The organism is Natronobacterium haloterrestre, from assembly GCF_900112205.1.
Taxonomy (GTDB): domain Archaea; phylum Halobacteriota; class Halobacteria; order Halobacteriales; family Natrialbaceae; genus Natronobacterium; species Natronobacterium haloterrestre.
The window spans coordinates 114,008-169,704 of the sequence record NZ_FOKW01000004.1; the positions used below are offsets into that span (position 1 = coordinate 114,008).

At 67.6% G+C, this 55,697-nt stretch carries 54 protein-coding genes (2 of these 54 running past the window's edge); 30 read left to right on the plus strand and 24 right to left on the minus strand.

The genetic code is table 11. From position 1 onward, the window contains the following. From BM113_RS09495 to BM113_RS09520, 6 genes are all read left to right on the plus strand, one after another. Positions 1 to 1,108, plus strand: the 3' portion of a protein-coding gene (locus BM113_RS09495; RefSeq protein ID WP_089787423.1) for a PrkA family serine protein kinase. It extends 965 nt beyond the left edge of the window; the window shows 1,108 of its 2,073 coding nt (coding positions 966-2,073); its start codon lies beyond the left edge, outside the window; the stop codon is at positions 1,106 to 1,108. A gap of 1 nt (position 1,109) precedes the next feature. Continuing rightward, positions 1,110 to 3,395, plus strand: coding sequence for a PrkA family serine protein kinase (locus BM113_RS09500; protein ID WP_089787425.1), 2,286 nt, complete (start codon positions 1,110 to 1,112; stop codon positions 3,393 to 3,395). A gap of 16 nt (positions 3,396 to 3,411) precedes the next feature. After that, positions 3,412 to 4,740: a DUF444 family protein gene (locus tag BM113_RS09505; RefSeq protein ID WP_089787427.1), complete on the plus strand. Its 1,329-nt coding sequence runs from the start codon at positions 3,412 to 3,414 to the stop codon at positions 4,738 to 4,740. Between the two features lie 92 nt (positions 4,741 to 4,832). Next, positions 4,833 to 6,860: a SpoVR family protein gene (locus BM113_RS09510; RefSeq protein ID WP_089787429.1), complete on the plus strand. Its 2,028-nt coding sequence runs from the start codon at positions 4,833 to 4,835 to the stop codon at positions 6,858 to 6,860. 76 nt (positions 6,861 to 6,936) lie between these two features. Further along, complete coding sequence (locus BM113_RS09515; RefSeq protein WP_089787431.1) at positions 6,937 to 7,764, plus strand: hypothetical protein; 828 nt, start codon at positions 6,937 to 6,939, stop codon at positions 7,762 to 7,764. A gap of 46 nt (positions 7,765 to 7,810) precedes the next feature. Further along, positions 7,811 to 8,206 carry a secondary thiamine-phosphate synthase enzyme YjbQ gene (locus tag BM113_RS09520; RefSeq protein WP_089787433.1) on the plus strand — a complete coding sequence of 132 codons (396 nt, stop codon included), beginning with the start codon at positions 7,811 to 7,813 and terminating at the stop codon, positions 8,204 to 8,206. A 39-nt stretch (positions 8,207 to 8,245) separates the two neighbouring features. Here BM113_RS09520 and BM113_RS09525 read toward each other — a convergent pair whose 3' ends face one another. Then, the gene (locus tag BM113_RS09525; RefSeq protein ID WP_089787436.1) at positions 8,246 to 8,911 is read right to left on the minus strand and encodes a glycerophosphodiester phosphodiesterase; all 666 of its coding nucleotides are present in this window, start codon (positions 8,909 to 8,911) and stop codon (positions 8,246 to 8,248) included. A 212-nt stretch (positions 8,912 to 9,123) separates the two neighbouring features. Here BM113_RS09525 and BM113_RS09530 point away from each other — a divergent pair, with 212 nt between their 5' ends. Continuing rightward, on the plus strand, positions 9,124 to 9,570 hold the full coding sequence (locus tag BM113_RS09530) for a response regulator (RefSeq protein WP_089787438.1): 447 nt from the start codon (positions 9,124 to 9,126) through the stop codon (positions 9,568 to 9,570). 166 nt (positions 9,571 to 9,736) lie between these two features. After that, positions 9,737 to 10,456 (plus strand): SDR family oxidoreductase, encoded by a 720-nt coding sequence (locus BM113_RS09535; RefSeq protein ID WP_089787440.1) that lies wholly within the window; start codon positions 9,737 to 9,739, stop codon positions 10,454 to 10,456. Here the strand turns inward: BM113_RS09535 and BM113_RS09540 are convergent. Then, on the minus strand, positions 10,453 to 10,782 hold the full coding sequence (locus BM113_RS09540; RefSeq protein WP_007142552.1) for a hypothetical protein: 330 nt from the start codon (positions 10,780 to 10,782) through the stop codon (positions 10,453 to 10,455). The two genes, BM113_RS09535 and BM113_RS09540, sit on opposite strands and share 4 nt — an antisense overlap. A 169-nt stretch (positions 10,783 to 10,951) precedes the next feature. On the opposite strand from BM113_RS09540, the gene BM113_RS09545 reads away from it, so the two are divergent. Next, the gene (locus BM113_RS09545; RefSeq protein ID WP_089787442.1) at positions 10,952 to 11,182 is read left to right on the plus strand and encodes a MarR family transcriptional regulator; all 231 of its coding nucleotides are present in this window, start codon (positions 10,952 to 10,954) and stop codon (positions 11,180 to 11,182) included. 93 nt (positions 11,183 to 11,275) lie between these two features. Here BM113_RS09545 and glnA read toward each other — a convergent pair whose 3' ends face one another. Further along, positions 11,276 to 12,631, minus strand: a complete 1,356-nt coding sequence (gene glnA / locus BM113_RS09550; protein ID WP_089787444.1) for a type I glutamate--ammonia ligase — start codon at positions 12,629 to 12,631, stop codon at positions 11,276 to 11,278. 188 nt (positions 12,632 to 12,819) lie between these two features. After that, positions 12,820 to 13,050 carry a DUF8106 domain-containing protein gene (locus BM113_RS09555; RefSeq protein WP_089787446.1) on the minus strand — a complete coding sequence of 77 codons (231 nt, stop codon included), beginning with the start codon at positions 13,048 to 13,050 and terminating at the stop codon, positions 12,820 to 12,822. A 104-nt stretch (positions 13,051 to 13,154) separates the two neighbouring features. Here BM113_RS09555 and BM113_RS09560 point away from each other — a divergent pair, with 104 nt between their 5' ends. Genes BM113_RS09560 through BM113_RS09570 form a run of 3 tightly spaced genes read left to right on the plus strand, consistent with a single transcriptional unit; the run spans position 13,155 to position 17,566 of the window. Next, positions 13,155 to 13,517 carry a thioredoxin family protein gene (locus BM113_RS09560; RefSeq protein ID WP_089787448.1) on the plus strand — a complete coding sequence of 121 codons (363 nt, stop codon included), beginning with the start codon at positions 13,155 to 13,157 and terminating at the stop codon, positions 13,515 to 13,517. A 51-nt stretch (positions 13,518 to 13,568) separates the two neighbouring features. Next, entirely contained in the window at positions 13,569 to 15,065 is a 1,497-nt protein-coding gene (locus tag BM113_RS09565) for a ribonuclease H-like domain-containing protein (RefSeq protein WP_089787450.1), read from the plus strand. Between the two features lie 8 nt (positions 15,066 to 15,073). Then, on the plus strand, positions 15,074 to 17,566 hold the full coding sequence (locus BM113_RS09570) for a DEAD/DEAH box helicase (RefSeq protein ID WP_089787452.1): 2,493 nt from the start codon (positions 15,074 to 15,076) through the stop codon (positions 17,564 to 17,566). Between the two features lie 45 nt (positions 17,567 to 17,611). Here BM113_RS09570 and BM113_RS09575 read toward each other — a convergent pair whose 3' ends face one another. Beyond that, positions 17,612 to 18,016 carry a hypothetical protein gene (locus tag BM113_RS09575; protein ID WP_089787455.1) on the minus strand — a complete coding sequence of 135 codons (405 nt, stop codon included), beginning with the start codon at positions 18,014 to 18,016 and terminating at the stop codon, positions 17,612 to 17,614. Between the two features lie 353 nt (positions 18,017 to 18,369). Further along, positions 18,370 to 18,912 (minus strand): cupin domain-containing protein, encoded by a 543-nt coding sequence (locus BM113_RS09585; RefSeq protein ID WP_245758013.1) that lies wholly within the window; start codon positions 18,910 to 18,912, stop codon positions 18,370 to 18,372. A 366-nt stretch (positions 18,913 to 19,278) separates the two neighbouring features. Between BM113_RS09585 and BM113_RS09590 the strand changes: the two genes are divergently transcribed. From BM113_RS09590 to BM113_RS09610, 4 genes are all read left to right on the plus strand, one after another. After that, entirely contained in the window at positions 19,279 to 19,467 is a 189-nt protein-coding gene (locus BM113_RS09590) for a CbtB domain-containing protein (protein WP_089787459.1), read from the plus strand. After that, complete coding sequence (locus tag BM113_RS09595) at positions 19,467 to 20,222, plus strand: CbtA family protein (protein ID WP_089787461.1); 756 nt, start codon at positions 19,467 to 19,469, stop codon at positions 20,220 to 20,222. The genes BM113_RS09590 and BM113_RS09595 overlap by 1 nt, the downstream gene beginning before the upstream one ends. Continuing rightward, complete coding sequence (locus tag BM113_RS09600; RefSeq protein WP_089787464.1) at positions 20,219 to 20,569, plus strand: (2Fe-2S) ferredoxin domain-containing protein; 351 nt, start codon at positions 20,219 to 20,221, stop codon at positions 20,567 to 20,569. The genes BM113_RS09595 and BM113_RS09600 overlap by 4 nt, the downstream gene beginning before the upstream one ends. 305 nt (positions 20,570 to 20,874) lie before the next feature. Next, positions 20,875 to 21,348, plus strand: a complete 474-nt coding sequence (locus tag BM113_RS09610; RefSeq protein WP_089787468.1) for a luciferase domain-containing protein — start codon at positions 20,875 to 20,877, stop codon at positions 21,346 to 21,348. A gap of 27 nt (positions 21,349 to 21,375) precedes the next feature. On the opposite strand, the gene BM113_RS09615 is transcribed toward BM113_RS09610, so the two are convergent. From BM113_RS09615 to BM113_RS09625, 3 genes are all read right to left on the minus strand, one after another. Continuing rightward, positions 21,376 to 22,041 carry an NADPH-dependent F420 reductase gene (locus tag BM113_RS09615; protein WP_281244010.1) on the minus strand — a complete coding sequence of 222 codons (666 nt, stop codon included), beginning with the start codon at positions 22,039 to 22,041 and terminating at the stop codon, positions 21,376 to 21,378. 361 nt (positions 22,042 to 22,402) lie between these two features. Continuing rightward, positions 22,403 to 22,645: a DUF8149 family protein gene (locus BM113_RS09620; RefSeq protein WP_089787472.1), complete on the minus strand. Its 243-nt coding sequence runs from the start codon at positions 22,643 to 22,645 to the stop codon at positions 22,403 to 22,405. Positions 22,646 to 22,743: 98 nt separating this feature from the next. Next, a complete protein-coding gene (locus BM113_RS09625) occupies positions 22,744 to 23,775 on the minus strand; it encodes a PGF-CTERM sorting domain-containing protein (protein ID WP_089787474.1) in 1,032 nt (343 codons plus the stop codon). A 384-nt stretch (positions 23,776 to 24,159) separates the two neighbouring features. Between BM113_RS09625 and BM113_RS09630 the strand changes: the two genes are divergently transcribed. The 5 genes from BM113_RS09630 to BM113_RS09650 all read left to right on the plus strand — a co-directional run bounded on the left by BM113_RS09630 (position 24,160) and on the right by BM113_RS09650 (position 31,134). Next, the gene (locus tag BM113_RS09630) at positions 24,160 to 24,642 is read left to right on the plus strand and encodes a hypothetical protein (protein ID WP_245758014.1); all 483 of its coding nucleotides are present in this window, start codon (positions 24,160 to 24,162) and stop codon (positions 24,640 to 24,642) included. Positions 24,643 to 24,690: 48 nt separating this feature from the next. Next, positions 24,691 to 27,594, plus strand: a complete 2,904-nt coding sequence (locus BM113_RS09635) for a DEAD/DEAH box helicase (protein WP_089787476.1) — start codon at positions 24,691 to 24,693, stop codon at positions 27,592 to 27,594. 80 nt (positions 27,595 to 27,674) lie between these two features. Further along, positions 27,675 to 29,822, plus strand: a complete 2,148-nt coding sequence (locus BM113_RS09640) for a PAS domain-containing sensor histidine kinase (protein ID WP_089787478.1) — start codon at positions 27,675 to 27,677, stop codon at positions 29,820 to 29,822. A gap of 112 nt (positions 29,823 to 29,934) precedes the next feature. Beyond that, positions 29,935 to 30,327 (plus strand): response regulator, encoded by a 393-nt coding sequence (locus BM113_RS09645; RefSeq protein ID WP_007142574.1) that lies wholly within the window; start codon positions 29,935 to 29,937, stop codon positions 30,325 to 30,327. Positions 30,328 to 30,411: 84 nt separating this feature from the next. Then, entirely contained in the window at positions 30,412 to 31,134 is a 723-nt protein-coding gene (locus BM113_RS09650) for a protein sorting system archaetidylserine decarboxylase (protein WP_089787480.1), read from the plus strand. Between the two features lie 120 nt (positions 31,135 to 31,254). Here the strand turns inward: BM113_RS09650 and BM113_RS09655 are convergent, their stop codons facing one another. Further along, the gene (locus BM113_RS09655) at positions 31,255 to 31,521 is read right to left on the minus strand and encodes a hypothetical protein (protein ID WP_089787483.1); all 267 of its coding nucleotides are present in this window, start codon (positions 31,519 to 31,521) and stop codon (positions 31,255 to 31,257) included. 163 nt (positions 31,522 to 31,684) lie between these two features. Between BM113_RS09655 and BM113_RS09660 the strand changes: the two genes are divergently transcribed. Further along, positions 31,685 to 33,355, plus strand: coding sequence for a hypothetical protein (locus BM113_RS09660; protein WP_089787485.1), 1,671 nt, complete (start codon positions 31,685 to 31,687; stop codon positions 33,353 to 33,355). Between the two features lie 66 nt (positions 33,356 to 33,421). On the opposite strand, the gene carB is transcribed toward BM113_RS09660, so the two are convergent. The 3 genes from carB to BM113_RS09675 all read right to left on the minus strand — a co-directional run bounded on the left by carB (position 33,422) and on the right by BM113_RS09675 (position 39,449). After that, positions 33,422 to 36,589 carry a carbamoyl-phosphate synthase large subunit gene (gene carB, locus BM113_RS09665; RefSeq protein WP_089787486.1) on the minus strand — a complete coding sequence of 1,056 codons (3,168 nt, stop codon included), beginning with the start codon at positions 36,587 to 36,589 and terminating at the stop codon, positions 33,422 to 33,424. 304 nt (positions 36,590 to 36,893) lie between these two features. Continuing rightward, positions 36,894 to 38,813, minus strand: coding sequence for a rhomboid family intramembrane serine protease (locus BM113_RS09670; RefSeq protein ID WP_089787488.1), 1,920 nt, complete (start codon positions 38,811 to 38,813; stop codon positions 36,894 to 36,896). A gap of 99 nt (positions 38,814 to 38,912) precedes the next feature. Further along, positions 38,913 to 39,449 (minus strand): DUF5815 family protein, encoded by a 537-nt coding sequence (locus tag BM113_RS09675; protein WP_089787490.1) that lies wholly within the window; start codon positions 39,447 to 39,449, stop codon positions 38,913 to 38,915. 118 nt (positions 39,450 to 39,567) lie between these two features. Here BM113_RS09675 and BM113_RS09680 point away from each other — a divergent pair, with 118 nt between their 5' ends. Next, positions 39,568 to 40,839, plus strand: a complete 1,272-nt coding sequence (locus BM113_RS09680; protein ID WP_089787492.1) for a cytochrome D1 domain-containing protein — start codon at positions 39,568 to 39,570, stop codon at positions 40,837 to 40,839. Positions 40,840 to 40,974: 135 nt separating this feature from the next. Here BM113_RS09680 and BM113_RS09685 read toward each other — a convergent pair whose 3' ends face one another. Then, entirely contained in the window at positions 40,975 to 41,295 is a 321-nt protein-coding gene (locus BM113_RS09685; RefSeq protein ID WP_089787494.1) for a hypothetical protein, read from the minus strand. A 151-nt stretch (positions 41,296 to 41,446) separates the two neighbouring features. On the opposite strand from BM113_RS09685, the gene lrpA1 reads away from it, so the two are divergent. Further along, complete coding sequence (gene lrpA1, locus BM113_RS09690; protein ID WP_089787496.1) at positions 41,447 to 41,875, plus strand: HTH-type transcriptional regulator LrpA1; 429 nt, start codon at positions 41,447 to 41,449, stop codon at positions 41,873 to 41,875. A 73-nt stretch (positions 41,876 to 41,948) separates the two neighbouring features. Here the strand turns inward: lrpA1 and BM113_RS09695 are convergent, their stop codons facing one another. Further along, positions 41,949 to 42,221 carry a DUF7511 domain-containing protein gene (locus BM113_RS09695; protein ID WP_089787498.1) on the minus strand — a complete coding sequence of 91 codons (273 nt, stop codon included), beginning with the start codon at positions 42,219 to 42,221 and terminating at the stop codon, positions 41,949 to 41,951. A 107-nt stretch (positions 42,222 to 42,328) separates the two neighbouring features. Beyond that, positions 42,329 to 42,601, minus strand: a complete 273-nt coding sequence (locus tag BM113_RS09700) for an MTH865 family protein (protein WP_089787500.1) — start codon at positions 42,599 to 42,601, stop codon at positions 42,329 to 42,331. Between the two features lie 136 nt (positions 42,602 to 42,737). On the opposite strand from BM113_RS09700, the gene BM113_RS09705 reads away from it, so the two are divergent. Both BM113_RS09705 and BM113_RS09710 read left to right on the plus strand, forming a co-directional pair. After that, positions 42,738 to 43,949: a thiolase family protein gene (locus tag BM113_RS09705; RefSeq protein ID WP_089787502.1), complete on the plus strand. Its 1,212-nt coding sequence runs from the start codon at positions 42,738 to 42,740 to the stop codon at positions 43,947 to 43,949. Positions 43,950 to 44,146: 197 nt separating this feature from the next. Next, positions 44,147 to 44,644 carry a DUF8162 family protein gene (locus BM113_RS09710; RefSeq protein ID WP_089787504.1) on the plus strand — a complete coding sequence of 166 codons (498 nt, stop codon included), beginning with the start codon at positions 44,147 to 44,149 and terminating at the stop codon, positions 44,642 to 44,644. Positions 44,645 to 44,773: 129 nt separating this feature from the next. Here the strand turns inward: BM113_RS09710 and BM113_RS09715 are convergent, their stop codons facing one another. Together BM113_RS09715 and BM113_RS09720 are read right to left on the minus strand one after the other, a co-directional pair. After that, entirely contained in the window at positions 44,774 to 47,233 is a 2,460-nt protein-coding gene (locus BM113_RS09715; RefSeq protein ID WP_089787506.1) for a heavy metal translocating P-type ATPase, read from the minus strand. Between the two features lie 105 nt (positions 47,234 to 47,338). Next, on the minus strand, positions 47,339 to 48,244 hold the full coding sequence (locus BM113_RS09720) for a cytochrome c oxidase subunit 3 (protein ID WP_089787508.1): 906 nt from the start codon (positions 48,242 to 48,244) through the stop codon (positions 47,339 to 47,341). A gap of 115 nt (positions 48,245 to 48,359) precedes the next feature. Between BM113_RS09720 and BM113_RS09725 the strand changes: the two genes are divergently transcribed. Then, entirely contained in the window at positions 48,360 to 48,782 is a 423-nt protein-coding gene (locus BM113_RS09725; RefSeq protein ID WP_089787510.1) for a DUF7541 family protein, read from the plus strand. A gap of 269 nt (positions 48,783 to 49,051) precedes the next feature. Further along, positions 49,052 to 49,594 (plus strand): DUF6789 family protein, encoded by a 543-nt coding sequence (locus tag BM113_RS09730; RefSeq protein WP_089787512.1) that lies wholly within the window; start codon positions 49,052 to 49,054, stop codon positions 49,592 to 49,594. Between the two features lie 19 nt (positions 49,595 to 49,613). Here the strand turns inward: BM113_RS09730 and BM113_RS09735 are convergent, their stop codons facing one another. The 3 genes from BM113_RS09735 to coxB all read right to left on the minus strand — a co-directional run bounded on the left by BM113_RS09735 (position 49,614) and on the right by coxB (position 52,821). After that, the gene (locus BM113_RS09735; RefSeq protein WP_089787514.1) at positions 49,614 to 51,440 is read right to left on the minus strand and encodes a cbb3-type cytochrome c oxidase subunit I; all 1,827 of its coding nucleotides are present in this window, start codon (positions 51,438 to 51,440) and stop codon (positions 49,614 to 49,616) included. A 128-nt stretch (positions 51,441 to 51,568) separates the two neighbouring features. Beyond that, a complete protein-coding gene (locus BM113_RS09740) occupies positions 51,569 to 51,985 on the minus strand; it encodes a DUF6789 family protein (RefSeq protein WP_089787516.1) in 417 nt (138 codons plus the stop codon). Next, positions 51,982 to 52,821, minus strand: a complete 840-nt coding sequence (gene coxB, locus BM113_RS09745; protein WP_089787518.1) for a cytochrome c oxidase subunit II — start codon at positions 52,819 to 52,821, stop codon at positions 51,982 to 51,984. The genes BM113_RS09740 and coxB overlap by 4 nt, the downstream gene beginning before the upstream one ends. A 138-nt stretch (positions 52,822 to 52,959) precedes the next feature. On the opposite strand from coxB, the gene BM113_RS09750 reads away from it, so the two are divergent. Both BM113_RS09750 and BM113_RS22860 read left to right on the plus strand, forming a co-directional pair. Beyond that, positions 52,960 to 53,193 carry a DUF6684 family protein gene (locus tag BM113_RS09750; protein ID WP_007142595.1) on the plus strand — a complete coding sequence of 78 codons (234 nt, stop codon included), beginning with the start codon at positions 52,960 to 52,962 and terminating at the stop codon, positions 53,191 to 53,193. Positions 53,194 to 53,299: 106 nt separating this feature from the next. Then, positions 53,300 to 53,431 (plus strand): hypothetical protein, encoded by a 132-nt coding sequence (locus tag BM113_RS22860; RefSeq protein WP_281244011.1) that lies wholly within the window; start codon positions 53,300 to 53,302, stop codon positions 53,429 to 53,431. A 622-nt stretch (positions 53,432 to 54,053) separates the two neighbouring features. On the opposite strand, the gene BM113_RS09760 is transcribed toward BM113_RS22860, so the two are convergent. The 3 genes in view from BM113_RS09760 to BM113_RS09770 are tightly spaced (at most 11 nt apart) and all read right to left on the minus strand, a layout consistent with a single transcriptional unit that may run on beyond the window. Beyond that, positions 54,054 to 54,554 (minus strand): hypothetical protein, encoded by a 501-nt coding sequence (locus BM113_RS09760; RefSeq protein ID WP_089787522.1) that lies wholly within the window; start codon positions 54,552 to 54,554, stop codon positions 54,054 to 54,056. A 5-nt stretch (positions 54,555 to 54,559) separates the two neighbouring features. After that, complete coding sequence (locus tag BM113_RS09765; protein WP_089787524.1) at positions 54,560 to 55,327, minus strand: methyltransferase domain-containing protein; 768 nt, start codon at positions 55,325 to 55,327, stop codon at positions 54,560 to 54,562. Between the two features lie 11 nt (positions 55,328 to 55,338). Then, a protein-coding gene (locus BM113_RS09770) for an OsmC family protein (RefSeq protein ID WP_089787526.1) crosses the window boundary here: on the minus strand, positions 55,339 to 55,697 show its 3' portion. 247 nt of this gene lie beyond the right edge of the window; only the last 359 of its 606 coding nucleotides appear in the window; its start codon lies off the right edge, out of view — the gene reads right to left on this strand; the stop codon is at positions 55,339 to 55,341.

The window sequence follows — 55,697 nt, forward strand, 5'->3', positions numbered from 1 at the left end:
GGAGCAGACGATCAAGCCGAAGAACAACCCCCGGATCGACATCGACCAGGTGATCGTCGGCCGGACGAACATGCCCGAGTACAAGGACAAGAAGGGCGACGAGAAGATGGAGGCGTTCAACGACCGCACCAAGCGGATCGACTTCCCGTACGTCCTGTCCTACGAGGACGAGGCCAGCATCTACGAGAAGATGCTCAACAACGCCGACGTCCCCGACATCAACGTCGAGCCTCACACGCTCGAGATGGCGGGACTGTTCGGCGTCCTCACCCGGATCGAAGAACCCGACGCCGAGACCGTCGACCTGCTCTCGAAGGCCAAGGCCTACAACGGCGAGATCGACGAGGGCGACGACATCGACGTCAAGAAGCTTCGGGAAGAGGCCGAGCAGAAGGCCGAGATCGGCGAGGGTATGATCGGCGTCTCGCCGCGGTTCATCGGCGACGAAATCGCCGAGGCGATCATGGACTCGAAGCACCGCTCCAGGGGCTTCCTCTCGCCGCTTACGGTGTTCAACTTCTTCGAGGAGAACTTAGAGCACCACGGTTCGATCCCCGAAGACCAGTTCCAGACCTACTACCGCTACCTCGAGACGGTCCGCGAGGAGTACAAGGAACGCGCCATCGAGGACGTCCGCCACGCGCTGGCCTACGACGTCGACGAGATCCAGCGCCAGGGCGAGAAGTACATGGACCACGTCATGGCCTACATCGACGACGACACGATCGAGGACGAGTTGACCGGGCGAGAACAGGAGCCCGACGAGACGTTCCTGCGCTCGGTCGAGGAGAAACTCGACATTCCGGAGGACCGCAAGGACGACTTCCGCCAGGAAGTCTCGAACTGGGTCTCCCGCCGTGCCCGCGAGGGCGAGGCGTTCAACCCGCAGGACAACGAGCGCCTGCGCCGCGCCCTGGAGCGCAAGCTCTGGGAGGACAAGAAGCACAACATCAACTTCTCCGCCCTGGTCAGCGCAAACGAGTTCGACGACGACGAACGGTCCTCGTGGATCGACGCCCTGATGGAACAGGGCTACTCCGAGGGCGGCGCGAAGGAAGTGCTCGAGTTCGCCGGCGCGGAGGTCGCCAAGGCCGAGATGGAAGACTAACATGACCGGCAACGACTACGTCACCGAGGCCGACCGCGAACTCGAGGCGACCTACGAGGAGCCGATGAGCCTCGCGGCGTACGTCGACCGGATCTTCGAGAACCCGACGATCGCCTCCCACGCCTCGAAGTACCTGCTCGAGGCGATCGAGGCCGCCGGTACCCGGACCGTCGTCGAAGAAGGCGAGGAGAAAGAGCGGTACCGCTTCTTCGACGACCCGCACAACGACGGCGAGCACGCCATCCTCGGCAACACCGAGGTCCTGAACGGGTTCGTCGACGACCTCCGGTCGATCGCCGCCGGCCGGGCGAAAGACGAGAAGATCATCTGGTTCGAGGGGCCCACCGCGACCGGCAAGTCCGAACTCAAGCGCTGTCTCGTCAACGGGCTGCGCGAGTACTCGAAGACGCCCGAAGGTCGACGATACACCCTCGAGTGGAACGTCGCGACGGCCGAGGCCGGCGAACGCGGACTGAGCTACGGCAGCGATCCGACCGCCACGGACGAGCAGAACTGGTACGAGAGCCCGGTCCAGGCCCATCCCCTCTCGGTGTTCCCGGAGGAGGTCCGCGAACGGCTGCTGGCCGACCTGAACGACGACCTCGAGGACCACGTCCCCGTCAGGGTCGACGCCGAACTCGACCCGTTCTCGCGGGAGGCCTACGACTACCTCGAGGAGCGGTACCGTCGGGATGGCGAGGAGGAACTGTTCTCGGCTATCGCCGACGAGAACCACCTCCGGGTCAAGAACTACGTCGTCGACGTCGGTCAGGGGGTCGGCGTCCTCCACAGCGAGGACGAGGGCCGGCCCAAGGAGCGACTCGTTGGCTCCTGGATGCACGGCATGCTCCAGGAACTCGACTCGCGGGGGCGCAAGAACCCGCAGGCGTTCAGCTACGACGGGGTGCTCTCGCAGGGCAACGGCGTCCTCACCATCGTCGAAGACGCAGCACAGCACGCGGACCTGCTCCAGAAGCTGCTGAACGTCCCCGACGAACAGTCCGTGAAACTGGACAAGGGGATCGGGATGGACGTCGACACCCAGATGCTGATCATCTCGAATCCCGACCTCGAGGCCCAGTTGAACCAGCACTCGGATCGCAACGGGATGGACCCGCTGAAGGCGCTCAAACGGCGGCTCGACAAACACCGCTTTGGCTACCTGACGAACCTCAGCCTCGAGTGTGAACTCATCCGCCGCGAACTGACAAACGAGACGGAGGTCTGGGAGGCCGACAGCTACGACGAACTCGAGAATCGCATCCGCGAGCCGGTGAGGGTGACGATCAAGGACCAGGACGGCGACGTCCGGACCCAGGAGTTCGCGCCCCACGCCATCGAGGCGGCCGCGCTGTACGCGGTCGTCACCCGGCTGGACGAGGAGAACCTGCCCAACGGGCTGGACCTTGTCGACAAAGCCAAGATCTACGATCAGGGCTACCTCCAGGAGGGCGACACCCGCCGCGAAAAAGAGGAGTTCGACTTCGACGACGACGGCGAGGACGGCGAACACGGGATCCCGGTCACCTACACCCGGGACACCCTCGCGGAACTCCTCCAGACCGACCGCGACCGACACCACGCCGAACTCCCCGTCGAGAACGTGGTCATGCCTCGCGACGTGCTGAACACGATGGCGGAGGGACTGGGCGACGCGCCCGTCTTCTCGACGGGCGAGCGCTCGGAGTTCGAGAACCGCGTCGTGCCGGTGAAAAACTACATCTACGACCGACAGGAGGCCGACGTCATCGAGGCCATCATGCACGAGAAACGCGTCGACGAGGAGACCGTCGGGGAGTACGTCGAACACGTCTACGCGTGGGAGACGGACGAACCGCTGTACAACGACCGCGGCGAGGAGGTCGAACCGGACCCGCTGAAGATGAAGCTGTTCGAGGTCGAACACCTCGGACGGTTCTCCGAGGACGACTACGAGGGGAACCTCCCCCGCGAGAGTGTCCGGAACTTCCGCCGCGAGAAGGTCATCACCTCGCTGAACCGCCACGCCTGGGAGCACCGCGACGAGGATTTCTCGGTCCAGGACGTCGACCTCACGGCGATCCCGGTCATCAAGAGCGTCCTCGAGAGCCACGACTGGGACGACGTCAAGCGGACCTTCGAGGACTTCGATCCTCGCCAGTGGGACGACCCGCCGAGCGGGACCGAGACGGCGTCGGTCAAGGAGGACACGATCGAGACGCTGGTCGAGGAGTTCGACTACTCCGAGGCGTCGGCCGAACTGACCAGCAGACACGTCATGGGACAGGTGAGCTACCGATGGGACTGAATAACGAGAACCGACCATGGGACTGAGAGACGACCTCGAACGATTCCGCGAAGTGGGCGAAAAGCGCCGCGAAGACCTGGCCGACTTCATCCAGTACGGCGACCTCGGGGGAAGCGGCGCGAACCAGATCAACATCCCGGTAAAGATCGTCTCCCTGCCGGAGTTCGAGTACGACCAGCGCGACCAGGGCGGCGTCGGCCAGGGCGACGGCGACACGCCAGACACCGGCCAGCCGGTGGGCCAGCCACAGCCCCAGCCCGGCGAGGACGGCGACGAGGGCGACGAACCCGGCGAGGAAGGCGGCGAGCACGAGTACTACGAGATGGACCCCGAGGAGTTCGCCGAGGAACTCGACGAGGAACTCGGGCTCGACCTCGACCCCAAGGGGAAGAAGGTCATCGAGGAGAAGGAAGGCCCCTACACCGACATGACACGGACGGGCCCCGACAGCACGCTCGACTTCGAGCGGATGTTCAAGGAGGGGCTCAAGCGCAAACTCGCGATGGACTTCGACGAGGACTTCCTGCGGGAAGTCTGCAAGGTCGAGGGCTTCGGCCCCCGCGACGTCTTCGAGTGGGCCCGCGGCGAGAGCATCCCCGTCTCGATGGCCTGGATCGAGGAGGCCTACGCCAACATTCCCGAGGACGAGCGCGACGAGTGGTCGTCGGTCGACGAACTCGAGTCGGAAGTCGAACGCGAGTCGATCCAGCAACAGATCCGGAGGGAGGGGATCAAACACGTCCCCTTCCGCCGCGAGGACGAGCGGTACCGTTACCCGGAGATCATCGAGGAGAAAGAGAAGAACGTCGTCGTCGTCAACATCCGGGACGTCTCCGGCTCGATGCGCGAGAAGAAGCGCGAACTCGTCGAGCGGACGTTCACCCCGCTGGACTGGTATCTCCAGGGGAAGTACGACAACGCCGAGTTCGTCTACATCGCCCACGACGCCGACGCCTGGCAGGTCGAACGAGACGACTTCTTCGGCATCCGCAGCGGCGGCGGGACGAAGATCTCGAGCGCGTACGAACTCGCCCAGGAACTGCTGGAGGAGTACCCCTGGACCGACTGGAACCGGTACGTCTTCGCCGCGGGCGACTCCGAGAACTCCTCGAACGACACCGAAGAGCGGGTGATCCCGCTGATGGAGGAGATCCCGGCGAACCTCCACGCCTACGTGGAGACCCAGCCCAGCGGCAACGCGATCAACGCCACCCACGCCGAGGAACTCGAGCGCCACTTCGGCCCCGACTCCGACGACGTCGCGGTGGCCTACGTCAACAGCAAGGGGGACGTGACCGACGCGATCTACGAGATCCTGAGCACCGAAGGTGAGACCGATGAGTAACGAAGCGAACGAAGTTCGCTTCGGCCCTCGCGCCAGCGCGAGGACCGATGCACGCGAAGCGCGCATCGAACCCACGAAAACCGGTGGTTTTCATGAGTAAGCGCAATTCCAACGCGGATCGGTTCCGCAAACAGGCGATCGCGGGCGACCTCGAGGAGCCAGTCGCGGAGGCTCGCAACCTCGCCGAGAAACTGGGCCTCGAGCCCTACCCGGTCAAGTACTGGATCATCGACTACGACGAGATGAACGAACTCATCGCTTACGGCGGCTTCCAGAGTCGCTACCCACACTGGCGGTGGGGGATGCAGTACGACAAACAGCGCAAGCAGGGCCAGTACGGCGGGGGCAAGGCCTTCGAGATCGTCAACAACGACAACCCGGCTCACGCCTTCCTCCAGGAGTCGAACACGCTGGCCGACCAGAAGGCCGTCATCACCCACGTCGAAGCCCACTCCGACTTCTTCGCGAAGAACGAGTGGTTCGGCCTGTTCACCGACGGCCGGGCCGACGAGGAGCAGGTCAACGCCGCCGCCATGCTCGAGCGCCACGCGCGAGCGATCGACGACTACATGTCCGATCCCGAGATCGACCGCGCGGAGGTCGAGAAGTGGATCGACCACTGCCTCTCGCTCGAGGACAACATCGACCAGCACCGCGTCTTCCAGCGCCGCCTCGAGGTCGAGGGGCCGCCGGAGGACCTCGACGAGGACCTAGCGGCGAAACTGGACGAACTCGAACTCTCCGACGAGATCAAAGGCGAAGTGTTCGACGAGGAGTGGGTCGAGAAACTCGAGGAGCGAGACGAACAGGTCACGTTCCCCGACCAGCCCCAGAAGGACCTGCTGGCGTTCGTCCGCGAGCACGGCAAGCAGTACGACGAGGAGTCCGAGCGGGCCGTCGAGATGGCCGAGTGGCAACGCGACGTGCTCGACATGATGCGGGCCGAGGCGTACTACTTCGCCGCCCAGAAGATGACGAAGGTGATGAACGAGGGGTGGGCCGCCTACTGGGAGTCGACGATGATGACCGACGAGCGGTTCGCCGGCGACGACGAGTTCCTCAACTACGCCGACCACATGGCGAAGGTACTCGCCTCCGGCGGACTCAACCCCTACAGCCTCGGCATGGAGCTGTGGGAGTACGTCGAGAACACGACGAACCGCCGCGAGGTCCTCGAGCGCCTGCTGCGCGTCGAGGGGATCTCCTGGCGCAACCTCACCGACGTCGTCGACTTCGGCGACGTCCTCGAGACGCTCGAGCCGCCGGCAGCGATCGCCGAGATCACGCCGGAAACCCTCGACGACCTCAAGGAAGTGTCCGACGAGTGGGTCGACCGCGAGGCCCTCGAGGCCGCCCAGGAGGGAGAGATCGACGTCGCGAAGTACCCCTGGAAGGTGCTGACCTACGAGGGGCTGGCCCGTCGACATTACTCGCTGGTCAAGCGCCAGCACCGCGGGTTCCTCTCGCGGGTCTCCCAGAACGAACTCGAGCGGATCGGCCGCTACCTGTTCGACGACGCCCGTTACTCGTCGGTGGAGGAGGCCCTCGAGGACGTCGACTTCGCCGCGGGCTGGGACCGCATGTTCGACGTCCGGGAGAGCCACAACGACGTGACCTTCCTCGACGAGTTCCTCACGGAGGAGTTCATCACCGAGAACCACTACTTCACCTACGAGCACTCGAAGGCGACCGGCCAGTTCCACGTCGCCAGCGACGCCGCCGAGGACGTCAAGAAGAAGCTCCTGTTGCAGTTCACCAACTTCGGGAAGCCGACGATCGCCGTCTACGACGGCAACTACAACAACGCCAACGAACTCCTGCTGGGACACCAGTACAACGGCGTCATGCTGGACATCGGGCAGGCCCAGGAGACCCTCAAGCGGATCTTCGAACTGTGGGGTCGGCCCGTGAACCTCCTGACCATCGTCAAGGAAGTCGACGAACACGACGTCGAGGTCGCGAAACGACGCAACCGCGAACCCGAGGCCGAGGAACGCGGGAAACTGATCCGGTACGACGGCGACGAGGTAACGACGGAGACCGTCCCCTGGGAGGAAGTCGAACATCTCGCGGCCGACGACGTCGACTACGACACGAAGCCCGAGGATTGGCTCGCCTGAAATATCTTTCTTCTATTGCAGTTCGGATTAAACTGACGGAAGGTTTTTCTTTACGATGGAACATTGAGCGGACACCATGGACGGGGAAGGGGGAAACGCCGTGGGACAGCACCGCGATTCCGAAGCGGGGGAAGACGCCGGTTCGGGGGCCGGCGGCGACTCCAGCGTCGGTTCGAGCGCGGACGTCTCGTCAGGGGCGTCGGAGTTCGACCTGCCGTCGGTCCTCGCTCGACTCGACGATCCGACGCCGGCGACGCGCCGCGAGGCCGTCGACCGGATCCGGGACGCCATCGACCACGAAGAGCGTCCCGAACGCTGTCTGCCGGCCGTCCCGAAGCTACGAACGCTACTCGAGGAATCGACAGCGGAGATCGACTATCACGACGAGGTCGCGTACTGTCTGGCGGAACTGGCCGCCGAGTCACCGACGGACGTCGCGCCGTCGACCGACGCGATCGCCGGGTTCGTCGACGATCACGACTCGCACGCGGCGACGCCCGACCTGCTTCGCTGTCTCGCCGCCGTCGCCGCCGAGCGGCCCGCCGCGGTCGGCGACCACCTCGAGACCCTCGCCGTCGGCCTCGACCACGAGTCGCCCGCCGCACGGGCCGACGCCGCGACTGCACTGAGCCGCGTCGTGGAAGGAGCGAGCGACGACGACGTGGCCGGTATCGAGGCCGGGGACATCGACGCGACCCTCCCGTGGGGCCGCGTGCTCGAATCCCTCGAGGACGATCCGGCCTCCGTCCGGGAGAACGCGTGTCGGGTAATCGGGTTCGCGACCGAACTGGAGATCGAACTCGAGGTCGACGCCGTCCGGGACCGTCTCGCGGCGCTGGCGGACGGGGATTCCGTGCCCGCGGTCCGCGAGCGGGCGGAGTGGGCGCTCGAGCGTCTCCCGTAACGGGACGACCGCAAAGGACGCCTCGCTCGCGACCGTACGAACCCGCATGCGGACCACGTTTACAGTCGAGACCGACGCGAGGTTGACGACCGTCGACGTCACCGACCGGGTAGCAGACGCCGTGCCCGACGACCTCTCGTCGGGAACTTGTACGGCATTCGTCGAGCACACGACGGCCGGGCTCGCCGTCCAGGAGAACGAATCCCGGCTCCGGGAGGACATCGAGTCGTTTTTCGCCGATCTCGTGCCGGACGAGGGCCACGCTCACGACCGGATCGACGACAACGCGGACTCACACCTCCGAGCGACGCTGCTCGGTCCCGAGGCGACGCTTCCGGTAGCTGACGGCGACCTCGCGCTGGGGACCTGGCAGTCGCTCCTGCTGGTCGAGTGTGACGGGCCACGAACCCGGACGGTGTCGGTGACGACGGTCGGGGACTGAGTGGCCGGTTCGGACCACCGAGTGCCCCAATCACGCCGATCACACCCGGAGCGGTCGATCCGCAGAGACGCAGTCGACGCCCCACACGCCGAGCACCCTCGCCGTGAGTCGCCGCTCGAGCGACCAGGCGTGAATCTCGAGCCCCAGCCGCTTCGCGCGGGGAACGAGCCGCGTCGTCAGGCAGCGTCCGTAGTTCGCGCCGATCACGTCGCAGTCGAGTTCGATCGCGGTCGTCACGGGCGTCTCGAGTCGGCGGCTGGCCAGCAGGCCCGTCGGCTGGCTGCGGTCGTGTTCGCGGATCGCCCGCAACTCGGACTCGAGAAACGAGGTCGTCACGACGCGGTTGTCGAGACCGGCGTCGCTCAGGGCATCGAGCACGTCGGCGGCGATCCCGGACGATTTCACCTCGAGGTTGATCTCGACGGTGTCGGGGACGGCCGCGAGCATCTCCTCGAGCGTCGGGATCCGTTCCTCGGAGTCGAGGACGGTGTATCGCTTGAGTTCCTCGAGGGATTTCTCCGCGACGGGGCCGGTTCCCTCGGTCACCCGGTCGATCGTCTCGTCGTGGACGACCACGAGTTCGCCCGACCCACAGCGCCGGACGTCGAATTCGACGGCGTCGGCGCGGGCGGCCGCCGAGCGAACCGCGGCGATCGTGTTCTCCGGTGCCGTCGCCGCGAACCCTCGATGGGCGATGAGTCGCATTCGACCGCACAAACGGGGGCACCGGGGTTATATTGCTCGCTGGCGATCGAAACACGCAACCACGCCCCCGTCGCGGGTGTCGATTCCTGCTGGGCTCCAAAGATTTTAGTAACTATCTTTAACCGTGTACGGTCGCTACGTTGGAACGGATTCGGTCGCAGTGACCACATCACGAGTATCAAAATGGGGAACCTTACAGTGAGAGGTCGACGATGACGGGGAACGGGGAACGGGTCGAGATCCTTCTCGTCGAAGACAATCCGGGGGACGTTCGACTCATCGAAGAGGCGTTCAAGGAACTCTCGATTACCGTCACGCTGGAGGCCGTCTCCGACGGGGACGAAGGACTCGACTTCCTGTACGAGCGCGTCGAGGACGCGGCCGCGTCTGTACCCGACTTCGTCCTGTTGGACCTGAACCTGCCGCGAATGGACGGATTCGAGTTCCTCGAGGCCGTGCGGAACGATCCGGATCTCGCGCGGCTCCCGGTCCTGGTCCTGACGAGTTCGAAGGCCAGCGACGACGTCCTCGAGAGCTACGAACTGTCGGCCAACGCCTACCTGACCAAGCCGACCGATCCGGACGAGTACGCGTCGATGGTACAGTCGGTCGCTGAGTTCTGGTTCAAACGCGCCGCACTGCCGACGCTGTCCGCCTAACTGTTCGTCTCTCGGGTCGGCGTCCCGGCCATACATCCGCTCTATAGTAACAACTGAAACTGTCTTGCACACTGATCGCACGGCAGTCGTGCGATCGGGTACACACCGACTTCAGTGGCTACTATAGCCCCCGCTATTGATGCGTCAGGGGCCCGTACGTTCCGGCATGCCGTCTACCGACTTCGACGTCGATTTCGACGGAACCGTCGCCGTCGTTACGGGGGCCAGCGGAGCCCTGGGAAGCGCAGCAGTCGACCGGTTCCGGGAGGCGGGCGCAACCGTCTGTGCAGTCGACGTGGTCGAACCCGACGACGATGACAGCCTGCTCGAGCCCGACGACCGGACCCACTTCTACGAGGCCGACCTCACCGACGAGAGCGAGGTCGCCGACCTCGTCGAGACGATCGTCGACGATCACGGGCGCATCGATCACCTGCTCAACGTGGCCGGCACCTGGCGCGGCGGCGATCCGATCGCCGAAACCGACCTCGAGGAGTTCGAGTTCCTGCTGGACGTCAACCTGAAAACCGCGTTCCTGGCCTCGAAACACGCACTTGCGCACCTCGAGGAGACGGAGGGATCGATCGTCAACGTCAGCGCCCGGTCGTCGCTCGAGGGCGGAGAGGGGGACGGCCCGTACCGGATCTCGAAGGCGGGCATTCGGCTACTCACCGAGACGCTCGCCGAGGAGAACCTCGGGACCGTCCGTGCAAACTGCGTCATGCCGAGCGTCATCGATACGCCGATGAACCGGGAGATGATGCCCGACGCGGACCACGACTCGTGGGTCGAACCGGGCGAGATCGCCGAGACGATGACGTTTCTCTGCAGCGACGGCGCGGCGGTAACGAGCGGCGCGGCGGTGCCGGTCTACGGCGAGGCCTAGCGCTCGACCGTTTTCGACCTGATCTCGTCGCCCTCGCGCCACTGGTAGTACCAGTACTCGGTACCGGCGATCTCGGTCTCGGTGACGGTCGCTCGCTCGGGGACGCCCGGCGGGTAGTCGTCACCGTCACCGTCACCGTCATCGTCACCATCACCGTCTCCCGAACCGCCGCCCGCCTCGAGCCAGTCCGCGAGGTCGGCGGCGTACAGCGCGACGTCCCGGATCGTTTCCGGATCGTACTCCCGTAACTCCTCGAGCGCGCTCCGCAGGTCCTCGTCCGTGATCGTCGCGGGCACCGTCGGTTCCTCGTCGCCGGGATCGGTCATGCGTCTCGTCGTTCGATGGGTGCGGCCGTAAAACGGTCGCGTCCTCCGGGCCACGAGCGACGGCGTGTCACGAGAGACGGTGACAACGGTCCTACTAGGACGTAGCGTTCCATTTTAACACAATGGCCGGTGCGCCTATATACGGGAACGTGGTCCGGTCGCAGTGACAATGCAATCACAGGAGCACCGTTCCGAGAAACGGATCGAACCGGTCCCGGAAGGAGTCGAGTCGGCACAGGCGAAACTCGTCTACATCTACCTCGAGGCGGTCGGCGGCGCGACGGTCGACGAACTGGCTGACGTCCTGACGTTGAAGAAAATAGACGTGCTGAGCGTGCTGAACTCGCTGTCGACCGCGGGCGTGATCGAACGGGACGGCGACGAGTACGTCGCGTCCTGAGGAGGGGTCGGTTTTCGACGCGGCCGCTGACGCACGCGGCGCACAGTAGCGAGCGGTCGGGAAGGCCGGACGGGAGTCGGCCGTCGTATCGGCCTAGAACGTCTCGAGGTAGCGGTCGAGTTCCCACTCGGAAACGTCGACCAGGTACTCCTCGAACTCCTGGCTCTTCGCTTCGACGAACTTCGGCGCGACGTGGTCGCCAAGCGCGTTGTAGACGACCTCGTCCTCCTCGAGGGCGTCGACCGCCTGACCGAGGTTCGACGGCAGCGTCTCGATGCCGTACTCCTCGCGGGTCTCCTCGTCGAACTCGTAGATGTTCTCCCGGATCGGTTCGGGGCACTCGAGGTCGTTCTCGATGCCGTCGAGGCCGGCGTGGATCATGACGGCGAACGCGAGGTAGGGGTTACACGACGGGTCCGGCGAGCGCAGTTCGATGCGCGAGGCGGCCGGGACGCGGGCCGCAGGCTTGCGGACCAGGGCCGACCGGTTGCGGTCGGACCAGGCGACGTACACCGGTGCCTCGTAGCCGGGCACCAGGCGCTTGTAGCTGTTTACGGTCGGGTTCGCGACCGCCGTGATCGCCGGCGCGTGCTCGAGGATGCCGGCGAGGTACGACCGTGCGGTGTCGCTCAGGTTGAACTCGTCGTCCTCGTCGTGGAAGGCGTTCTCGCCGCCGGCCTCCATCAGCGACATGTGGGTGTGCATCCCCGAGCCGTTGATCTTCGGGATCGGCTTGGGCATGAACGTCGCGTGGAGGTCGTGCTGGGCCGCGATAGCGCGGACGACGGTGCGGAAGGTGGCGACGTTGTCCGCGGTCGCCAGCGCGTCGTCGTACTCGAAGTTGATCTCGTACTGGCCGCGGGCGACCTCGTGGTGGCTGGCTTCGATCTCGAAGCCCATGTCCTCTAAGCCGTAGATGATGTCCCGGCGAACGTCGCTCGCGAGGTCCTTCGGCGCGAGGTCGAAGTAGCCGCCGTGGTCGGCGGTCTCGGTCGTCGCCCGTCCCTCCTCGTCCTCCTCGAACATGAAGAACTCCGGTTCGGGCGCGAAGTTGACCTCGTACCCCATCTCCTCGGCCCGCTCGAGGGCCTGGCGGAGCACGTACCGTGGGTCGCCCTCGAACGGCTCGCCGGTCGAGGTGTCGTAGACGTCACAGATCATCCGGGCCGCGGCGCTCTCCTCGTCCTGACGCCACGGGAGGACGGCGAACGTCTCCGGGTCGGGAACCAGACGCATGTCCGATTCCTGGATGCGGACGAACCCTTCGATCGACGAACCGTCGAAGTAGATCCCCTCGGTGAACGCCTTCTCCGCCTGGCGGGCGGGGACGGCGACGTTTTTCACCGTTCCCAGGATGTCGGTGAACTGTAACCGAAGGAAGTCGACGTCTTGCTCTTCGATTTCGTCCAGTACGTCCTGTTCCGCCGAAGTCAGTTTTCCGTTTGCCATCTTTTGCTCGAGTAGTCCATCGACTTCTACTATTAAAGCTCTATTGTTGTGGGCGAATATCCGACAATCTGCCAGAGAGTGGACGGCTGTAAACCCGTGTGGCAATATCTGCGAGCGCGGTCGGAGTGCGTCGGAAAACGAGGCGCGAAATTCGAGAAACGTCTCGACGAGTCGCTGATCGGCCGGATCTATCTGGACGGGACGGGGCGCCGGGGGCCACCGTCCGTGCGTTCGTGGCCCGGTCGCTCGTCGATCGTCGTATCACAGACCGGACAGACGTACTCCACGACGCCATCGCTCGAGCGGCGAATCCAGTCGCCGTCGATGGTGCTCGCGTGAGCGCACGCCCAGCAGAACAGGACCGATTTGCGACGATCCGACGGGGCGGCGTCGTCGGTCGAAGGGGCGGATCGTGTCATCACCGATAGTACGGGCTCGAGCGGTATAGGCCCTTTTTATAACGGTTAATCCGGTGCGTCGCGCTACCCGTCAGCCGTTTCAGCGGTCGCCCCCTACGCTGGGTATGACCGACCCCGAAACCAGACCACAGCGGCTCGAGGACGCCGACGAACTCGACGCGTTCGTCGCGAACCACGACGTCGCGCTCGTCGAACTGTTCACGAGTGGCTGTCCGAAGTGCCAGGCGATGGAGCCGGTACTCGGCAACGTCGCCCGTTCGACGGGCGTCCCCGTCGGCCTCGTCAACCTCGGCGACGACCCGCGACTCGTCGAGCGATTCGAGGTCCAGTCCGTGCCTGCCCTCGTCGTATTCCGCGACGGGGAACGTGTTGCCCACCTGGCCGACGGCTTCGTCGGCGGCGACGAACTCACCTCGTTTCTCGCGGACCACGCCCCGGACGCGGTCGACGGGGCGAGTACAGCCTAACCGCGCCCGCGTCCACGAAATCTTAAGCCTCCCCGCCCGAACCCACCACGTGTGACGACTCGAGGTGGCGCGACCCTGCTCGCGGTTCGCTGCGAGACCCTCGCCGAGCGGGGCGACCCGGCGCTGTCGGACGCCCTCGAGTATTTCGACCCCGACCTCGTCTACGTGCTCCGGGAAGGGTTCGACCCACGGATCGCGAGCCGGTTCCGGCGCGCGTTCGACGGCCCCGTCGTCCGCGCCGACGACCCTCGGCGGGACGGCTGGAGAGTGGAGACCGTCGCCGGGATCCGCTTTCTCTTCGCGGACGCCCCCGAGCAGTTGACGGACTCTGCGGACGACCCGCCCGCGGACGCCGACTACGTCGTCTGTGACGCCATCGAGACTCGCACGGACGCCGTCTCGCTCGAGGTCGACCTCGCTGGACGGGAGGCGATCGCGGCGTACCGAGCGCGGGTAGCTGACGAGCGGGCGGGCGACGGCGGTCCGACCGTCCTCACCGGCGCGCTCGAGGCGGGCTACGACCACGTGTGGACGGCGACGGTCGACGGGAGCCGCGTTCGACTCCCGGTCCGCGGCGTCGGCCCGATCCGTCGTGCCGGGGCCGCCGAACTCGCCTGCCTCGCCTGCGGTCCGGACGGGTCGGTCGCGGTCTCGTCCGTTCCGGCCGACCGGTTCGGCCTGACGGCCCTCGAGGGCGTCGGTCCCGAAACGGCGGATCGACTCCGTGCAGCCGGCTACGACGACCGAGATGCGGTCGCCGAGGCCGCGCTCGCGGACCTCCGGTCGGTCCGCGGGATCGGGACCGCGACAGCCGAAACGATCCGCGGGAGCGCACGGGCCGTCGCCGAGGGCAGAGTCGTACGCCGAACCGACGACCCCGTTCCGCCCGCCGACGCCACGCCGCTTTTCGTCGACATCGAGACGGACGGTCTCCATCCGACGGTGATCCCCCTGATCGGCGTCTACGATCCCGACCGCGGCGCCTACGTCGATTTCGCCGACCGCGATCCATCGCGGGACGACCCCGGCCGCGCGACCCGCGAGTTCGTCGACTGGCTGGCCGCCGAGTACGACCGGCCCGCGCTGGTCGCCTGGAACGGCCACGAGTTCGACTTCCCCCACCTCGAGCGGTTCGTCGCGAAATACGCGCCCGGGTTCCGGGAGTACTGGCGCGAGCACGTCTCGACGTACGACCCCTACGACTGGGCGGTCCGGGGCGACAACGCCGTCCTGCCGGGGCGAACGAACCGCCTCGGCGACGTGGCCGCGGCGCTGGACTGCGACCGCGGCCCCGAGGTCGCGGCGATCGACGGCCGAACGCTGGGGACGCGGATCCGTCGGCTGCTCGAGGCCGACGGTGCCGGTGCCGGTGCCGGTGCCGCGGACGGACCCGACGCCGTCGGCGTCGACTGGGAGCGCGCCCGCCGCTACTGCGAGGCCGACGTTCGGGAACTGGCGGCCGTGTACGACGCTATTGTAACGGCGGAAACGACGGACGAATCGCACGACGAGCGGGAGACGACCCAGACCGGACTCACCGATTTCTGACACCAGCCATGGACGACCGCACTGCCGACGACCTCGCGCTCACCCCCGACGATCTCCGGGACAGCTACCCGACCGACCGCTATCGCGGCCAGATCCGCGAGCGGATCACGATCCCCGCACGGTCGGCCGACCACGTCCCGCCCGGCGACGTCCTCCCCCCGACGCTCGCCGCGCGGCTCCCCGTCGACCTCTGGAGCCACCAGGCCGAGGCCCTCGAGTCGCTTTCCGCCGGCGAGAACGTCTGCGTCTCGACGTCCACCTCGTCGGGGAAGACCTACGTCTACGGCCTCGAGATCGCCCGTCGCGCCCTCGAGAACCCGGACGTCCGCGCGTTGCTCGTCTACCCCACCAAGGCGCTCAGCCGCGACCAGCGGCGGGAACTCGCGGAGTTGTTCGACGACCTCGGACTGGACCTGACCGTCGGCGTCTACGACGGCGACACCGACCCCGGCGACAAGGCCCGCATCCGCGAGGAGGCGAACGTCGTCATCACGAACGTCGCGGGGCTGAACCAGTACCTCGAGGGGCACCACCGCTGGGCCGGGTTCCACGCGAACTGCGAACTGGTGGTCGTCGACGAGGCCCACTCCTGGACCGGGATCAGCGGCATGCACGCGGCCTGGATCCTCCGGCGGGCCCGGCGCGTGATCGACTGGTACGGCGGCGCCCCCCAGTACGTCCTGACCAGCGCGACGATCGGCAACCCCGGCGACCACGCCGCGGCGCTGACCGGCGAGCCGGCGACGGTGATCGACGAGGACGGCTCCCCGAGGGGCCGCCGGCACCTCGTGTTCTGGGAGCCGCCCGAACGAAGCGGGGACGACGACGGGATTCCCAGCAAGCGGCCCGCGACCGTCGAAGCACCGGAGCTGTGGGCCCACTGCTGTTACCACGGCGTCCCCTCGCTGCTGTTTTGCGACTCCCGCAAGGCGACCGAACTGGCCGTCGACCGCGCGACCGACTTCGTCGAGCACCCGACGCTGCCCTACGCCGGCGGCGTCGCCCTCGAGCCGTACAACGCGGGCCACGGCAAACGGTCGCGCCGCGAGACCGAACGCCGGCTGAAGTCCGGCGACCTCGACGGGGTCGCGACCACCAGCGCCCTCGAGGTCGGGATCGACGTCGGCGGGATCGACGGGACCGTGCTCATGGGCTATCCCGGCTCGCGAAGCTCCTTCTGGCAGCGGATCGGCCGCGCCGGACGCGGAACCCGGGACGCCCTCTCGGTGTTCGTCCCCGACCAGGCCACCCTCGACGGCTACGTCAGCCGCCATCCCGAGTACCTGTTCGAGAACGACCCCGAGGACGCCGTCGTCGACCTCGAGAACCACCCAGTCTTCCTGCAACACCTCCGCTGTGCGGCCCAGGAGTTGCCGGTGACCCGCGACGACGCGGACCCCTTCGGCGGACGCGACCGCCTCGAGCGGGCCGTCGCGTACGGACGCAAGACCGGCGACCTCGAGGGATCGCTCGCCGGCGGGGTGACCTACGCCCGGCGGGACCGCCCCCAGGACGATATCAGCCTCTACGCCACCGGCGGTACGACGTTCGACGTCCGCGTGGCCGGCGAGGGTTCGATCGACCACGAGCCGATCGGCGAGGCCCGTGCGTACCGGGACTACCACGAGGGCGCGACGGTGCTCTACCGGGGCGACCGGTACGAGGTGCGCGAACTCCGGGCCGATCGACCGCAGCCGTTCGTCGAACTCGAGCCCGCGGACGTCGACTACTACACCCAGTCCCAGCGGCAGGTGGCGATCCACGACACCGAGGTCCGCGAGTCGCGGGCGGTCGACGTCGCCGACGGGAACGGGTTCCGCCTCAACTGGGGCTACGGCACCGTCACCGTCCGCTACCCCACATACACCAAACGCGACGTCGAAACCGGTGAGGTACTCGAGACCGGCCTCGAGACCGGCGTCCCGCCGGTCGAGATGCGAACCCAGCTGTGCTGGGCGGAGGTGCCGACCGGGGTCGAACGGGCGGTGACCGAGACCCACTCCGACTACCGCAACGAGGAGTGCGTCGACCTCCCGCCCCGGCTCCACGGCTACCTCGGCGGCATCCACGCGATCGAACACGCCATGATCGGCGTCGCGCCCCTCGAGTTGACCGTCGACTCGAACGACCTCGGCGGGCTCGCGACGAACCGACTGCCCGACGCGCCGGACACCAGCGGCTGGTTCATCTACGACGGGGTCGAGGGCGGACTCGGGTTCTCCCGGCGGATCTACGAGGAATTCGAGGACGTCGCCCGCCGCGCCCGGGAGCTGATCGTCGACTGCGACTGCGGCCGCGACGAGGGGTGTCCGGCCTGTCTCATGAGCGACCGCTGTGGGAACGACAACCGGCCGCTGTACGGCCCCGCAGCGACCGACGTGATCGACGCCCTGCTCGGCGAACGCGGGGCGGAGCCGGCCGATCTCGAGCCGACGGCCGCCTCGGGGGAGACGAGCGAGGGCGACGACGGGAGGCGTCGGCCACCGGCGTCGGTCTCCTGATCGGGGTCGATCGACGGGGAGAAAGGTCTCTGGGGCGCAGCCCCGTTACTCGCTCACTTCGTCGGCTTCGGCGGCCAGCTCCTCGAGCGAGACCTCCCCGTCGAGGAACCGTTCCCCCAGGTCCGTCACGTCGTACATCCCCGTCGCCACCTTCTTCAGGAGCCCCCGTTTCGCCAGTTCGCGACAGCGGTGGCTGGCCACTGGGCCGCGACAGACGTCCGCCTCGGCCGCGTGGCTCGGCGCGAAGTTGTGGTCCTCCCGCAGCACCGCGAGGATCTCCTCGTCCTCCGGCTCGAGCCAGTCGGGGCCGGGCGACTCCGCCTCGAAGCTCCGAAAGCCGGTGGGTGTGGGGGACCGGCCAGTGGTTTGGTCGGGCTCGGGGTCGGGGTCTGGATCGACATCGGCCCCGGAACCAGCGTCGCCATCGTTCTCGTTCGCGTCCGGAGTCATACGCGTCCCTAGTCGGCGACCGCTCAAGAAGCATCGGGATCGCCGCGCGACCGTCGCACCGGCGCCCCGTCAGGACGGGTGCTGGTGGCTGATCTTCTCCGCGACCGTCCCCGGAACCGGGGTTCCACAGTCCTTGCACTTCCAGGTGGGGGAGGCTGCACCCGGTTCCTTCTCCATGTCCTGTCTGAACCTGAGTTGGGCGCCGCAGACGCACCTGTGCGTGGAACGGGTCATACCCGTTCCGTACGGACTCGAGGCGATAAAACGTCTGCCCGCAGTTCCGTCGGTGAGAACGGAGGGCACCAGCGTGGCGGGCAGCGGCCATCGGCGCGGACCAGCGTCGGCGTCGCCGATCACCCGGGGAGATCGTAACCGAGCAAGCGCCCGAGGCCAGCCAGGCCCTTGAACGCCCAGTGTGGTGGGTTTACCGCACGGATGTCCCCCTCGTGTTCCGTCGTCAGCATCGCCAACAGTACGACGTCGTCGAAGCCGTCCGGGGGTAACGACACGCCTCGCTCCGTCACGAGGCGATGGAACCTCCGGAAGAACTCCTCGTGCCGTAACGCGGGCTCGTGGACGTTGATGAGTTCCACGGGCGTCTTGTTCCTGAAGGTGTGCGGCGTTCCCGGTGGGACCGTGTGTTCTTCACCGGCCGACACGTCCGTCCATTCACCGTCCACGTACACTTCCAGCACGCCGGAGCGCACTTCGTAGCGTTCTTCGGCGTGTGGATGGGTGTGGACGAACGGCCCCTCCTCGGGGACGGATTCGATCTCGAATCGCATCTCCAGTAGCTCGCCGTTCGTGTCCTCGGTCGAACGCGTGATCTCCCAGCGGCCGGGGAACTCCCCGAAATCGAGCACGCGGTTCGGTTCCCTGTGTTCTTTGGCCGTCATGCTGTCCCCTCCGGCCCGGTACGGTCGGGCTTGCAGTCCGTGTTGCGCGTTGTGATCATTGGTGCCACCCACGAGATCCGGTTTGCCGTTTCGCCATCTCCGCTTCTTTCGTCGCTCACCGACCACTACGTCGCGTGGTCGCGCCCTGCGCCGGGCGAATGATAGTAGCAGCGGGATCGGGTTATGTGTTAGGAGAAGGATATTTCTCTAGCCCGACCGAGCGGAATCCAGCTTCCGGAGGTTCGTGCTCGAGTGGCCGGATCATGGAGCCGACGGCCGATGGGTACTCCGCCGCGATGCGGAACGGCCCGGACGGGAGGCACCGGAACTTTTACAATCTGACTTTTTGTAGTGAAACCTGAGTTTATGACAGTGACGAACGATACCGTTCACGATCGAATCGAAACGGCCCGGACGGATCTCACACCGATGCAGCTAGCGGCGATTCTCGTCTTCGCGGCCGCGATCGGATTCACGCTCCTGTTCCTTCAGGAACCGATCGCTCACGATGCGATGCACAACTTCCGCCACGGTGCCGGGATCACCTGTCACTGATGCTGGTCGACTACCTCCAGCGGGGTGTCGTCGCGGGGGCTATCGCGGGCCTCCTTTACGGAGTTTACATGGCCGTCGTGGCGAACCCCCTGATCGAGTATATGGAAACCGTGTCCCACCACGCCGGAGAACACGATCACGGGCACGCGGCTGATCCCGCACACGCCCACGCAGTCAGCGAGGCCACGACGGAGGTCGTCAGCGTCGGCAGCGGGGTGCTGTGGGGAATCTTCCTGGGCGGTCTGTTCGCGCTGACGTTCTACTTCCTCGAGCCAGCGCTACCCGGGACGGAGCGCGTCTCCGCGTACGTACTCGCGGGTGCCGGATTCCTGACCGTCTCCGTGACCCCGTGGCTGGTCCTCCCGCCGGCGACACCGGGTGCCGAACAGTCGCTCGGGCCGAACCCGCGGCTCGTGATCTATGCCGGACTGATGGTCCTCGGTGCCGTCGTCGCGGCCACGGCGATCCTCGGCTACGAGCGAACGACGGCACGAACCGGGAGCCGGTACTACGGTCTCGTCGTCGCAGGGGCGCCGGTGGTCGCAACCGTCGCGATCGTCCCCACCCTGACGCCGACGATTACGACCGCCGGGGCGATGCCGGCCGAACTCGTGACCACCTTCAGAGGGCTTACCGTCCTGAGTCAGGCCGCCGTCTGGGCGATCGTGGCGGGGAGTTTCTCGTGGCTCACCGACCACGTGGAGTCGACCGACGGAACGGCCGCCCTCGAGGACGACCACCCAGTGGCGGCATGAACCGGCGCACCGAGCAACAGCGCGATCGAATCGGAGCACAGGTGCTGGTCTGTACGAACGATCGCGACTCGGAGTACGCCTGCTGTGCGGACGTCGGTGCGGACGAGGTCGTCGCGGCGGTCGAGTCGTGGCTCCGCGACCGGAACGCTTTCTGGTCGCCGATCGCCGTCACCGAGACAGCGTGTCTCGGCCTCTGTAGTGAGGACGGAACGGCGGTCGCGATCCAGCCCCGCGACGAGTGGTACGCCGACGTGACGCCTGCGGACATCCCCGACCTGCTCGAGCGGGAGTTCGGTCCCGAGGCCGAGTCGATCGACGAGCGAGCCGTCGATGGGGGCGTCCCGTAGCGTCCGTCATAGTCGAAACTCGTTTTCGGACAACCGGTCGACTCCTTCTCCCGATTTCCCGTTGTCGCTGCCGTTTCGCTCGCCGTTGGCGCGTGAACCCTCGAGGAACTCGTTGCCGGCTTTCCCACCGTGACCCGGTGCTACCGGTATCCGATCACTACAGGCACCGACGGCATCCTCCCTGGTCTCAGGCTCCCGACACGAGTCGGATCGACTGTCGATCCGCACCAGTGGTTGCTGCGGAGATCGGCGCCCCACGCGGGAGTTCCGAGAAGAGCTATACGCTCCCTGGACGAACTAGTCGCATGTCTGGGGGAAACCGCAGGGGGATCGAGGAAACGGTTACGCAACTCGTCGAGGAGGTCGGCTCCTGGCCGGGAGTGACGGTCGGAGAGCACCGGTTCGGAGGCACCGAATGGCGCGTCGGGCCGCGCGAGATCGGGCACGTCCACGCGTGGGGGATGCTGGACATCGCGTACTTCCGGGCGCTGCGCGACGCCCTCGTCGAGGAGGGACAGACCGGCGTCCACCACCTGCTGGATGGATCCGGCTGGACCACGTTCTACGTCGAAGACCCCGACGACTACGACCACGCGCGGTGGCTCGTTCGCCTCTCGTATCTGTATCACGTCAACGTCCTCAAGAAGACCCCCGCGGGTGCCGAAGCGTACGCCGACGTGGACGTCGAGGCCGAACTCGACGCGCTCGAGCCCAGCGACTCCGTTCGGACGGCCGTCGAGCGGCGGCGTCCCGGACGGGCCGGCACGCCCGAGGAATAGCGACGAAACGTCCCGCTACCGGCGCTGTCAACCCTCCTGGAGGAGTCGGAACGCGATGTCACGGCCGTACTCCCGGCTGAGGTGGATCCAGAACCGGGCGAGGTCCTCGAGATAAGCCGCCGCCGAGAGGTCGCCTGCTACGAGCGGTTCGAACCCGAGGTCACGTGCGAGCGCCCCGACCGTCCCCAGGGCGTCCTCGTCGCCGGCGAGGAACATCGTCGCGCGTTCGCCGTCGACGACCGGGTCGGTCATGCGGTTCGCGCCGATCGTATTGAACGCCTTCACGACGCTCGAGTCCGGTGTCGCGTCGGCGACCTGCGCCGCGAGCGAGGGCTCCGACGTCGCCGACGGATATTCGTTGGCCGCATCGACCACGGGTTTGTCCGCGAGGGCGTCCCGCAGGTCGGCCGCGACGTCAGCGACGACGCGGGCGGGAACCGCGAGGACGACGACGTCACCCCGTTCGGCGGCCCTGCGTTGTGTCGTGACTTCCGCGTCGGTTCCCTCTACCGTCTCCGGGTTCCGTGATCCGAGAACGACGTCGTGTTCGTGTCCGACGGCCCTGAACCCCTCAGCGAGCGCCCGTCCGACGGCTCCCGTCCCGATGATCCCGACGTTCATAGTTCGAGTTGCCTCTACGAGGGCACCCGTATTGGTTCTCGCCCGTCCGTCTCGAGTTTCCGGTCGCGACACTGCCGACAGGGGTGACTGAACGCTACCAGCGAGTCGCTCCCACCGACACGGAAAGAATCGGGGAAGACGCCGGATCTGTCGCCGCGGAAATCAGGGGAGGATCGTGGTAGCTTCACGGGGCCGGACCCCGAGAGGGGCTGTCGTTTCCGTTTCGACGCGCTGCATCCGTCGTGAAGTATCGACCTCGCTGATCGCCCGCAGCGTCGCTCACCTCGTTTCGCCCGTCGGGACCATCTCGGCTGGCGTACCGATCTTCGCACCCCGGCCGACTGATCCGGCCGACGTGTGGCATCTCGCCGTAGCCGTACCGGAGGAAGCTGCCAGAGTTAGGAAACCGGGTGATTCGGCCGGCGGATCGGTCTCAGTCCGACTCCTCGAGCAGTCCGAGGTCTGTCGCGATCAGGTCGGCGATGCTCTCGGCGACGTCGGGATCGACCTCGGCGACGTCCTCGCCGTCGTGAAGCTGCTGATTGTGGCGCTCGATCGAGTCGGCCAGATCGGACAGGGGGACCCGGGAGGTCGTTTCACACTCGGGGCAGACGACCGGGACGCGTGGATCGTCCTCGGACCCGTCCCCGTCGGGATCGGTATCGGTGGGAGCCATTTGATGGATGTCTCGCGGCTACCGTCAAAATCTAATTGGTTCCGCTCGGCCCGATCCGGTCGTCGTGTGCGCGGTCCCGTTCGCGGACGGGTGTGGACTCACCCCGCCACGCGTCGGGCGAGGAGGGCCGACGCCAGGGCGACGACCGCGACGAGCGGGCCGAATCCGGGCACGTCGTCGGCTTCGGCGGTCGCGGGGGTCGTCTCGTCGTCGGTGTCGCCGTCGTCGCCGTCACCGTCGTCGGTGCCGGTGCTGGTGTCGGTGCCGTTATCATCCTCGTCATCCCCAGCGTTCGATCCGTCGTTTCCGTCGTCCCCACCGTCGCTGCCGTCCTCGTCGACGTCACCGTCTAACTGGAGTACGACGACCGCCTGGCCGTGTGAGCCGTCCTCGTAGTAGGTCCAGCCGCCCGCTTGTTCGTAGGGTTCGGCGGCCTCGAGCGGGTCGATGTCGGTCTCCCAGGTGTCGTGTGCTTTCTGGATGTACCCGACGAGTTCGATGTCTTCCGCGTCCTCGCCCTCGATCTGCGCTTCGCCGTACTCGATCGTCCCGTCTTCCGGCAGGCCGTGGAACTCGATGCAGTGCGAATCGAGGTAGCCGCTGCCCTGGGGGAGGCTCTCGTTCGTGCCGAACTGGTCGGCGTCGAGCGGCCGCTCGTAGTTCTCGGTCAGCGGGTACTCGACCGTGAACGGGTCGGCTCCGTCGTGCCACTCGAGGGAGTCGCCCGTCGGGACCGTCACCGTCGCGGCCGGGACGCTCTCGCCGACGACGGGGTCGCCGTTCTCGTTCAGCAGCGTGACGCAGATCTTCCCGGAGCCGTCGCCGAGATACGGGCTGCGGTACTCGTCGCGCGGGTTGATGTAGCTGATCCAGCTGCCGTCGTTGGCGGCGGCTTCGAAGTACGGGTCACCTTCCTCGGGGACTTCTTCGACGTACTCCTCTTCGCTGACGCCGTCCTGCAACTGGGCCGCGGCCGGGAGCGACGCCCCGTCGTCCGCGCTCGAGTCGGGGGCGGGTGCGCCGGCGACGGCACCGATCGCGACGATGCTCGCGAAGACGACGGCGACGAGGCCCACGAAAAGCGCCGTCGCGAGGGTCGACTGCGCGCGATCGGAGAGGACCGATCTCATTTCGTGATCACCTCGGCGCGTGTGACCGACGGGAGGGCGTCGCCAGTCGCGGACGGAACGCGTCGATCCGGAAGGGACGCCGGACCGTTTGGAATCCGTGACAGTCGTCGTTGGGGAGCTGTCATGTGAACGAAATACCGAGTTATCTGCCGTATATATGAGCCGCGTAACGGCGCGTAGGGGCCACATACCCGGCGATTTCTCGAAAATTGAGAATTTCGGGATCCTTGCGTACCCACCCCAATCGACTTTCCGCTCGAGGGTGTACGGATGTCGATGCGTATTCGACTCCCAGTACGGGACCAGGAATCGACCGGCGGGCAATCGACAGACGATCGCGAGCGGTCGGGATCGGGGTCGGGGTCAGGCTCAGGGTCAGGCTCAGTGTCAGGCCTCCGACGCCTGCTCCTCCTCGCGGCCGGCTCCGTTGCCGTCGCTTACCTCGTCTCGCGATACGTGAGCGACCGTGCAGTGCCGTCCGTCGACGAGGTGCGGGACCGCGCGCCGTCGGCCGAGGAACTCCGGGAACAGACTGCCGACGCCGTCTCCGACGAGTTCCGTCCGATCCCCATCGGTGATCGGGGCGAGAACGAGGGGCGAGCACAGGAGAAAACGGAAGACACCGACGGAACGGATCCGATCGACGACGTGGAGACCTCGATCGACGTCACCGACGGCGAGCGATCCCCCGAGGAGATCGCCGAGCGGGCCGACGAGGAGGTGCCGGAGCCGGGCGAGATGGCCGTCGACGAGGAGGTCGCCGAGGAACTGATCGACGACGAGGACGACCTCGAGGGTGCGAACGAGGGGGAGCAGGAAAGCGACGGCGACGAGGAAGAAGGCGACGAGCAGGGGAGAAACGAGTAATCCCCCGAGAGCGTGGCCCTTATCCGCCGCTCGCCCGTAGGCCGGTTGATGACAGACGGGGACGTCGCGGCCTTTACACGCCTCGGATCGACGGTTCGCGGTGCGCTCTCCGAACGCGGATTCTCCACGCCGACGGCGCCACAACAGGTGGCGATTCCGCCGCTTGCCGCCGGGCAGAACACCCTCGTGATCGCGCCCACCGGGAGCGGCAAGACCGAGACGGCGATGTTGCCCGTCTTCGACGATCTCGTCGCCGGCGAGGGCGAGGGCGAGGAGAAGGCGAGTACGGCGAGGCGATCCTCGCCGGCGGAAACCCCCGACGCTGGGCCACCGGAGGGGTTCGGCGCGCTCTACATCACCCCGCTGCGGGCGCTGAACCGCGACATGCTCGAGCGCCTCGAGTGGTGGGGCGACTACCTCGACCTCGAGGTCGACGTCCGCCACGGGGACACCACCGACTACCAGCGGAGCAAGCAAGCCGAGGACCCCCCCGACGTCCTGATCACGACCCCCGAGACGCTGCAGGCGATGCTGACGGGCGAACGCCTGCGGGAGGCCCTGCAGGACGTCTCCCACGTCGTGATCGACGAGGTCCACGAACTCGCGGCCTCGAAACGCGGCGCCCAGCTGGCGATCGGCCTCGAGCGGCTGCGGGACCTCGCGGGCGAGATGCAGCGTATCGGACTCTCGGCGACGGTCGGCGACCCCGGGGAGGTAGCCGGGTTCCTCACCGGCGGTCGGCCGTGCGAGATCCGCGAGATCGACGTCGGGAGCAACGTCGACGTCGAGGTCCGCAAGCCCGAGATCACCAGTGAGGACGAGGAACTCGCCGGGAAACTGATGACCGAACCCGACACGGCGAGCCACGTCCGGCTGATCCGCGATCTCGTCGCGGAACACGAGTCGACGCTGATCTTCGTCAACACCCGCCAGACGGCGGAGGCGCTTGGCTCGCGGTTCAAGGAACTCGACCTGCCGATCGGCGTCCACCACGGCTCGCTCTCGAAGGAGGCCCGGATCGACGTCGAAGACCGGTTCAAGTCGGGCGAACTGGACGGGCTGCTCTGTACGTCCTCGATGGAACTGGGGATCGACGTCGGCAGCGTCGATCACGTCATTCAGTACAAGAGCCCCCGTCAGGTTACCCGGCTGCTCCAGCGAATCGGCCGCGCCGGCCACCGCCAGGACGAGGTCTCGAGCGGGACCATCGTCACGACCCGGCCGGACGACACCTTCGAGGCGCTGTCGATCGCGCGCCGCGCCCGCGAGGGCGAGGTCGAACCGGCGGCGATCCACGAGGGCAGCCTCGACGTCGTCGCGAACCAGGTGCCGGGGATCGTCCAGAGTCGCGGGGACACCCACCTCCGGGAGGCCTACGACACCGTCTCCCGGGCGTACCCGTTCCGCCGCCTCCGGGAGGAGACGTTCCGGGAGGTGGTCTCCGAACTCGACCGCAACCGAATCGTCTGGTTCGACGAGGGCGAAGACCGGATCGAGACGAGCGGCGGCACCTGGCAGTACGTCTACGCGAACCTCTCGATGATCCCCGACGAGGAGACCTACGAGGTCCACGACATCGCCTCCGGGGGCCAGATCGGGACCTTAGACGAGCGGTTCGTCGTCAACTTCGCCGAACCCGGCGAGGTCTTCGTCCAGCGCGGGGAGATGTGGCGAATCAGCGAGATCGACGACGAGGAGGGCCGGGTGAAGGTCAGCCCGATCGAGGACCCCGCCGGCGAGGTCCCCTCCTGGATCGGCCAGGAAATCCCCGTCCCCGCCGCCGTCGCGGGCGAGGTCGGCGAGATCCGCGAGGTCGCACGGCCGCAGTTCGAGGCGGGCGCGGACGCGACGGCCGTCGGCCGCGAACTGTCGAACCGATACCCGGCCGACGAGTATACGCTCGGCGAGGCCTGCGAACAACTCGAGCGCCAGGTCGAAAGCGAGTCGCCGATGCCTACGGCGAAGCGACTCGTCCTCGAGCGCCAGGGCCGGACGATCGTCCTCAACGCGCCGTTCGGCCACACCGCCAACGAGACGCTGGGACGGGTCCTCTCGTCGCTGCTCGGGCAACGGGCCGGTTCCTCCGTCGGCCTCGAGACCGATCCCTACCGGATCGAACTCGAGGTCCCGACATCGATCGCGACAAGCGACGTCCTGGAGGTGCTCGAGGGGACCGATCCCGACCACGTCGAGACGATCGTCGAACTCGGGCTGAAGAACTCGGACGCGCTGGCGTTCCGGCTGGCACAGGTCTCCGCGAAGTTCGGCGCGCTCAAGCGCTGGCAGGGCCAGGGGTCGGGCCGGATCTCCAACGAACGGCTGCTGGCCGCCCTCGAGGACACCCCGATGTACGAGGAGGCGATCCGCGAGGTCTTCCACGAGGATTTAGACGCCGAGCGCGCGAGCGCGGTTCTGGAGGGGATCCAGTCGGGCGAGATCGATCTCGTGACCCACCGCGGCCGGACCCCGGTCGGACAGGGCGGGCGTTCCTCCGGCGGCAAGGAACTGCTCGCGCCGGAGAACGCCGATGCGAGCGTCATCGAGACCGTCCGCGAGCGACTGCAGAACGACCGGGTCATCCTCCTGTGTACCCACTGCAAGGACTGGAAGGTCAAGACGAAAGTCAAACGCGTCCGCGACCAGCCCGAGTGCCCCGAGTGTGGGTCGACCCGGATCGCGTCGCTGAACCCGTGGGCCGACGAGGTCGTCCAGGCGGTCCGTGCCGAGGAGAAAGACGAGGAACAGGAGAAGATGACCGAACGGGCCTACCGTGCGGCGAGTCTGGTCCAGAGCCACGGCAAGCAGGCGGTGATCGCGATGGCGGCCCGCGGCGTCGGCCCGCACAACGCCGCCCAGATCATCAACAAGCTCCGGGAGGACGAGTCGGCGTTCTACCGGGATATCCTCTCGAAGGAACGGGAGTACGCGCGGACACAGTCGTTCTGGGACTGAACTCCCGACGGCAGGAGACGACCCGGCTGCTTGAAACCGCACCCGTGTTCTTTTCCTGCGACCGTTCATAAACCGAGGCGATGGGATCCGGGCCACCCTCGAGACCGTCGGACGAGCGGGACGACCGTTCCGAGTCGGATCGCTCCGCTCCCGCGGTCGCGCCCATTCGAGTAGACAGGTTACTGTCGGCTGCCGACGTCACCGGGTTCCGCGCGACGCCCGACGGAACGATCGTCGAGGCGACAGCGGCGTTCGCGTCGTTGACCGGCTACGACCGCTCCGAACTCCGCGGCAGGCCGCTCGAGTCGATCCTCGACGAGGAGGAACTCCCGCTCGCGTCCCTGGTCGACGACCCGGCCGAGCCGGCGTCGCGACGCCTTTCGATACGAACCGCGGCAGACACCGTCGTTCCGGCCGAAGTCCACCTCGAGCCGTTCCGCCCGGGCGGCGACGAGTCCTGGATCGCCGGGATCGTCGACCCCGATCCGGGTCCCTCGAACGGGTCGACCGCGCCGAGTCAGGCGGCGGACGCCGACCTCTCGTACGGGAAGACGTTCCGTGCGCTCGCCGACGCGCTCCCGGACGGGATCATCGTGCTCGATACCGACAGCGACATCCGGTACGCGAACCCCGCCGTCGAGCGCATTCTCGGGCACGCGCCGGAGGAACTGGTCGGCTCGAGCAAGGTCACCATCATTCCGCCGCGGCTGCGCCGGACTCACCTGCAGGCCCTCCAGCGGTACCTCGAGACCGGCGAGCGGAACCTGAACTGGCCGTACGTCGAACTCCCGGGCCAGCACGCGGACGGGCACGAGGTCCCCCTCGGCGTGTCGATCAACGACTTCGTCTACGAGGGCGAGCGGTACTTCGTCGGGCTCTTCCGGGACATCACGCCGCGGAGGGAGGCCGAACGCGCCCTGAAGGAGAAGGTCGCCCAGCTCGAGTCGGTCGCCTACCTCGGAGAGCGGGCGCTGGATCCGTCGGACGTCGATTCGCTCCTCGAGGAGGCGGCCGAACTCGTCGACGCGGGGCTGGACACGGACTGCTGTGCGGTGTTCGAACTCGGCGGGGACGCGGCTCGGATCGATCCCGAGCGGTTCCATCTGCGTGCGAGCGCCGGGCGTACGGATCTTATCGAGCGCTCGAGCGCAAACGCGAACCCGAACGCGAACGCGAACGAGGGCACGACAGGAGCGGGCGCAAGCGCGGGTTCGAGTGAGCCGGAGCCGGACCCGGCAATGGCCCTCGCCCGCGAAGCGCTCGAGGCCACCGAGCCCGTCGTCCTCGACGCGAGCGGCTTCGAGCCGCCCGGAACCGCGGACGAGGTGACGAGCACCGTCGCCGTCCCGATCGGTTCCGCGGCCGACCCCTGGGGCGTCCTCGAGATCTACGACGCCGAGACCGATCCCGACGAGTTCGCGGACCACGACCTGGATTTCCTCGAGAGCGTCGCCTCGCTGCTGGCGACCGGGATCGAGCGCCGCGAGTACGAACGCCGGCTCAACGAAACCGTCGACGAACTCGAGGCCTCGAACGAACGGTTAGAGCAGTTCGCCTACGCCGTCTCCCACGACCTCGAGGAACCGTTGCGGATGATCTCGAGTTACCTCCAGCTCGTCGAGCGCCGGTACGGCGACGAACTCGACGCCGACGGCCGCGAGTTCATCGAGTTCGCCGTCGACGGAGCCGATCGCATGAAGGAGATGATCGACGGCCTGCTCGCCTACTCGCGGATCGACACCAGGGGCGAGCCGTTCGAACCCGTCGATCTCGAGGCCGTTCTCGAGGACGTAACGACGGACATCGGGGTGCTGATCGCGGACAGCGATGCCCAGCTCGCGGTCGAACCCCTGCCGGTCGTCGAGGGCGACGCCAGCCAACTCCGGCAGCTCTTCCAGAACCTCGTGAGCAACGCGATCAAGTACAGCGGCGACGAGCCGCCGCGGATCGACGTCACAGCAACCCGCGACGGGGATCGCTGGGCGGTCACCGTCCGCGACGAGGGGATCGGCATCGAACCGGACGCGAGAGACCGCATCTTCCGGGTGTTCCAGCGTGGCGACCGTGGCCACGACGTCGAGGACGGCACCGGAATCGGGCTCGCGATCGCACGGCGGATCGTCGACCGACACGGCGGGGAAATCAGCGTCGAGTCCGAACCCGGGGAGTGGACGGCGGTGACCGTCACGCTGCCCGGGGTCGAGTCCGGCCCCGATCCGATCCCGTAATTATCGGTGAAATTTTCCGCCTCATTCCCGCATTCCGGGTCGCAGAAGGCCCACAAAGAGCGATTTCGAGTTGCCAAACGATTTATGAGAAGTCGGCAGAGTTATCTTTTCAATGTCATCGTACTCCGTTCTCCTCGTGGAAGACAGCGAGTTCATGATCGAACACGTGAGCCAGGCGCTCGAGGGGAAACACGGGTTCGAGGTCGAAGCCGTGGCGACCGCGGACGAAGCGCGCGCGGTCTTCGATACGTCGACGTTCGACTGCGTCATCTCGAGTTACGAACTCCTCAACGAGAGCGGGATCCACCTCGCGGCGTCGCTCGAGGAGGCGGTCGACGGGGCGTCGGTCCCGTTCATCCTCTTTACCGGGAACCCGCTCGAACCGCTGGTCGAGGAAGCGCTCGAGGCAGGGGTCTCGGCGTTCGTCAGCAAGAGCAACCACGCGACGGGGGAAATGAACGTCTTCGCGAACCGGATCCGGCTGGCGATCGAGGCCGCCGAGTGATCGGGCGAGCGGGCGTGACTCTCGACCGCCATCGAACCGGGGCCGTCCGTAACGACCATACGAATCGCTCCCCTCGATTGGGACATGAACGTCGCGCCGGGCGGCTGGAAGTACGCGATCTTTCCGCTGCTTGCCGCCCCCTTCGCGCTCCTGTACAGCGTCGCCGCGAGCCTGCTCGCGCTGGCCGTCGGCGTCGGCACGCTCGCGTTCTTCCGCGATCCGGAGCGGACGCCGCCCCCGACCGGGGTCGTCTCGCCGGCGGACGGCACGGTGTCGGTCCTCCGCGAGGAAGGCGACCGCGTCCGCCTCGGCGTGTTCATGAACGTCTGGCACGTCCACGTCGTCCGTTCACCGTTCACAGCCACCGTCACCGATCTCGAGCACGTCTCCGGGGCGAACCGCCCCGCGTTCTCGAAGGAGTCGGACCGCAACGAACGGGTCCACGTGCGCCTCGAGACGGACTCGCCGGAGTTGCCGTCGGTCGCGGTCGAACCGCAGCCCGAGACGGACGAAAACGAGGGGACGGACGACGTCGAGGCGGACGGGAACGGTGACGAAGCCGGGGACGCCACGGTTACCCTCATCGCCGGCGCGTTCGCCCGCCGCATCTTCCCCTACGTCGACCCCGGAGACGGCCTCGAGCGCGGCGACCGACTCGGCCACATCGCCTTCGGCAGCCGCGTCGACCTCGTGTTCCCGCCGTCCGTCGACCCCGACGACCTCGCGGTCGAACCCGGCGATTCGATGACGGCCGGCGAGACGGTTGTACTCGACTCGAGCGAAGCGCACTCGAGCGAAGCGTACTGAAAGGCGACTCTCACCGGGTGTTCGACGGAATCGCCCGGAGCCGAACGAAGCCTGTCGAGAACAGCCAACCTGGACCGACCCGATGAGACACCGAGACCATCTCCCGTGGTGTCCGGTCGCTCACCGACTCGAGCGTTTCGATCGCTCGACCCCGGATTCGGCCCCCGATTCGGCCAGGTCACCGTACAGGTTGACGAACGTCAGCAAGAGGATCACCCAGCCCACGAACGCGATCAACGCGCCGCTTCCCTGAACGGCAGCGTACCGATACCAGGACTGCCCCGTCGCGAACAGCACCTCCCGAATCCCGTACGCGACGAGGAGGCTCCCGAGCGTCGCTCCCGCGGAGTACGCGCCGATCCGAGCGGCGATCTGCCAGCCGGCCATCGCCCGAGGATTGGCGGCCGACCCGTATAGTTTCAGCGTTCTAACTCGAGCGGTCCGCTCGAGGAGTGACAGCGATCCAAAACGTTTACTGGAAGCATCACGCGCTAGCGATCATGCAACCGGTCCCCGAATGTGACGGACGGAGCCCCGGCGGTGGTCGACAGTGAGCGGTCCGGTGACGGCGGTCACCCGCACGGAGTGTCGGCGGACGATCCGTACCGTCGCTGGCGACCGGACGAAACTCCTCGTACTGGCCGGTATCGCGGTGGTGGCGTTCGGCCCGATTACAGCAGTTGCCCTCCTTCTGTTGCCCGCGCTGGGCGAGACCATCGCCGCCGGGGAGTTCGACGCCGAGACGGTCGCGACCGCGACCGACGTCGCCACCAGCGGGGCCGCCATCGGCTGGCTCTTCCTGACCCTGATGGCCGCCATCCGGACCGTGACGACAGTCGCCGACGTCGACGAACCGGCCTGTCTGCTGGTCTCGACCCGGCTCCGTTCCGTCGTCGTGGGCGTGATCGGGGCCGAACTGGTGTTGTTCTCGCTGTGGTTCCTGCCCGCGGCGATCGTCTTCGCCGCCGCGTTCGCGTCCGGGGCCGGCACGGTGCTTCCGGTCGTCGTCGCGCCGGTGCTCGTCGTCGTCCTGCTCGCCGGTTCCCTCCCCGTCGGCTTCCTCGTCGGGATCTGGTTTCGGCACCTGATCACCGTCTACGAGCCGATCGCTCGCTTCCGGACGCCCCTGCTCGTCGTCCTCGCGGTCGCATACTTCGGCTCGATCGCGACGGGCTGGTTCGACGTCGTCACCGCGGAGCTGTTCTCGCTGCTCGGCGACGGCCCCCTCGGCTGGCCCGGGCACCTCGTCCTGCTTGCCGTCCCGAACGTCGGGGGCTCGAGCGTGGCTGCAGCGGCTGCCGTCGTCGGGGCAGTGGGGATCGCTGGAGTCGCCGTCGCGGCTGCCGTCCCTTCCGCCCGCGTCCACTGGTTCGCCGATCCGGCGCGAACCGCCGATGGGACGGTCTCCGGCTCGAGCACGGCTGGCTCGAGTCGCCTCGAACGTACCCTTTCGCGTGTGGGCTCGCGGCCGGCGCGGACCGTGGCGGTGACCGCGATCCGCCGAACGCGGCGAGCACCGATCCGGCTCGCCTACGCGGCCTACCCGCTGTTCGGCGCGCTGTTTTTCGTCCAGGACGTGATCCGGATGGGGCGACTGCCGGCGTATGTCGCCGTTCTGCTGTGTCTGTACGCGGTCTGGGGCACCGGCGTCCTCTTCGCTCTCAACCCGCTGGGCGACCTCGGACGGGCGTTGCCCGCGGTCCTGACCTCGACCCTCTCCGGCCGGGACGCCGTTCGCGGCCGGATGCTGGCCGGCTCGCTCGTCGGCGTCCCGCTCGCAGTCCTCGTCGCGCTCGGTGCCGGGGTCGCGAGTCCCCTCTCGCTCGAGGTGACCGCCGCATTGCTCGTCGGAACTTCGATCGGGGCAATCGCCTCACCGGCGCTGGCGGCCGGCGTCGGGGCCGCGTTCCCCCGGTTCGGCAGCGTCACGGTGACCAACAACCGCGAGGCAGTGATGCCGAGCAAGTCCGCGTTCGTGGTCTACACCGCGGGGATCGTCCTCCCCGCCGGCGCGGCCGGTCTGCTCTACACCGAGGCAGCGCCGCTCATCGCCGAGGTCTCGGCCGCCCTGCTCGCGGTGACGCCGCTGGGGGAAGCAGCGACCGTCTCGCCGACCGGGATCGAGACCGCCGCGTGGGTCGTCCTCGTCGCGGGGCTGGTCGCGCCGCCGGTCGCCTACCTCTACGCTGTCGAACGGTTCGACCGGTACGTACTGGAGTGACGGCGAACAGAGAACGGAGAACGGAGAACGGCGAACGGAGAAAACCGCCGGTCGATCAGTCCCTCGCTACTCGTCGCCCCACTGCGCACCGCGTTTCGGACGCTCGCTCACGCAGTCGACCTCGAGTTCGCCGTCGAACGACCTCAGGGCCTCGACGTAGGCCTCCGCGGCCGCTTCGGTCGAGAGGTACGGGATCTCCTCCTCGACCGCCATCTCGAGGGTGTCGCGGTCGCGGCTGACGACGAAGTCGACCTTGCCCTCGCGGATCGCTCCCGGCACGTCGTCGAACGTTTCGACGTCGAAGTGGTCCTCGAAGCCGTCGACGTCCAGGTCGACGACGGCGGTCCCCTCGCTGACCGCGTTGTGGGCGGCCTGCTGGGCCTTCCAGTAGGCCGTGCCGAACTCCTCGGCGGTGCCCATCACTTCGCCGGTCGATTTCATCTCCGGGCCGAGACGCGGATCCGACCCCGGCAGGCGGTCGAACGGCAGGACGACCTCCTTGATCGAGGTGTGTTCGGGGATCTGCTCCTCGGCCTCGAGCGTCGAGAGGGTCTCGCCGGCCATGACTTTCGCCGCGAGTTTGGCGATCGGGACACCCGTCGCCTTCGAGACGAAGGGGACGGTACGCGAGGAGCGCGGGTTCGCTTCCAGCACGTACACCTCGCCGTCGCGTACGGCCAGCTGGACGTTCAACAGCCCTCTCGTCTCCAGTGCCTCGGCGATGTCCTCGGTGACCTCGCGGACGCGGGCGAGCGTGTCCGCCTCGAGCGAGCGCGGCGGGATCATACACGCGGAGTCGCCCGAGTGGACGCCCGCGCTCTCGACGTGTTCCATGATGCCGCCGATCAGCGTCGAGCGGCCGTCCGAGACGGCGTCGACGTCGAGTTCGACGGCGTCCTCGAGGAAGTCGTCCACGAGAATCGGTTTCTCGGGGGAGACGCGGACGGCCTCCTCGATGTAGGTCTCGAGGTCATCGTCGTCGTAGACGACGTCCATCGCGCGGCCGCCGAGCACGTAAGAGGGACGCACGAGCACGGGGTAGCCGATCTCGTGGGCCAGTTGCAGGGCTTCCTCCTTCGAGAAGGCTGTGCCACCCTCCGGCTGGGCGATGCCCAGTTCGTCCATCAGGGCGTTGAAACGGTCACGGTCCTCGGCGAGGTCCATCGCCTCGACCGAGGTCCCCATGATCTCGCAGTCGAGGTCGCGGCGCTCGAGTTCCGCCTCGAGCGGTTCGCCGATGTTGACGGAGGTCTGTCCGCCGAACTGGACCATCACGCCGTCCGCGCCGGTCGCTTCGGCGACGTCGGCGACCTCCTCGGCCGTGATCGGCTCGAAGAACAGCCCGTCGGAGGTGTCGTAGTCCGTCGAGACCGTCTCGGGGTTGTTGTTGACGACGTGGGCGTCGATGCCGAGTTCGCGCAGCGCGCGGACCGCGTGGACCGAACAGTAGTCGAACTCCACGCCCTGGCCGATTCGGATCGGCCCGCCGCCGACGACGATCACGCTCTCGACGTCGGGATCGACCTCGAGTTCGCCCGCGGCGGCCTGACCCTCGAGCGGGCCGGACTCGAACTCGTTCTTGCGGGCGGAGTAGTAGTACGGCGTCTCGGCCTCGAACTCGCCCGCGCAGGTGTCGACCTGCTTGTACGAGCGGCCGGGGACCTGCTGTTCGACGGTGTCGACGTCGGCCCCGGCCACGGAGGCGATGGCGGCGTTCGTGCGGCCGGCGACCGCGGCCTCGGTGAAGTCTCCCTCCTGGGCCGCGCGGGTCGACTCGGCGATGCGTGCGTAGCGCTCGGTGTACCACTCGAAGATGCCCGTGAGTTCGACGACCTCATCGACCGTGTAGCCGCGCTCGAAGGCCTCGAACATCGCGTACGGACGGTCCGGCGACGGGCGGGCGAGGTACTGTTCCTCGAGTTCCTCGTCGCTTACGTCGGCCCAGTCGACGTCGGGTTCGTACTCGGAAGAGCGCAGCGCCTTCAGCAGCGACTCCTCGAAGCTGCGGCCGATGGCCATCGCCTCGCCGGTCGACTTCATCGCGGTGGTGAGTTCGAAGTCGACGTCGTCGAACTTGTCCTTGGGCCAGCGCGGAACTTTCGTGACCACGTAGTCGATCGCCGGCTCGAAGGCCGCCGTGGTCTCACCCGTAATCTCGTTCTCGATCTCGTGGAGGCGCTTGCCCAGGGCGACCTTCGCGGTCACGCGGGCGATCGGGTAGCCCGTCGCCTTCGAGGCGAGCGCGGAGGAGCGGGAGACACGCGGGTTGACCTCGACGACGCGGTACTCGCCGCCGGGGGTACCGTCGTCGCGCCAGGCGAACTGGATGTTACAGCCGCCCTGGATACCGAGTTCGCGAATGACGTCGAGTGCCGCGGTTCGCATCTCCTGGTGACCCTCGTCGGGGACGATCTGGGAGGGCGTGACGACCGTCGACTCCCCGGTGTGGATCCCCATCGGGTCGATGTTCTCCATGTTGCAGATGATGATACAGGAGTCGTCGGCGTCGCGCATGACCTCGTACTCGTACTCGACCCAGCCGGCGATGGACTCGGTGATGAGCACCTCGCTGTTGCGCGAGAGGCGCAGTCCCTTGCGGACGCGTTCGACGAGTTCGTCGAACTCGTGGACGACGCCCGACCCGCTCCCGCCGAGCGTGTAGGTCGTGCGGGCGATCACGGGGAGGCCGCCGACCTCGTCGACGGCTTCCTGGACGCGCTCCGTGAGGTCCTCCTCGGTCAGTTCGCTGACGGACTCGCCCTCCTCGAGCGAGATGGTCGTCGAGCCCGGAACCGGCTGACCGATCTTCTCCATGCGCTGACGGAAGAGGTCGCGGTCCTCCGTCGCGTAGATCGTATCGAGCGGCGTCCCCATGATGTCGACGTCGTGCTCCTCGAGGACCCCCTCCTCGGCGAGTTCGGCGGTGACGTTCAGTCCGGTCTGACCGCCGAGGCCGGCGATGACACCGTCGGGGTTCTCCTCCCGGATGATCTCGGCGATGGCGTCGGTCGTGATCGGTTCGATGTAGACCTGGTCCGCCATCTCCGGGTCCGTCATGATCGTCGCCGGGTTGGAGTTGACGAGGACGACTTCCGCGCCTTCCTCCCGGAGCGCGCGGCAGGCCTGTGCGCCGGAGTAGTCGAACTCGGCAGCCTGCCCGATCTGGATCGGTCCACTGCCGATGAGCAGGATTTTGCGGCCGTCCCCTGTCGCGTCGTCGGTGTCCGTACTCATTTGTCTTGTTCGTCCGGAGTTCGTACATCGTAATAAGCCCCACGATACAGTACGAATCTCGCAATCGAATTTCGAATTTCGAATAGATTGCGCGATCGTCCCCGTTTCGGCCCGCACGACGGGGCGGTTGCCGGAATCCGATCTCGCGGCGACGACGAATGACGGGCCCGGCCCCCTGGCAGTCGCTCGGCTCCCGGGATGGATCGACCGTGAAACCGCGAGAAAACGCGCCTCGATCGCCGCCTCGAGTCGTGGGCAAGCTCACGGATCACGACCCGGTACGAATATCGAAGCGGCGGGGCCGCTACTCGTAGGTCTCCCGTTCGGCGACCAGGACCTCGGTGTCGCTCGCGTCCGGCGTCGCGAACAGGCGGATCCCGTCCTCGCCCTCTTCCGCTGTGAACTCGAGGTCGCCGATCGTCGCCGTCTCGTTGACCGACGGCACCGCGACCGCGTCGACGGAATCCCCGTCGTCGACGCGCAGTTCGAAGGGATCGCCCGCCGTGTCGCCCGGAGCGAGCGCGATCGTCTGCCCGTCGATCCGGGCCGCCGCTTCGATCGGCTCGGACGCGAACGAGCGTGTCGCGTCGCCCGATTCGGAGACGGTGTCGGTCCCGACCTCGAGGTCGACCGCGTATGCGGTGTCGTTGCCGATCACGTCCCACCCGCTTCGCGAAACGGCGACGGTTTCGCGCCAGTCGAGACCGCCGACCTCGACCGTCGCGTTCCCGTCGTGCTCGAGGGTGTAGTCCCGGGCGCCGAGGGTCCAGATCTCGCGGTCGTCGTTGACGACGATCACGCCGCTCAGTTCGCTCTCGAACTGGTCTTCCGCCTCGTCCTCGGCGGGAAGGGGGCCCGGATCGATGACCGGCGTTTGGCCGACCGTCGCGTTTCGCTCGTAGGTGACGGCGTAGCCGCCGACCTCGACTTCGCCGTCGCCGGGCGGGCCGCCGTCGACCACGAGCATGTTCAGCGGGACGCTCGGCACCGCGACGAGCACCGTAAACGCCAGCAGGACGCCGACCGCCGCCTGTCGCCGGGAGAGCGGACTCGAGATCCAGCGGTCGGGGAGGACGGCTGGCAAGGCCGGGAGCGCGAGCAGGCCGACCAGGAGGGCCAGCGGCGCGATCGTCACGATGGGGGAGTACTCGTCGAGGAACGCGCCGACGACGCCGGCGAGGAAGCCGACGGCGAGCAGGAGAAGCCAGCCCACGGCGAGGCGTCGGCGACCCGGCACCCGCGACGTCGGCAGCGCCGCGAGGAGCCGCGGCACCGGCCTGTCACTCCCGGCGACGGCGACCATCGTCACCACCGCGAGCCCGAAGACCATGATGACCCCGGCCCCCCGGTAGAGGAAGAACACGTCCTCGTCGGTCAACACCAGCAGCCACAGCGCCTGGGCCATCCCGAACAGCAGGACACCGAAGAAGATCCGGTCCCCGGCCGGCCGACGGCCGCGCCGTCGGAGCAGCGCGAGCCCCGCTAGGGCCCCGAGCAGGAACCCGAGGAGGTGCGCCTGGAAGCCGACGCCGGCCCAGGCGGGCGGACTCGGCGGCCCGACCTCGAGGACCTCCCGGACGACGGGCTGGGTCAGGGCCTCGTACAGGATCTGGAGCGCGCTCGTGGCGACGACGGCGACGACCGTCGCGACGGGGTAGTTCACGACCGCGAAGCCGGCGATGGCGAAGACGGCCCCGGAAAAGCCCAGTCCCGGCCCCAGCGCGAAGACGGCCGTCAGCAACGCGGCGAGGAGCAACGCCGCCGGGAAGACGACGACCGCGCGGAACCAGGGTCGGGCCAGCGGGCCGCCCGCGGCGGTCCCGGCGTCGCGGCCTCCGCGATCGGTTCCCGCCGGGGGGTAGTGGCCCCAGGCGTACTCCGCGATGGGGGCCAGCGCGACCGTCCCGGCGGTGTTCGACGCCAGGTGGGCCGGCGAGCCGTGGGCGACGCCCGCCGTGAGCAGTCCAGTCGGGTAGAAGTACGACCACGTGATGAACGGCAGCGTCAGCGGTTCGCTCCACGTCCGCAGTCCGGCCTGGACGATGCCGTAGAACGCGACGAGAAGCGCGACGGTGACCAGCGTCCCCCACGGAACACCGTAGAGAAATCGGTCCGCGACCAGCGCCCGCCACCGTCCCCGTCCCTCGGCGTACCAGACGAAGCCGAGGGCGAGCAGGGCCGCGAGCACCAGTACGATCCGGGTCGGATCGAGATCGAGTGGCATCGTGATACGAGTACGATTTCGACCCGACGAACAAAGGTCTGGTTACGAGTCGAGCCCTCTTCGGTCTCGCGGTCTCCTCTCTAGGGCCCCGAAAAACGATCAGATCGCGCCGTCGTGTGCGCTCTCGAAGTCCCGCTGGGCCCGGTACTGCTCGACGAACTCGGCGACGTCGAACTCGAGCATCTGGGACTCGAACTCGGTGATCGCACTGTCGTCCTCGGCGTGGCTGATCGCGTGTTCCATCAGTTCGACGACGAGTTCGACGACGACCTCGTGGAGCCGCCGGGAGTCGAAGTCGAAGACCCACAGCATCGCGTAGCCGACGGCGCCGTCGTCGCTGCCGTCGTAGGTGACGGTCTTCTCGGGGAACTCCTCCATGGCGACGCCCATGAGATGGGGCATGCCGAACTGCTCGAACTCGTCGTCGGTCTCGATCGTCTCCTGGAGGACCGCGACGAGCGACTCGGGGAAGAACCGCGACGGCGGGTGGGCGTCGGTGACGACGGCGTGAGACGCGCCGCAGGAACAGTCGTAGTCGCGCATCCCGAGGCCGACGTCGTGGGGGTCGAGCGTCTTCCCGCAGGGAAGCTCGAGCGACCGTTCGGGATCCGAACCCGGTACGCGGGGCTCTGCCATTGGTCCCGGTAGGGCGGGCCGAGTCATAAGGGCGACGACTCGAGAAGGGACCGGCGGGACGAACGTGTTCCGGCCCGACTATTTGACCCTCCGGCGGCAACCGGAACCGACCACAGCGATGAGCCAGCAACTCGCCGCCAGCACGGTCAGACCCCCGTCGTTCGGCGATCGAAGCTTAGAGGAGATCGCCGAATCGCGGGAGCGGCCGGTCGACGACGAGACCGACGCGCTTCCGTCGACGCCGCGACACGAGCTCGCGGATCTCCGAGACCTGCTCGCGGTCGCCGAGCGCCGGCCCGGCGCGGTCTCGCTGGTCGATACGGTCCGCCACGAGCGGATCGCCCGCATCGACGGCGTCGGCCGCGGTCCCCACTCGATCGCCTTTCACCGGTCGCTCCCCGAGAACACCCGCGAGGGGGCCCACGCCTACGTCCAGTCCAGACAGGGATGGGTGTCGAAGATCGACCTCTACGGCGGCCGCCTCGTCGCCCGCGTCCGCGGAGGGACGTCCGGGCGGTCGATCGCCGTCTCGGCCGACTCGCGGTACGTCTGTGCGGGGTACTACAACCCGAACCACGTCGTCGTCTTCGACGCCGACACCCTCGAGCCGCTAACGCGAATCCGGACCCACGGGATCGACCCGGAGGGCGAAAGCGTTCCCTCTCGAGTCTGTACGGTACTCGACGTGCCGGGCCAGCGGTGTTTCCTGGTGGCGCTGAAGGACGCGGGACGGGTCTGGTTCGTCGACTACGGCACGGACAGCGGTTCCGACTCGTTCCCGGTCGTCGACGACGTACCCGTCGGTCCCGTACTCCACGACGCCCTGTTCGCGCCCGACGAGCGGCACTGCTTCCTGGCCTCGCAGGGCGAGGAGTGTCTGTTCGTGCTCGATACGGAACGGCGGGAAGTCGTCGACCGGATCCCGACCGCTGGACCGCCCCACCCCAGCCCCGGCGCGATCGACCGCGACCGCGGTCTGGGGTTCGCCGCGACCGTGATGACCGACGCGGTGACGGCCTGGGACCTCGAGCGGTGGGAGCCCGTGGCCGACGTCGAGGTCCCGGGGGACGGCATGTTCCTCAACTCCCACCCCGACTGTGATGCCGTCTGGGGCGACGTCATCTTCGACTCCGGCGATCGGAACGAACTGCTCTACCGGATCGATCCCGACACCCTCGAGGTCGCGGACGTGATCGACACGAGCGAGTGGGGCGAGGGGCGGTCGCTGCATCCCGAGTTCACGCGCGACGGCGACTCGGTCTACGTCAGCCTCTGGGACGCCGGGAAACTGCTCGTTTTCGACGCCGAAAGCGGCGACCTCAGGACGGAGATCGACGGCCTCGAGACGCCGACTGGGTCGTTCCTCGGGACGAGGGCGACGGATCCCTGACGGGCCCGATGAAAAACGGGTCGTCTCATACTGTCGGACAGAACTACGTGAAGCCGATCGTTCCCCTGGAGTCGTCACCGGTGGCGACGACGCCGAATTCACGATCGGCTTCGTATTGACTTCTGTCCAACAGTATCACTCTCGGTAGCCGTACCCCCGAGCGAACAGCCTCGTCACGTAACTCAACACGAGCAACGCGACGAGTAACGCGCCGAGCGCGTACGGCTGGAAGCCGTAGATCGCCTCCCGGATCCCGTAACCGACGACGAGCAGCCCCATCGCCAGCGCCGTGCCGCCGGCCCAGCGGGAGACGTACGCCGGATCGACGCCGCTTTCCTCGTCGTAGTCCGTGTGGAGGTCCGCCCGTCCCCGGATCCCGATGAGATAGCCGAGGTAACAGATCACGAGCCCGCAGACGAACCAGACGCCGCCGCTGACGTAGTTGGGGTCGACCATCCGTTCCGAACTGGTGGGACGGTTCGAATAAGTCCGACGATCACGCCGCCGTTACCGGGGAAGAAACCGGCAGTTCGCGGGGGCTTCCGTTAGGAGATCCGACGTTTTCGTATACAAAAGATATTTTCCCGTCCGAGCAAAACAGTCTCACATGAGTACCCAGGCGACGGAAGATCGCATCCTCGAGGTTCTCGAAGAGGATGCCCAGGCTTCGTACGCCGAGATCGCCGAGCGGGCGGGCGTCTCGAAGCCAACGGTGCGAAAGTACATCAACCAACTCGAGGACGAGGGCGTCATCGTCGGCTACTCGGCCGAGATCGACCCGAAGAAGCTCTCGAGTCAGACGATCGCGATGGTCGGGCTCGACGTCGCGAGCGAACGCTACGTCGAGGCGACGAAGACGCTGAAGGAACTCGACGAGATCGAGGCACTGTATAGTTCGAGCGGCGACCACATGCTGATGGCCGAAGTACGGGCCGAGGACGGCGACTCCCTCGGCGAGTTCATCTCGGAGGAACTGCTCGAGATCGAAGGGGTCACGGCGGCACACCCCTCTTTCCTGCAGGAGCGACTGAAGTAACCCGTCCGGATGCGACCCGCGAGCGTCGTCCGCTCGAAGGTCGAGCCGTCGCCGGTCGTCGCCTACGGTCCCGTTATCGTATGGCACCCAGTTCCACGAACGCGTCAGCGTTTGCTGACAGCCACGTCGTGAGCCGTTCGGCGTCGTCGCACTTCCGGGGGGTGATCGTCCGCCGGTCCGGGCCGTCCTCGTACCGAACGACGACGGCCTCGAGGTCCGACTCGAGGTCCGACTCGACCGGCCGGGAGGGGGTGTCGGCCGAACGAGATCGCCGGTCTCGCTGGCGCCGGCGGTGGCAGTCCCCGTCGATATCGCGTCCGTCGTGTCCGCTCGAGGGTCCCGTCATGACTGTGTCGACGGATACGAGTCTCGATCGGACGGTAAAAGCCGCTGCTAGTTGTGATATTGAGGAATATTGATCGGTGACGATCGGTCAGTACGGGGGTCGCCCCATCACTCCGGCAGTTCGCCGGCGTCCTGCAGTCCGTCGATGATGTCGTCCGCCAGTGCCTCAGGGCTCTCGTAGGGGAACCGTTCTTTCGGATCCACGTCGGCCGTACTGTGGATCTGCATCATCGACATCGAGAACTCGCCCGACTCGAAGGTCGTCGCGGGCCCGTTCGGGAGGGCGGGCAACAGGTCCATCGGCGTCGATACCGGATAGTCGGCCCCGTCGAACGCGTCGACGAGTTGTTCGCGGATGTCGGAGACGTCGGGTTCGGTCATCGCCGGACGTTCGGCCGGCGGTCGGATAATTGTTCGGTGACGGTCGGGGTGGCTCCGCTCGAGCGGTTTCGTGGGGTCGGACCCGAGCGCCGACCGCCCCGGAACCCCTATATCGGCACGGCGACAGCTATCGAGTATGCACGACGCGGTCATCGTGGACGCGGTTCGAACCCCCTTCGGCGACCGGAACGGATCCTTTCGCGACACCCACCCGCAGGATCTGGCGGCGAAACCGCTCGAGGCCCTCGAGGAGCGCAACGGCTTCGACCCGGAGACGATCGAGGACGTGATCTACGGCTGCGTGACGCCGGTCGACGAGCAGGGGCTGAACGTCGGTCGCATCGCGCCGATGGTCGCCGGCTGGGGCGAGGGCGTCCCCGGGGTCCAGCTCAACCGGATGTGCGGCTCGGGCCAGCAGGCGGTCAACTTCGCCGCGACGAACGTGATGGCCGGCCAGCACGACGTCCTCGTCGCCGGCGGCGTCGAACACATGACCCGGGTACCGCTGGGATCGGACGGCGTCGACGGCCTCGCCGGGGACGACGCCGTCACGGACACCTACTTCGAGCACTTCGACGAACTGACGACGCAGGGCGAAGGGGCCGAACGGATCGCCGAGGAGTACGACCTCTCCCGGCGCGACGTCGACGAACTCGCCCTCGACTCCCAGCGGCGGTGGGCCGAAGCCTGGGAGGACGGACGGTACGACGACCAGATCGTTCCCGTCGAGACCGAACTCGAGGTGGAAAACGGCGAGGACGGTCGAACGGGGAGTGAACCGACCCGCGAGACGGTCGTCGTCGAGAGGGACGAACACCCGCGGCCCGACACCGACCTCGAGACGCTCGGCGACCTCCCGGTGTCCTTCCGCGAGGAAGGCGAGGGCGTCCATCACCCCGGCAACGCCTCGGGGATCGTCGACGGCTCCGCGGCGCTGCTGATCGCGAGCGAGGCGGCCGCCGCCGAACACGGCTGGGAGCCGATGGCCCGGATCGTCGACACCGCGGTCGTCGGCGTCGACCCCACCACCATGCTCACCGGGCCGATTCCGGCCACCGAGGAGGTCCTCGAGAAGAGCGGACTCACGGTCGGCGATATCGATCTCTTCGAGGTCAACGAGGCCTTCGCCTCGGTCGTCGCGGCCTGGCTCGAGGAGACCGGCGCCCCCTGGGAGCGGACCAACGTCAACGGCGGTGCGATCGCCCACGGCCACCCGCTGGGCGCGACCGGGGCGGCGTTGCTGGGGAAACTGGCACACGAACTCGAGCGGACGGGGGGCGAGATCGGCCTCTCGACGATGTGCATCGGGTTCGGGCAGGGGATCGCGACGGTGATCGAGCGGGTGTGAGGATCGGACGAACGCGCGGGATCGGTCCGCTGGTGGCCGCCCAGTCGTCTTCGACTCGAGGTTCCTGGCCGTACTTCCTGCCCCCGGACCGACTCGACCGGGCCCTCCGCTCGAGTCGGCGGCGGTCCCGCCGCTGAATCGCCGATCCGGTCGACGGACCGGAAGATAGTTGTCACTGAAGTGACTTTCGTGTCGTAGTGAACGACGCGCTCCTCCTTTCGGGAACGGCGGTCGAGAACGCGGTCGGGTGGCTGCTTCTCGCCGCGTCCCTGCTGGTTCCCGGCGCGATAGCGGCCCTGCTGTGGACGCCGTTTTTGTTCTCGAGTCGGATCCGGACCCTGTTCGTCCGGCTGCCACCGTCCGATTCGCTGGCGCCGAGTTACGCTGTCGTCGGCGTCGCCGCGTCGCTGCCGTTCGTCCTCGGGCCGTTCGTCGCCGTGACGAGGGCCGGGCCCGACGCCCTCTGGGGGCCGCCGATACTCGGCGTGACCGCCGTGCTGTTCGTCGGCTACGCCGCGGGGACGCCCCTCGTCGGCGCGCTGGCGCTGCCACGGCTGGGGATCGACTGGGACCCACACGGCTACGACGCGTCCACGTGGGCGCTCCTCGGTGCGGGCGGGATCTGGTACGCGGCGCTGTTTACCGTCCCGCTCGCAGTCCTGGGGCTCGTGCTCTCGCTTCCCGGCGGATACTGACCGGCCGGCGCCGCGTCGATCCGATCACCGGTGGCCCCGACGCCCCGGCTTCCCGAGCGTGCAGTTCGTCCCCGCGATACCGCCGGTTTCCATCACGAAGAACACTGACGACGTTCGAATCGGCCGCCGTTACCGGGCCGAGATCCCGGGCTCGGGTCCGGACTCCGTCGCGGACTCCGGCTCCGATCTTCGGAGCCAATCCGGCCCGAAACCGCCCGCGCTCCGGAACGAGTTGGCGACCACGACGAGGCTGCTCGCCCCCATCATCAGCGCGGCGACGAGCGGGTTGATCGCGCCGACCATCGCCAGCGGAATCGCGAGGAGGTTGTAACAGACGGCCCAGCCGAGGTTCGTTCGAATCCGGCGACGTGTCGATCGCGACACCTCGAACACCGTCGGGATCGCCCCGAGGTCGTCGCCCCGCACGACGACGTCGGCCGCGTCCATCGCGACGTCCGTGCCCTCCTCGAGCGCGATGCCCAGGTCGGCCCGCGCGAGCGCCGGCGCGTCGTTCGTGCCGTCCCCGATCATCGTCGTCGTGCCGTCCTCCCGCAGCCCCCTGACGACGGCCTCCTTCGAGGCGGGCCGCACGCCGGCGAACACGTCGTCGACGTGCGGGTGGTCCCGGAGCCACCCCGTTGCGCGCTCGTCGTCGCCGGTGAGGACGACGATCCGGCGACCGTCGGCCGCCAGCGCGGCCACGACGTCCGCCCAGTTCTCCCGCGGCCGGTCGCGGACCGCGACGACGCCGCGGACGACGCCGCCCCAGCCGACGACGGTCGGGCGACAGCCGTCCCCGCGTGCGGACTCGATCGCCTCCCGGAAGCGGTCCGGGAGGGTCCACGCCCGGTCCGAGCGGAACGCCGCCGGATGTCCCACGGTCACGCGTCGCCCGTCGATGGTCGCCGAGACGGCCCGCGGGTCCCGTTCGAACCCGTCGACCGCCCGCTCCGTCGCCGGCGCCGCCTCGACGATCGCGTCCGCGATCGGGTGGTTCGACCGCGACTCGACGGCCGCCGCTCGCTCGAGGACCGCCTCCGGATCGTCGGCGACGACGCGTTCGACCGTCATCTCGCCGGTCGTGAGCGTTCCCGTCTTGTCGAAGACGACGATCTCGGAGTCCGTGATCCGCTCGAGCGCGTTCGCCGAGAGCACGGCGGCTCCCGCCTCGGCCGCGCGGCCGCTCCCGGCGGCCAGCGCGAGCGGCGTGGCGATCCCGAGCGAACACGGACAGGAGACCACGAGGACGGAGAGGCCGATCAACAGCGCGGTTTCCGCCGACGCTCCGGCGGCGAGCCAGAGGGCGGCGGCGACGCCCGCCAGCACGATCACCAGCGGGACGAACGCCAGGGCGAACGCGTTGACGAGCCGCTGGGGGCCGACCTCGGTGCTCTGGACCTCCCAGAGCAGTTCGACGAGCCGATCCAGCGTGCTCGAGTCGTCGACGGCGACGGTGAGCGTTCCGTCCGAGAGGACGGCCCCGCCGACGACCGCGTCGCCGCTCGCGACCGACCTGGGGATCGACTCGCCGGTCACGAACGACTCGTCGACCGTCGCCGTCCCGTCGACGACCGTCCCGTCGAAGGGGATCCGGTCACCGGGATTGACGACCACCCGGTCGCCGGGGTCGCAGGCCTCCCGCGGAACCTCCTCGAGCGAACCGTTCCCCGAAACCCGTCGGACCGTCGTCTCGCGGGCCGCGGCGAGGTCGGCGTGGGCGTCGACCGCCCGGCGTTTGACCGCCGTCTCGAGGCGGTTGCCGACGGTGACGACGACCAGCACCATCACCGCGACGTCGAAGTAGACGTGCCGGGAGCCGACCGCGAAGGCCGCGAGCGAGTAGGCGTACGCCGCGAGTACGGCGATCGAGACGAGGACGTCGACGTTCGGCCGGCGAACGGCCAGGCTGACGTAGCCGCTCCTGAAGATCGGATACCCAAGTCCCAGGAGGACGAGCGTGCTCCAGAGGGCGAGCGGCACGAACACCATCGTCCGGATCGTCGAGCCGTGGAGAAACGACGCCGGGTACAGCCCCAGGTACGTCGGGTAGATGAAAAGCAGGTACGGCGCCATGACGGGCATCGCGAGGAGGAGGGCGAACGCCGTCCGGTACTTCCCGAGGTCGAAGCCGCTTCCCTCCCGTTCCCGGTCGTCCCCGGGATCGTGAGCGCGGTAGCCGAACCCATCGAGCGCCGCCGGCAGTTCCTCGCGGTCGATCGTCTCCGGATCGTACCGGAGCCGGATCATCTCGGTGGCGTAGCTCGCCCGCGCCTCACGAATCCCCGCCGTTCCGAGGGCGACCGCCTCGAGGAACCGCTCGCAGGTGGTACAGTGCATCCCCTCGAGGGCGAGGAAGGCAGTCTCCAGCGTCTCGTCCCCGTCGCCGGTCTCGAACGCGTCGGCGTCGCTCGCGTCGGCCGGGAGGATGGATCCCTCGCCGTCGACCTCGTCCGGCGACGGGGCGTCGTCGGCGCCGTCCCGGATCCGGTGGACCTCGAGGCAGCCGCGACAGCAGAACGCTCCCTCGAGACCGTCCTCGCGGACGGGGCGGTCGCCGACGGGGAGTCCACAGAGGGTACACGCCGTCATGAGGGGTGACGTGCCGGCCTACCACGCGGGGGGTATAGAAACTCCGGCCGGCGACGGTCGCCCGCGGTCGCACGGGCGCCCGAACGGGGTAACCGGGGCGACACGCTACGCGACCGACCCGACGTACAGCGTCGCGACCAGGATCACCCACACGAGGTCGACGAAGTGCCAGTACATCGACACCGTCGAGACGGCCGTGTGCCGCTCCGCGGAGAACTGGCCCGCGAGGGCCCGGACGAAGACGATCGAGAGCAACGCCACACCCAGGCCGACGTGGAGCCCGTGCAGCCCCGTCAGGGCGAAGAAGGCGCTCCCGAAGACGTCGGTGACGCCCGTCCCCTCGACGACCAGGAGTTCGTAGTACTCGAGCAGCTGCCCCCCGACGAAGACGAGCCCGAGCAGCACCGTCAGCCCGAGCAGGGCGAGAAACCGCCGCCTGTGGCCGTCGCGGATTCCCTCGTGTGCCACGTGTAACGTCACGCTGCTGGCGATCAGAACGGCGGTGTTGACGAGCACGAGCGACGAGAGCAGCGGCGGGAGTTCGCCAGGTGGCCACGAACCCGTCCGAACGAAGAAGTAGTAGACGAAGCCGGCGCTGAAGGTCATGACGTCGGTGGCCAGAAAGAGGACCATTCCCCAGTGCAGGTCGACCGCGTCGCCGACCGCCGGCTCGGCCCGCTCCCGGTAGGAGCGAACGAACCCGTGGTAGGTCCATCCGTACAGGCCGGCGAGGAAGACCGCGGTGCCGCCGACGAGTACGACCGGCGGCAGTCGCCGTCCGACGAGCGGGTCCTCGCCGCGGGCGAGGAGGACGAGCGCGACGCCGAAGTAGAGGCCGGCGATCCCGACGGCGGTGACGACGGGCCACCAGCTCGCCTCGCCGAACCCTCGCGGCCAGTCGTCGGGCGCCGGCGGGTCGTGGCCACCGTCGCCGTCGTGTCCGTCGCCGTGTCCGTGTTCTCGGCCCCTCTGTGCGTTCGGTTCGCCCTCGGCGTCGACGGCGGACCCCATACCGCCGAATACGGGAACCGTTCGCAAAAACGTCCGGCCGGCGAATCGAGCGCAGAGGCCGTGCGAGCGGTCGGCCGGGGGTAGCTTCATACCGCTTCGCGTGGTCGGCCGGAGCATGGAACGCGACCGGGACCGCGAGACCGAGCAGCGCTCGAGCGCGTGGCCGCTAATCGCGGCGATCGGGATCGTGGCGACCGAGGCCGGCGTCCTGTTCGGGCTGGTGGTGATCGCGGTCGTCGGCGTTCTCGCCGTCGGGGCGAGCGTCGCGGGCCTGCTCCACGAAACCGGGTACGCGGCGGATCCGTGGCGGCCGCTGCGGCTCGTCGGGGTGGTCGTCGCCGGCGTCAGCGCGGCGGTCTGGATCGCCGTCGCACCCGCGGTAACGCCGGCGGCACTCGTCGACGCCGCCGCGACCGACGGGGTCGCCGTCCGGGCGGCCGTCGTCCTCGCCGCGGCGGCGCTGTTGATCGTCGCCGGCGTCACCGGACCCGCGGTCTCGAGTCGCCGCGGGGGGTCACACGGCGACCTCGAGCACTGAGTGCGGCCCGCCACACCGGCTTAGAGCAACGCGACGACGAACGCGGTCGCGAAGACGCCGAGCGCGACGCCGGCCAGCAGTAGTCCGAGCGTTTCCTTCCGGGGCATGCCGATACCGGCGCTCCAACGCGGCGACGTAAAACGATGCCGTCGTCGCCGTTCCCGCCGTCGCCGTCGTTCGCGTTCGGAGTAGCGAACTCGAGGCTCCCGTTCGGCAGGCCACGGACTGCCCGACAGTTATTACCCGCAACGTGGTACGTCCGGAAAACGATGAGCGGAGCCGACGAGCCGGGTCCGGACGCGTCCGCGGAGCAGGCCGAGGCGGTCTCGGGTGCGCCGGTCGACCGGGACGAGCTGGGCGCGGAGCTCGACATCACCCTCCGCGTCGTGCTCTCTGCGTTCGTCGGCGGCGCCGTCGGCCTGGTCGCGATGGTCCCGATCCTCTTCGTTCCGCCCTTCTTCTTCGACCTCTTTCGGGCGGAGACGCTCGTCGACGTCGCCGAACTCGGCCGTGTGCTCGGCCTCGAGCCGAACCTCCTGCTCGGGGTTCTCGTGTTCGTCGCCGGCGGGACCGTCGCCCTGCCGCTGCTGTTCGTCGTCGCCGGCGCGTTCCTGCCGCCGCGACAGCCCCGGGCCGCCCGCGGGATCACCTTCGCGACGATCATGTGGACCGGCTTCGTCCTCGCCTTCTGGCCCGGCGAGTACGCCGGCGTGCTGTTCCTCGGACTGTCGCTTGCGGCCCACTGGGTCTACGGCTACGTGCTCGGACGGGTGATGCAACGGCTCGCGTACGTCCCCCAACACTCCGTGTAGCGCGGGTCGAGGGGCGTTTTCAGTCGGACCCGGAATCGGAGTCAGAGTCGGAGTCGGAATCGGTATCCTCCCCCGCTCGAGTCCGTTCCGGGCTCGACTCGGGCCGCGTCGAACCGTCGCGGCGCTCCTCGAGTCGCTCCTCGAACCACTGCCACTCGCGGGTGAACTGGCCGGTCTCTTTCAGGTTCCAGACGTCGGCGTCGCGGACGACCGGACCGACGCGGGCCGACTGGACCATGTTCACCAGCCAGAGCACCACGCTCACGCCGAGGACGAGGGCGCCGAGCGAGGCGATCTGGTTGAGGGTGATGAACTCCGCGGGATAGACGCCGTACCGGCGGGGCATCCCCTCGTAGCCGAGCACCAGCAGCGGCAGGAACGTGACGAAGCTCCCGACGACGAGCAGCAGGGACTGTACCCTCGCGAGCCGCTGGTTGTACATCCGGCCGGTGATCAGGGGGAACCAGTAGTAGCTCGCCGCGATCATCGCAAGCGGGATGACGCCGACGACGATGAGGTGGAAGTGGCCCACGACGTAGTGGGTGTCGTGCAGCACCAGGTCGACCGGCACGGCCGCGAGGAAGACGCCCGTGATCCCCCCGACGACGAACGTACTCAGGCCGCCGATGATACAGATCAGCGGGGCGTCGAGTCGGAGCCGCCCGTTCCACATCGTGGCGATCCAGTTGAACTCCTTGATGGCGCTCGGGATCGCGATCGCCAGCGAGACGGCCATGAAGCTCGCGCGTAGCCGCGGGTCCATCCCCGTCGCGAACATGTGGTGGGCCCAGACGCCGAACGACATGACCCCGATCGCGATCGTCGAGTAGACGATAAACCGGAAGCCGAAGAGCCGTCGGCCGCAGAACTTCGGGAGGATGAGGCTGATCAGCCCGAACGCCGGCAACACCAGGATGTACACTTCGGGGTGACCGAAGAACCAGAACAGGTGCTGCCAGAGCATCGGCCCGCCGCCCTCGATCGCGAAGAACGTCGTCCCGAAGTTCCGATCGAGCAGGAGCATGATCAGCGTGCTGCCGAGCAGCGGGAAGGCAAGCAGGATCAGCCCGCTCGTGACGAGGATGTTCCACGAGAAGATGTCCAGCCTGTCCCAGCCGAGGTCGTCCGGCCGCTCCGTGAGGACGGTGACGATGAAGTTGATCGCCGCCATGGTGGTGGCGACGCCGCTCAGGTGCAACCCGAGCAACGCGACGCTGATCTGGGGGTTCGCCATCTCGACCGACAAGGGCGTGTACATCGTCCACCCCATCCCGACCGGCTCGAGGGCCTCGAGCGCGGAGACGTCGAGCGGAAGCACGCCGAGGACCATCCCCATAACGTCCGTGATCAGCCCGCCCCGAACCAGCAGAAGCGACGGGGGGAGCAGCCAGAACGCGATCGCGTTGATCCGCGGGAACGCGAGGTCGTCGGCCCCGAGCAACAGCGGCAACACGTAGTTCGCGATGCCGGTGAACACCGGCGTCACGAAGAAAAACAGCATCGTGAACCCGTGGGTCGTGAACACCGCGTTGTACGTCTCGACGTTCCAGATCGCGGTCTCGGGTACCAGCAGTTCGGTCCGGATCATCATCGCGTCCGTCGCGCCCCACAGCGCGGCGGCCGTCCCGAACAGGATGTACAACAGCCCGATGTCCTTGTGGTCGACGGTTGTGAACCATCGCAGGAGGCCGGCCGGTTTCTCCGTTCCCGTCAATCCGACCGTTACCGACGCGGTTCCGCCGTCGGCGAACGATCGCGCCGGTCGACCGCTGCGGAGGCGATAGTACGCGAGGAGCGCGGCCGCTATGACCGCGGCGACGACGACTCCGGGGATCGTCTCGAGCATCGTGAATCGTAGGACGGCGGTGCCGACCGGCGGATCTGGACCGGGACCGGGACCGGGACCGCCCGGTTGGAACCGACTTCAACGAACGGCTGGTAAAGGTTTGTGTCGACACACGGCAAGGTCGTCGATCACGCGGGCCGGAACAGTCGGCCGTACACCGCGCCGAGGGTGAAGCCGTACGCCCAGTGTGCGAACAGCGTGTACGCTCCGAAGAAGACCAGCAGCGGTCCGCCGATGTCGCCCCGCCCCGTGATCACGAACGGGAGCCAGAGGATCGAGGCGAACACGACCCCTCGGGCGGCGGGATCGGGTCCGCGCGGGAGGTACGGTTCGAGCGCGAGAAACAGGAGCGGCCAGGCGACCGTGCCGGCGACGGCGAACAGCGCGAACCCGACGGCCGGGTCGTCGGGGGTCCCGATGAACCGGGCGATCACGTAGAAGACCTTCAGGGCCGATCGGGTTTCGACCTCGAGCAACAAAAGCAGCAGCGACATCACCGCGGTCCCGGCGACGCCGCCGGCGATCGCGCTCGAGAACCGCTTCATGGACCGCCTCCGACACGGTCGGTCGATTCGTTGTCGGACCCGTCGTCCGCCCCGTTGCCCGACTCGTCGTCCGATCCGGAGTCCGCGTCTCCGTCCGCTCGTTCCGTCAGCCACGATTCGTACCCGTCCTCGTCGACCACCCGGACCGTCGACAGCATCTCGGGATGGCCCTCCCCGCACAGTTCGGCACAGTACAGGCGGTACTCCCCGGTCTCCGTCGGTTCCGTACGGATGAGGTGTGTCTCGCCCGGTACGGCGTCCTGTTTCAGGCCCAGCCCGGGCACGTGGACGGAGTGGATCACGTCCTCCGAGGTGACGTACAGGTACACAGGCCGGTTCGCGGGGAGCACCAGTTCGTCGTCGGTCGTCACGTCCTCGTCGAGGTACTCGAAGGTGTATTCCCACTGCTCGGTCGTGACGTTCACTTCGACGGCCCCCTCGGGCGCGCCGCCCGGTTCCTGGCCGCCGTGGGGGCCGTTGGGCAGCGTCGATACCGCCGGGTGGGCCAGCGCGTGGAACGACGCCGTGCCGACGAACAGCAACACGATCGCGGTCGCGATCGTCCAGGTGATCTCGAGTTGTCGGTTCTCACGGGTCGGTCGGGGCTCCGCGTCGCCGTTCCCGTCGCTGCGGAACCGCCAGACGGTATAGAGGAGGATGACCTCGACGAGGACCGCGATCGGCACTGCGAGATAGAGCAGTTGCCGGTTGAGCCGCCGGATGAGCTGATTCGTAACCGACCCCGATCCCGAACCGGCGACGGCGACGATCGGGACCGCCGCGAGCGCGACGCCGAACAGCACGGCCGCGACGGCGGCCCGGTGGGTTCGTCTCATCCACGGGGTGGCCTACATCAACTCCCGTCATAAGCGTTTGTCCGGGAACAGCCGGTTCCGCTCGGCTCCGTACTGCCCGCGGTTCGCCCCCGGCGATCCGGGGTACGGTTTATTCCGCTCGCAGACGAACGCTGGAGTATGCTCGAGTGGCTCTCTCGAGAAACGGTCGTCGACATCTCGATCAACGCGGTCCCGGTGCTCATCCTCGCTTACTTCGCGGTACTCTTCGAGGTCGCATCGCCCTGGGAGTTCGATCCGCTGGCGGTGGTCCTCACCCACACGCTGACGCTGTTCCCGCTGCTCGTCCTCGTGTGTGCCACGTACCTCGTCGCCAGAGTGATCGAACGGGACGCGACCCGGTCGTCGGGGTGACCGAGCGCGGGTCGGCGTCGGATCGACGGGGTGCACACGGCGCGCCCGTTCCCGACGACGATTGCCGGTCGGGAGTTTAAGCGGTCGGCGCTCGTATACGTAACCGATGGCGCACCGGTTCCCGTCCGTCTACACGCCCCAGGGAGCGTTCGCGTACATGATGGCCGTCCTCCTGCTCGCGCTGGTGGCTGGACTCGTCTACCTCGCAGCGTTTACCGGCGCGAGCGTCCCGTTCTAGTCGGCGTCGGAACCGCCCCTCGAGGCGATCGGTTTCCGTTCGAACCCCAAACTTCGTGAGGCCGGTATTCACACCGAAGACACCGCGATGGAGGGGTTCGACGTCCGGGGGATTGCTACGACTACGACTGCGGTTCGTCCGACCTGCGGGGCGAATACGTCGGCGGCCGGTTCCCATCGACGGCCGCGAGTGCGACGACGGAGTTGTGAACGTCGGGGCGTCGCCGAGCGCCGCCCGCGAACGGGGGCCGTCGGAATTCGTCGACGCCTACGAAGTGTGAGCCAGGACTCGAGTCGGACAGGCCGAAGACGGAGGTTGTCCGTTCTCTGACACACTCCCGCGGCTAAAACCGTGGGCTTCCGCGCTGTCCCGCTGTGACCGACGACTCAGCGTCGAGAACGGCGTTCGGCTCCCCGTCGACCGTCCCATCGTCTGTGGAGTCCCGAAGAGACGACTCCGAGTGCCCGGACGGTCCAGAACGCGGTGACACCGAGAGCACCGATGAGCAACAGAGACACGAGGACCCGAAACAGGTACTCCGTGAAGGTCACCTCCGCGCCGTGGCTCGTATGCAGTACGACGAACGCTACTGAGCTAGCGAGCGAAAACATGATCGGGGAAATCAGCCGGCGTTTCGAACCCCTGGATACGACAACGCAACCCCGACGACGAACACGACCGTCGCGAGGTAGATCGGTCCGAGATGCGTCACCCAGTCGTGGGCGAACGCGTCTCCCGTCCAGTGCATCGGTAACGCGAGCGCCAGGCCGACGACGGCGGCGACGATCGCCGTCGCCCATGCCCAGGTGAGCCGCTGGCGCACGCCGTACCACGAGAGGCTCGCAACGGCGATACCCGTCGAGATGATGAACGCGGCGGTGGCGACGTGGAGGTGACTGATGTAGTACGCCACCGTCGGGTCGAGGTCGGCCGACGTCATCCCGCCTAACGTACCGACGCCGATTTCGAAGCCGCTCCCGACGAAATTCATTACGAGGAACACGACACCGTAGCCGACGAACCCGATCCCCGCGAGGGTCATCAGCAGGGACCCGTTCCGGAGCCGTGACTCGTACTGTACTCGCTCTTGCTGTTCGTCCGCAGTCGGTTGGTTTGTCGCCATAGTGATCACGTGGTTGCTCCGAGCGAGATGCTCTTGACGCCGTACTTCTCGCACGCGTTGGCCGCCCGCTCCGAGACGAATTCGTACTGCGTGTTCTCCCGGACCTCCGTCACCGAGAAGCCGACTGCCTCGATGGCCGTCGTATACCGGTCGATCTGCTGGGCCCCACCGATGCAGGCCGCCCAGAGGTCTTCGTCGTTCTTGATGCTCTCGGGCATCTCCTCCTCGCTGATGATATCGGAGATAGCCAGCCGACCGCCGGGGGCGAGCACTCGGGAGGCTTCCTCGAACACCCTCGGCTTGTCCGGCGAGAGGTTGATCACCCCGTTCGAGATGACCACGTCGAAGGTCCCATCGTCGAAGGGAACGTCCTCGATGTACCCGTGCTCGAACGAGACGTGCTCCAGCCCCGCGGCGTCGCGCAACGTCCTGGCTTTCTCGAGTTGCTTGTCCGTCATTTCCAGCCCGATCACGCGACCATTCTCTCCGGCGTGGAGGGCCGCGACGAACGCGTCCATCCCCGATCCGCTGCCGAGGTCGAGTACGTCGTCTCCCTCCTCGATATCGGCCAGGTCGAAATGGTATCCGACGCCGGCGAACGATTCCGTCGCCGCCACGGGAACGTGATCGAGGTGCTCCGGCCGATAGCCGAGACGCTCCGCCAGTTCGCGGCCCATCTCGAAGTGATACTCCTCGTCCGGCTCCGCCGCGACGTCCTGATAGACCGACTTGACAGCCCGTTCCAGTTTGTCGACGTCGAGTGAGTTTGCCATGTGTCTCCCCCCTAGTCGTCGGCGCCCACCTCGGCAGGCGTAGTCACCGTGAGGTTGACCTCCTGGTCGAGGGAGACGAGATTGTAGACCGGCGCCCGCCGGGCCCACTCGTCGACCTCGTCCTTGTCGAGGTCGGGGCTCTCGATCTCGACCTCCGCGGTCAAGTTTTCGAACACGGTGTCGGCGTTCCCGAGATCCTCCACGCTGAAGAGGACGCTCGGGTCGAACTCGGTACGAACGCGCGTCTCGAGGTGGTCGATGTCGACGCCGTTCGCGACGGCATTGATGCTGATGCCGACGTTGATGCACGAGGCGAGTGCGGAGAGCGCGACCTCGATCGGTTCCATCCGATCCGTCGCTTCGACCCAGC

Excerpts from the sequence above, each read along its gene's own strand:
- BM113_RS09500 (WP_089787425.1), top strand. The coding sequence starts at position 1,110 with ATGACCGGCAACGACTACGTCACCGAGGCCGACCGCGAACTCGAGGCG.
- BM113_RS09505 (WP_089787427.1), top strand. The coding sequence starts at position 3,412 with ATGGGACTGAGAGACGACCTCGAACGATTCCGCGAAGTGGGCGAAAAG.
- BM113_RS09510 (WP_089787429.1), top strand. The coding sequence starts at position 4,833 with ATGAGTAAGCGCAATTCCAACGCGGATCGGTTCCGCAAACAGGCGATC.
- BM113_RS09515 (WP_089787431.1), top strand. The coding sequence starts at position 6,937 with ATGGACGGGGAAGGGGGAAACGCCGTGGGACAGCACCGCGATTCCGAA.
- BM113_RS09520 (WP_089787433.1), top strand. The coding sequence starts at position 7,811 with ATGCGGACCACGTTTACAGTCGAGACCGACGCGAGGTTGACGACCGTC.
- BM113_RS09525 (WP_089787436.1), bottom strand. The coding sequence starts at position 8,911 with ATGCGACTCATCGCCCATCGAGGGTTCGCGGCGACGGCACCGGAGAAC.
- BM113_RS09530 (WP_089787438.1), top strand. The coding sequence starts at position 9,124 with ATGACGGGGAACGGGGAACGGGTCGAGATCCTTCTCGTCGAAGACAAT.
- BM113_RS09535 (WP_089787440.1), top strand. The coding sequence starts at position 9,737 with ATGCCGTCTACCGACTTCGACGTCGATTTCGACGGAACCGTCGCCGTC.
- BM113_RS09540 (WP_007142552.1), bottom strand. The coding sequence starts at position 10,782 with ATGACCGATCCCGGCGACGAGGAACCGACGGTGCCCGCGACGATCACG.
- BM113_RS09545 (WP_089787442.1), top strand. The coding sequence starts at position 10,952 with ATGCAATCACAGGAGCACCGTTCCGAGAAACGGATCGAACCGGTCCCG.
- glnA (WP_089787444.1), bottom strand. The coding sequence starts at position 12,631 with ATGGCAAACGGAAAACTGACTTCGGCGGAACAGGACGTACTGGACGAA.
- BM113_RS09555 (WP_089787446.1), bottom strand. The coding sequence starts at position 13,050 with ATGACACGATCCGCCCCTTCGACCGACGACGCCGCCCCGTCGGATCGT.
- BM113_RS09560 (WP_089787448.1), top strand. The coding sequence starts at position 13,155 with ATGACCGACCCCGAAACCAGACCACAGCGGCTCGAGGACGCCGACGAA.
- BM113_RS09570 (WP_089787452.1), top strand. The coding sequence starts at position 15,074 with ATGGACGACCGCACTGCCGACGACCTCGCGCTCACCCCCGACGATCTC.
- BM113_RS09575 (WP_089787455.1), bottom strand. The coding sequence starts at position 18,016 with ATGACTCCGGACGCGAACGAGAACGATGGCGACGCTGGTTCCGGGGCC.
- BM113_RS09585 (WP_245758013.1), bottom strand. The coding sequence starts at position 18,912 with ATGACGGCCAAAGAACACAGGGAACCGAACCGCGTGCTCGATTTCGGG.
- BM113_RS09590 (WP_089787459.1), top strand. The coding sequence starts at position 19,279 with ATGACAGTGACGAACGATACCGTTCACGATCGAATCGAAACGGCCCGG.
- BM113_RS09595 (WP_089787461.1), top strand. The coding sequence starts at position 19,467 with ATGCTGGTCGACTACCTCCAGCGGGGTGTCGTCGCGGGGGCTATCGCG.
- BM113_RS09600 (WP_089787464.1), top strand. The coding sequence starts at position 20,219 with ATGAACCGGCGCACCGAGCAACAGCGCGATCGAATCGGAGCACAGGTG.
- BM113_RS09610 (WP_089787468.1), top strand. The coding sequence starts at position 20,875 with ATGTCTGGGGGAAACCGCAGGGGGATCGAGGAAACGGTTACGCAACTC.
- BM113_RS09620 (WP_089787472.1), bottom strand. The coding sequence starts at position 22,645 with ATGGCTCCCACCGATACCGATCCCGACGGGGACGGGTCCGAGGACGAT.
- BM113_RS09625 (WP_089787474.1), bottom strand. The coding sequence starts at position 23,775 with ATGAGATCGGTCCTCTCCGATCGCGCGCAGTCGACCCTCGCGACGGCG.
- BM113_RS09635 (WP_089787476.1), top strand. The coding sequence starts at position 24,691 with ATGACAGACGGGGACGTCGCGGCCTTTACACGCCTCGGATCGACGGTT.
- BM113_RS09640 (WP_089787478.1), top strand. The coding sequence starts at position 27,675 with ATGGGATCCGGGCCACCCTCGAGACCGTCGGACGAGCGGGACGACCGT.
- BM113_RS09645 (WP_007142574.1), top strand. The coding sequence starts at position 29,935 with ATGTCATCGTACTCCGTTCTCCTCGTGGAAGACAGCGAGTTCATGATC.
- BM113_RS09650 (WP_089787480.1), top strand. The coding sequence starts at position 30,412 with ATGAACGTCGCGCCGGGCGGCTGGAAGTACGCGATCTTTCCGCTGCTT.
- BM113_RS09655 (WP_089787483.1), bottom strand. The coding sequence starts at position 31,521 with ATGGCCGGCTGGCAGATCGCCGCTCGGATCGGCGCGTACTCCGCGGGA.
- carB (WP_089787486.1), bottom strand. The coding sequence starts at position 36,589 with ATGAGTACGGACACCGACGACGCGACAGGGGACGGCCGCAAAATCCTG.
- BM113_RS09670 (WP_089787488.1), bottom strand. The coding sequence starts at position 38,813 with ATGCCACTCGATCTCGATCCGACCCGGATCGTACTGGTGCTCGCGGCC.
- BM113_RS09675 (WP_089787490.1), bottom strand. The coding sequence starts at position 39,449 with ATGGCAGAGCCCCGCGTACCGGGTTCGGATCCCGAACGGTCGCTCGAG.
- BM113_RS09680 (WP_089787492.1), top strand. The coding sequence starts at position 39,568 with ATGAGCCAGCAACTCGCCGCCAGCACGGTCAGACCCCCGTCGTTCGGC.
- BM113_RS09685 (WP_089787494.1), bottom strand. The coding sequence starts at position 41,295 with ATGGTCGACCCCAACTACGTCAGCGGCGGCGTCTGGTTCGTCTGCGGG.
- lrpA1 (WP_089787496.1), top strand. The coding sequence starts at position 41,447 with ATGAGTACCCAGGCGACGGAAGATCGCATCCTCGAGGTTCTCGAAGAG.
- BM113_RS09695 (WP_089787498.1), bottom strand. The coding sequence starts at position 42,221 with ATGACGGGACCCTCGAGCGGACACGACGGACGCGATATCGACGGGGAC.
- BM113_RS09700 (WP_089787500.1), bottom strand. The coding sequence starts at position 42,601 with ATGACCGAACCCGACGTCTCCGACATCCGCGAACAACTCGTCGACGCG.
- BM113_RS09705 (WP_089787502.1), top strand. The coding sequence starts at position 42,738 with ATGCACGACGCGGTCATCGTGGACGCGGTTCGAACCCCCTTCGGCGAC.
- BM113_RS09715 (WP_089787506.1), bottom strand. The coding sequence starts at position 47,233 with ATGACGGCGTGTACCCTCTGTGGACTCCCCGTCGGCGACCGCCCCGTC.
- BM113_RS09720 (WP_089787508.1), bottom strand. The coding sequence starts at position 48,244 with ATGGGGTCCGCCGTCGACGCCGAGGGCGAACCGAACGCACAGAGGGGC.
- BM113_RS09725 (WP_089787510.1), top strand. The coding sequence starts at position 48,360 with ATGGAACGCGACCGGGACCGCGAGACCGAGCAGCGCTCGAGCGCGTGG.
- BM113_RS09730 (WP_089787512.1), top strand. The coding sequence starts at position 49,052 with ATGAGCGGAGCCGACGAGCCGGGTCCGGACGCGTCCGCGGAGCAGGCC.
- BM113_RS09735 (WP_089787514.1), bottom strand. The coding sequence starts at position 51,440 with ATGCTCGAGACGATCCCCGGAGTCGTCGTCGCCGCGGTCATAGCGGCC.
- BM113_RS09740 (WP_089787516.1), bottom strand. The coding sequence starts at position 51,985 with ATGAAGCGGTTCTCGAGCGCGATCGCCGGCGGCGTCGCCGGGACCGCG.
- coxB (WP_089787518.1), bottom strand. The coding sequence starts at position 52,821 with ATGAGACGAACCCACCGGGCCGCCGTCGCGGCCGTGCTGTTCGGCGTC.
- BM113_RS09750 (WP_007142595.1), top strand. The coding sequence starts at position 52,960 with ATGCTCGAGTGGCTCTCTCGAGAAACGGTCGTCGACATCTCGATCAAC.
- BM113_RS22860 (WP_281244011.1), top strand. The coding sequence starts at position 53,300 with ATGGCGCACCGGTTCCCGTCCGTCTACACGCCCCAGGGAGCGTTCGCG.
- BM113_RS09760 (WP_089787522.1), bottom strand. The coding sequence starts at position 54,554 with ATGGCGACAAACCAACCGACTGCGGACGAACAGCAAGAGCGAGTACAG.
- BM113_RS09765 (WP_089787524.1), bottom strand. The coding sequence starts at position 55,327 with ATGGCAAACTCACTCGACGTCGACAAACTGGAACGGGCTGTCAAGTCG.